Here is a 56,517-nt window from a genome sequence, read left to right as displayed (position 1 = left end):
CGTTCGTGCCGAGCAGGAACCGAGCGAAGTCTAGGCCATATCGAAGCATCCGCGCCAGGATCGGTCATTCGACAGGCCCTAAGCCTGTCGAATGACTCGACGGCTACTCCGGTGATTTAACGCAAGGGTTCTTTGGAGCGATTTCCAAGCAATCGAAACTGCTCCAAGAGGAGGATGACATTGCCCAAGCGCAGGGAACCAATCCCGATGACCGCCCGATCCGCGCAACATCCGCCCGAAGGGTGCAGCAACTCAGGCGAAAATTTGGCGACTGCTCTCCGGTCCTCCGGTGATGGATGGGATGGCCCCCCTGGAACGAACCCGCGCCGGGCCGGTCTCAGGGCGCCCGCCTGTCCGGCAGGGGGGATAGGGGGGCACTTGCCCCCTGCCCCTTACGCTTCGGCCTTCGCCAATATGGGCGATTTCCGATCGACCAATATGTTGAACAGAAGGGGCGCCAGGGCTGCGCTGATGATGGCGACCAGCACCATGGCCGCATTTGTCGCCGTATCGAGCACGCCGATCCGCGTCGCAATGTCGGACGCGGCGACGATCAGGCTGAGGCGGGCGCTCAGGAGCAGGCCGGCCGCGACGGCCATCTTCCGACCATGCGCCGGAACCAGCAGCAATGCGGGAATGATCTTGTTGGCGAAGGCGACCGCCACGAAGCCCGGCACCAGCAGCAAGGCCTTGGGCGAGGCGAAGAGGGCAGGAATGTCGAATTTCAGGCCGACATTGATGAAGAAGAAGGGAACGATGAAGCCGTAGCCGATCGCTTCCAGCGTCTCGCGACGATGGCTGTTGCGGGGGATGATCTGCCCCAGCAGCAGTCCGGCGAGGAAGGCCGCCAGCACCAGTTCGGATTCCAGCCGCTCCGCGAGCCAGGCGACCATGAACAGCAGCGCCAGGCTGAGCCTGACCAACGGCAGGCTGGTCCGGCTGTCCAACTGCGCGGCCGGCACCCGCGCCAGCAGCTTGGGCAGCAGCCAGATCGCCAGCCCGGCGATGCCGACGAGCGCCAGGCTGCCCAATGCGCCCTCGGCGCGGCCGCTGACGACGATGCCGGCCAGGGACGAGATGGCGATCATCGTGAAAAAATCCGCGAGCAACGCGGTGGAGAGGATGGTCTGGCCATAGGCGCCGTCGGCCAGGCGTCGTTCCTGTATGGTCGGCACGACGATCCCGACCGACGTCGTCGACAGGATCACGGCATAGATCGCCAGATGCAGCAGCGGCGTCGAGGAGTCGAGCAACAGCCAGGCGCCGAACGCGGCCATGACCACGGTCATCAGCGACATCATCACCGCGAGCATGAGCGGACTCGCCTGCTTCGCCTTCTGCCCGCGCGCCAGCAGCATGCCGAGATCGATTTCCAGTCCGGCGATCAGCATCAGCACGCCGAATCCCAGCTTGGCGAGCATTTCCATGGCCGGTCCCGGCGCCAGCAGCGCCATGCCGTTGGGACCGATCAGGATGCCGAAGGCGATTTCCAGCACCAGGGCCGGCAACAATGCCCTGGGCATCCATCGGGCGAGGATGGCAGCTATCGCGCTGCCGGCACATGCCAAGGCTATTACGGAAATGATCACTCGCCCGCCTGCTTTCAGATCGCGATGTTGACACCGCTCAACAGTGAATATGGGGAAATTCCCCTACTGGCTCCCAATCCCGTCGAGTATCTCTCAGGATGAATAATCATTATTCGGATTATGTCGGGTCGGCGAATCCGGCCGTTACTGTCCGCTCCTCAATATTGGTCCAGGTCGCGGCCATGGGCGACTTCGCCGTGGAAATGCCGGGATATTCCCGCGGCATAGGATTCGACATCGGTTTCCCCGTCATTGCCAGGCGCGAAATGCGTGAGGATGACCTTCTTGACGCCCGCGGCGGCGGCGATTTCGCCGATCTGCTCCCCGGTCAGGTGGTCTTCGCGCATATGTTCCATCAGCGGCGGAATCTGATCGGCGGAGAAGCCCGGATAGCTTCGCAGCAATTTTTCCATGCGGGCAATGTCGATCACCTCGCAGACAAGATAATCGGCGTCCTTCGCCAGGATCTTCAGGCGTTCGGACGGTCCGGTGTCGCCGCTGAAGACATAGACCTTGCCTCCCGCCTCCACGCGATAGGCGTAGGAACGGGACGACCGCGCCTCGATCGATCCGGCCGGATAATGATAGTGATCGACGCCGATGGCGAACACCCGCACCCGATCGTCCTTGTAGACCAGCCGCGGTTCGTTGAGGTCGAGCGGCAGGTCATGGCCGACCGCCGATCCGGCGAGGGGCGGCTTGACCGGGCCGCCGACCGTCACCGGGGCCAGCTCCACCGGCCGAAAGGCGGCGAGCGTCCCCGCGACGAGCTGCGCCGATCCCGGCGGTCCGTATATCTCCAGCGGAGGCGCGTTGGCGAGAAGCCAGCGGTCGATCATCAGCACGGGAACATCGGCGACGTGATCGATATGATGGTGGGTTAGGAACAGGGCCTTGACCGACCCCAGCCCCAGCTTGCTGGCCGCCATCTGCCTCAAAAGGCCGTCGCCCGCATCGATGAGATAGGTTTGCCCGCCGACGACGATCGCATTGGCGGGCTGGGAGCGTTCCAGCCGCGCTATCGGCCCGCCGGCCGTGCCCAGCAGGATGAGGCGCGGCGGCTGCGCGGGCGGCGTTTCCGCCCGCGCAGCCACGGTTCCGGCCAGTGCGAATATCAATATTGGGAGCAGATGCTTCATCAGGATGACCCCTGTTCGACTATTGGCGCTTTTGCGGCCGGGCCGCTGCCTTGGGCGGACCGGCAGGATCAAGCCGGAAGAGGCTGGATTCCGGTCGGCGAATGGCCCGGCCCCAATGGTTCGGCCGGGCCGACGGGCACGATGCCCGTGGGATTCACGCTGGTGTGGCTGCGGTAATAATGCGCCTTGGCATGGCGCAGATCGATGGTCGGCGCCACGCGCTCATGGGACGCCAGCTTCCAGGTCAGCCGCGAAAGATTAGGATAGTCGGCGATGCGGCGCAGATTGCATTTGAAATGCCCGTGGTAGATCGCATCGAAGCGGACCAGTGTGGTGAACAGGCGGATGTCCGCTTCCGTCAGCCTGTCTCCGACAAGCCATTCCCTGCCCGTCAGATGCTCCTCCAGCCAGTCGAGCGTTTCGAACAGCGGATGGACCGCCTCCTCATAGGCTTCCTGCGTCGTCGCGAAACCCGAACGGTACACGCCGTTGTTGAGCGTTTCGTAGACGCGCGCGTTGATCGCGTCGATTTCGGCGCGCAATTCCTGCGGATAATAATCGCCGGGAAGCGCCCCCACATGATCGAACGCCGAGTTCAGGATCCGGATGATCTCCGACGATTCGTTGTTGACGATCCTCTTCTCGAACTTGTCCCACAGGATCGGGATGGTCACGCGGCCGGTATAGGTCGGATCGCCCGCCAGATAGACCTGATAGAGATATTGCGCGCCGTTGACGCTGTCCGGCACGACGCCCTCGCCCGGCAGGAACGTCCAGCCCTTCTCGCCCATGAACGCATTGACCATGGAGACGGAGATCAGCCCCTCCAGCCCCTTGAGCGCGCGCATGATGAGGACGCGGTGCGCCCAGGGACAGGCGAAGCCGGCATAGATATGATAGCGGCCCGGCTCGGCCTGGAAACGGCCGTCCAGCCCGTCGCGATATTGCGATTCCTTGCGCACGAATCTGCCGCCGCTCGATTTCGTGTCATACCAGGCGTCGCGCCAGACGCCGTCAACCAACAGGCCCATATATCGGTATCTCCATCTTCGGCCCGGCCGATCCGCTTCGCATGATGCCGGACAGGTTCGCGCATGATCGGCGAGAGACGGCGCTCATCCCGCGCATCCGGGATGCTGCGCCGGCGCGTCATCGGATCGAAATCCGTCAGAACGAGGAAGGACGACAGGGCCACAGGATTCCGGCAGGACGGACGATGAGGCCATTCTCTCTCTCCACGCGCATATTATGCGGAACCACAAAGGATGTGGCGCCCCCGCTTTCAAGCGCGGATTATGAAAATCCCTTATCCATTTTCCGGATGTAGTCAGGGCGCGGCATTGCGGCGCCGGCCGAACGCATGCGCGGTGGCCATGTCGGCCCGATCGGTCGGGAATGCCTCAGGCCGCTTGGGCGGTGCGATCGCAGGCGATGCCGCCAAGCTCGATCAACGTCCGGGCTTCGCGCAGGATATTGTTCCACAATTCGTCGCCCAGCGCATTTTTCAGCTCATCCTGGGCCTTGCGCCATTTGGGGATCGACACCTCCAGCGCCTCATGCCCGCGCTCCGTCAAGCGCACCAGCCGCTGGCGCCTGTCCTTGCCCTCCGCGATCTCCAGGAATCCGTCCCGCACCAGCACATCGACGTTGCGCGTCGTCGTGGTGCGATCGGTCTCCATATGCTGGGCGAGCGTCTGCATGGTCGCGTTGCGCAGATAATAGACGCGCATGAGCAGCGACATCTGCACCGGATTGACCGGCGATCCCGCCATGCTGTCGACATAATGCTTCATGACGGCGCGATTGGCCGCCCGCAGACCTTCCGCGAGGCAGATGTGGGGCGTGTTCCTGACTTCCTCCAGGAAGGCGATGGGTCGTAGCGCGCTCATTGGGTGAGCATACACTTATGGCGCGCGCCTGTCGACCCCCCAGGCGCATTGCCGCGCCGGGGAAGCCGGCCGTACGGAGCCGGCCGTGCGTCGCAATAGGGATTCCGCCGGCGTTTTCCCCCGGGATGGAGCGCCTGCGCGCCGGTTCAGCGTCCTTTCGCGACGAGGATCAGGCTGTCCGCCCCGGCATGGCGATGGGCCGCGATCTCGCGATAGCTTTCGCTGTCGGCGAACGCGTTGAAGGCGTCCAGATCGGCAAATTCCAGGATCACGATCTTCTCATAGGACCATTGGCCTTCCTGGACGACCGGATTGTCGTCGGCGGCGACGAGCCGGCCATCATATTGCTGGAGCACCGCGCCGAAGCGTTCCCGATATTTCTCATATATCTCGCCGTCGTTGATCTTGACCTGAGCCACTGTGTAGACCGCCATTCCTGCATCCTTCCCGAATTCTCTGACGTCTCTTCAAGGGGGCCGCCTTCCGCGGGCGGAGGCGGCCCGGTCCGACCTTCGTTCAGGCCGCTGCGTTCAGCGTTTCCAGCGTCGGATAATCGGTATAGCCCTTGGCATCGCCGCCGTAGAAGGTCGGACGGTCCCAGGGGTTGAGCGGAGCGCCCAGGCGGATTCGTTCGACCAGGTCGGGATTGGCGATGAACGGACGCCCGAAGGCGATCGCGTCGGCCAGCCCCTTGCCCACTTCCTCCTGGGCGGAAGCCCCCTCATAACCGCCGGCGGCGATCAGGACGCCGGGCCAGGAGTCGCGGAAGAGTTCAGCGGCGGAGGGCGCGCTATCATTGAGGACGTCCGCCTTGCCGGTCCCGGCTATCCGCGGTTCGATCAGGTGCAGATAGGCCAGTTGGAAACCGGAAAGCGCGGCGATCGCATGCCGGTACAGCGGCAGCGGATCGTCCTCGCCGGAATCGTTGGTGGTGCCGAAGGGCGACAGGCGCACGGCGACGCGGTCGGCCCCCGCCTCCTCCACCACGGCGCGCGTGACGTCGAGCAGGAAGCGGGTGCGGTTCGCGATCGATCCGCCGTAAATGTCCTGGCGCCTGTTGGAGCGGGACTGGAGGAACTGCTCGATCAGATAGCCGTTCGCGCCATGGATCTCGACCCCGTCGAATCCTGCGGCGAGCGCGTTGCGGGCGCCGGTGCGATAGGCCTCGACGATCGCGGCGATGTCCTCAAGCTCAAGGGCGCGGGGCGTCTGGAACGGCTCCAGCTTCCAGCTCGCGGTGAAATGATCGCCCGCGGCGGCGACGGCGGACGGCGCGACCGGCGTTTCGCCATGGTAGGAGGAATGGGAAATGCGCCCCACATGCCAGAGCTGGAGGAAGATGTGGCCACCCGCTTCATGCACCGCGTCGGTGACCCTTTTCCAGCCGGCGATCTGTTCCGCCGTATGGATGCCGGGGGTTTGCGGATAGCCCTGGCCGGTCGGCATCACCTGGGATGCTTCCGCGACGATGAGGCCGCCCGGCGTCGCCCGCTGGCGATAATATTCGACGGCGATGTCGCGCGGCACCATGCCCGGACCGGCGCGCATCCGCGTCAGCGGAGCCATCACCACGCGGTGGGACAGTTCGAGCCGACCGATCCTGAGCGGCTGGAACAAGGCGGATTGGGTCATTGGCAACTCCTGGCAATGCTGGCTGAGGAAAGGGGGCGAGGGCCGCGGGACTTCATCCCTGTCGTTCGGCTCTCTCCGCAAGGGAGCCGGGCGCGGACGATCCGAAGGGGCCGGGCCATGGCTGACGTGCTTGTCCGCGCAAATCGATCATCCGACACCCTACTCCAGGACGGCATGGCCGCTTCTTTCGACCAGGCGCGCCCGGCGCCTCGTTACGGTTTAATTTTGCAACCATGCGGATAGTGCCGCCTATGGTTTAAAATTGCAACCATAATATTTCAAGGCTGGCGACTGCCGCCGCCGGCTCCCGACGGCATGGGAATAGCCCGGGCAGGCCGGCGCCCCCGCCTTATAGCTCGTCCTGTCCAGGCCGAACCGCAGCGCTGCGCGGGCGGCTATCGGTCCTCGACGGACCCGGCGGAAAGGGAATGCGCCGGATCAGAGGTCGGTGGCGGGGACGGGCGCGTCCTGGGGCGGAAACGCCCTGAAGAACATGCTGACCAGATCGGGAATCAACCCCTCCATATCCGCCTGGCAGGGCGGTTCTTCGGCGTGCAGCATCCGAAGGGTGGAGGCCCCGGTCAGCAGCGCGGCCAGCATCAGCACATGCCGCGATCCGGCCGCGCCGGCGTCCAGTTGCCGCCGCGCCACGGCCTGGTCCAGCGACTGGCGGAAAATGCCCAATATCCGGATGCTGGGGTCCAGCGCGTCGGGCGCGGGAATATAGCCGGGGATCGGCCGGCCGATGAGCAGCTGGGCCATTTCCGGGTTCACCGTCGCCCATCGGTCCACGGCCAGCATCGCGTCCCTTATCGCCGCCATGCCTGGTTCGGCGCTCGCGACGGCATTTTCGACTTCATGCAGGACATCGTTTTCGGCGCGGCGGTAGAGCGCGTCATAGACCGCCATCAAGGACGGGAAATATTTGTACAGCGCGGTCGGCTGCACGCCCAGAAGCCGCGCCACCGTCGTGAGATTCAGTCCGGCGACGCCTTGCTGCCTTATGACCTCGATCGACAGATCGAGAATCTCGTTCATCGTTTCCTGCCGGCGACGCTCCCGCAACGGGATGACAGGGGACTCGCTCATGGGGAAGGCTCTTATCTGGGTCATCTCCTCTCCCGACATTTTCTTGTGGCGCTCGGCCTTATGGCGCTTGGGCCCTGTTCCGGCATTCGGCGGCGCTGGGGGCGTTTGCTGTCCTCCAAGCGCGTTCGATCTGTTGCCGACCATCGGCCCAGCGTGGATTCAACCGCATATCAGATCGCCATGGCCCTGTCGATGTCGCGGCGCGCCGGCCGGCAAATTGGCTTCGGCGTCCAGCGAACATCCTTGGCGAAAGTTACAGGTCATAACCAAAGACAGGGCGTATCACGCCGGGCATATGCGCCAACTTTGTAAATCCTCCGGAACTGAAGAGACAATAGGTGATAATTATTATTCTTTATTTTAAAATTTGAAGATTTAGCTTGTTCATTGTCGATTCTATTCGACCATAAACAACAAAAAACAAGGCGTGGATGATGCAAGTAAAAACCTTGCCGGAGAGGTGCGTTTCGTCGGGCCAATGCGTGATGCTGGCGCCCGGGGTTTTCGATCAGGACGATGATGGCGTCGTCCTCCTGCTGCGCGACACGGTGGACGATGGCGACGAAGCCAGCGTCGCCGCGGTCCGATCCTCCGCCAATGTCTGCCCGGCGGCGGCGATCCGGCTTTCGGCGACCCCGAAGGCCTGACCTCCAGGTCCGCTTTCCGCTTCCAGGAGGAGTGTCGAAGACATGCACGCCAGCGCCGCGATCCTGCGCCATGCGCAAGCCCCTTTCGCCATCGAGCCATTGGACCTGCCCGAACCCGGCGGGAACGAGATCCTCGTCCGCGTGGCCGGTGTCGGCATGTGCCACACCGATCTGGTGGTCCGGCATATCCCCGCCGAATGGGCGCCCCTGCCCGCCGTGCTGGGCCATGAAGGGTCCGGCATCGTCGAGGCGGTCGGCCCCTCCGTCACGCGCTTCGCCGTCGGGGACCATGTGGTCCTGACCTATGATTCATGCGGCTGGTGCGACAATTGCCATGGCGGCACGCCATCCTTCTGCTCCGAATTCAGCGAGCGGAACGAACTGGGGCTGCGGCCCGGATCGCATCGGTCGGGCCGGGATTCGGACGGGGTCGAATTGCAGACGCGCTGGTTCGGCCAGTCGTCCTTCGCCACCCATTCGCTGGCGACCGAGCGCAATGCGGTCAAGGTTTCGCCGGACCTGCCCATAGAATTGCTGGGGCCGCTGGGCTGCGGCATCCAGACCGGCGCGGGCGCTGTCCTCAACGCCCTGCAGGTGCGTTTCGACAGCAGCGTCGTGATATTCGGGACGGGCGCGGTCGGCATGGCGGCGATCATGGCGGCGCGCATCGCCGGGGCGCGGAAGGTGATCGCGGTCGACCTGCATGAAAACCGCCTGCAACTCGCGCAGGAACTGGGGGCGACGCATCGCATCTCCGGCCGCGATCCCGAACTGGTCGAGCAGATCATGTCCCTCACCGGGGGCGGCGCGACCCATGCGCTGGACACGACCGCCGCGCCCGCCGTCATCGCCGCCGCCCTGGCGTCCCTGCGCGCGCGGGGGAAGCTGGGGCTGGTGGGCGGCGGCGGCGCGCCGCTGGACCTGCCGCAGGAGGCGCTGATGAAGGGGCAGCAAATTTCCTTCATCATCGAGGGCAATTCGGTGCCCCAATTGCTGATCCCGCAACTGATCGAACTCTGGTCGGAGGGGCTTTTTCCCTTCGACCGGCTGATCGCCCGATATCCGCTGGAGAAGATCAACGATGCCGAGCGCGACCTTGCATCCGGTTCGGTCATCAAGCCGGTCCTGCTGCCGGGCGGATGACGCGACGAACCGCTGACACCCACCACGAAGAAGGCACGAGCCAGTGACGACAGAAACCCAAATCCAGGAAAAGCCCGTCCCCGAAACCACCTTCCCCTGGGAGCGCGGCACTTATGATCCGCCGCCGGCCTATGCCTGGCTGCGCGAGCACGAGCCGGTCCGGCGCGTCGTCCTGCACGACGGCACGCCGGCCTGGCTCGTCACCCGCTATAACGACGTCCGGAGCATCCTGGCCGATCCCAGGGTCAGTTCGAACCAGAATCTGCCCGGCTTTCCCCAGATCGAACTGGTCCCCCGCCCCAGCGAGGAGGAAAGCACCTTCCTCAACATGGACGCGCCGCGCCACACGCTGTTCAGGCGGCTCATCTCCAAGCATTTCATCGTGAAGAAGCTGGAGGTCATGCGGCCGCGCATCCAGGCGCTGGTCGACGAGCATATCGACCATATCATCGATCGTTCGGAGCCGTTCGATTTCGTGGAGGAGATCGCCCTGCCCGTCCCCTCCACGGTGATCGCCTGGCTGCTGGGCGTGCCGCCGTCCGACCATCCCTTCTTCAACCGGGAGACGGAGGCGCTGCTGGCCGCCAGCCTGGGGACGGAGGAAGCCATAGAGCGCGCCACGGAGGCCTATGCGAACATCAACGATTATGTCGACCGGCTGATCGCCGAGCGGGAGAAGCTGGACGATCCGGGCGACGACATATTGGGCGACCTGGTGCGCGCCAGCCGGGAGGGCCAGATCGAGCGGCGGGACGTGCTGAACACCGCATGGCTGCTGCTGGTCGCGGGTCATGACACGACCGCGAACATGATCGGCCTGGGCATGCTGACGCTGCTTGAGCATCCGGATCAACTGGCACAGCTTCAGGCGGACCCGGCCCTGATCCCGGACGCCATAGAGGAACTGCTGCGCTATCTGACGGTCGTGCACCTCATCATCCTGCGCATCGCGACGGAGGATATTGAGATTGGCGGGGTGACGATTCCGGCCGGGGAAGGGATCATCCCGCTCAACTTCGCGGCGAACCGCGACGACGGGCATTTCCCGGATGCGGCGAAGTTCGACATGCGCCGCCGCCCGCGCGACCATGTCGCCTTCGGCTATGGCGTGCACCAGTGCATCGGCCAGGCGCTGGCCCGCATCGAATTGCAGATCGTGTTCGAAACGCTGCTGCGGCGCATCCCGAACCTGCGGCTGGCGATCGATCCGGCCGACATCCAGTTCAAGAGCCATGCGAGCATCAACGGCATCGCCCGGCTGCCGGTGGCGCTCTAGGACCGATGGGAGGACCGACCATGGAAGAGGCGACCACCCTCGTCACGCCGCAGATGGAGGCGTCGAAAGGCGTCTGGCATTCGTTCGAGACCAGCTTTCCGATCACGGCCACCGACATACGGCGCTGGGCGATAGCGACCTATTGGGGGCAGATGCCGCCGCGTCTCTTCTGGGACGAGGATTATGCCCGGACGACCCGCTGGGGCGGGATCGTCGCGCCGGAGGATTTCAACCCCTTCGCCTGGCAGTTGCCTCGCGAACTGACCGAGGAGGAATTGCGGCTTCAGGGCGCGATCCCCGGCCAGGAAACGAAGAAGGGCGACAATATCCTGAACGGCGGCCAGGTCGACAGGTTCGGGGCGCGCATGCGGCCGGGCGACGTCATCTCCAGCCGTTCCCGCCTGACCCATTGGGAGGAGCGGGAGGGCCGCAACGGCCTGACGCTCTACACCTATAACGAGACCGAATGGACGAACCAGCACGGCGAATGGGTGAAGTCCCGCGTCATGACCCTCATTCATTATTAGGAGCTTCGCCTTGTCCATTTTCTTCGAAGACATCGCCGTGGGCGACCAGATTCCGGCCTTCACCCGCAAGACGACCATGATGGAATGGAGCCGCTTCGCCGCGGTGAACGAGGAATTCGTCTATGTCCATATGGACGATGAGGCGGGACAGGCGGCGGGACAGCCGGGCGCGTTCGGCATGGGCAATCTGCGCTGGGCCTATATGCTGAACGCCCTGCGCGACTGGGCGGGCGACGAGAGCGAGATCAGGGAACTGGCCATGCAGTTCCGCGCCATCAACCAAAAGAACGACATATTGTCGACCCGGGCGGTGGTCGTGGAAAAGTCCGTCGCGGATGACGGCGCGGCCCTCATCCACCTTCAGATCGACGTGGAAAATCAGGACGGCAAGGGCACTTCGCCGGGGCGCGCCATCGTGGCGGTTCCGTCCCGCGCCTGACCATGGCCGCAAGAACGATAATTTTTCGGGAGCTTTGACGACCAATGGATGCTCTTGGCGATATTCGGGTGATCGAACTGGCGACCGGCGTCGCCGGCCCCATAGTCGGCATGTTCTGCGCCGACTTCGGCGCCGACGTGGTGAAGGTCGAGACGCCGGACGGCGACCCGGAACGCGGCCGTCCCGGCTTTCCGATGTGGAATCGCGGCAAGCGCAGCGTGGTGATCGATCCCGGATCGGCCGAGGGGCGCGCATGGCTGCGGAACCGGATCGGCGGGGCCGACATGCTGATCACCAGGGGCGGCGAGGAACTGGCGGCCTTCGGGCTGGACGGCGACGAACTGCTGGCCAGCCATCCCCGGCTGATCCTGCTGGAGATGCCCGTCTATCTGCCCGGCCATGTCCCCTGGGCGGACGGGGTCGAGTCCGCCGCGCTGCTGGGGGCCTATGGCGGCCAGTTCGCCCGCCAGTCCTCCGTATCGGGGGAGCCGGTCGAGTCCGTCTATCAGACTTTGCTCTATGCGCATGGCCTGTGGGCGTCGGTCTGCGCGGTGGCGGCCTTGATCGAGCGCGAGGGTTCGGGCTTCGGGCAGCGCGTCACCGTGTCCGGCATCAATGCGCTGCAGCAGCTTACCATGATATCGCTGGTGGTCGATCCCAACGCGCCGGACCCCAGCACGGCGGTGGGGGGCGCGGGCCGCCATCCGACCTATTCCCGCATGATCGCGGGCGACGGCAAATGGTTCACCAGCGGCGCGCTCGGCCCCCGGTTCGAGGCGATGTTCATGGAGGTGATCGGGCTTGGCTCGATTGTCGAGGATGAGCGGCTGGGCGGTAGCCTGGCGAACATGGTCGCGCCGGAGAATATCGGCTGGGTCCAGAAAGCGGTCGAGGAAGCGGTGCTGAAGCAGCCCCGCCAATATTGGCTGGACCGCCTCGACGCCGTCGGCATCCCCTCCGGACCGATAGACGGGCGCGAGGGATGGCTGGACCATCCGCAGGTCGCCGCCATGGGCATGCGGGTGGAGGTCGACGATCCCGACCGTGGTCCTGTGGTCATGCCGGGCGTCCCGATCAACCTGACCGCGACGCCCGGAGCCGTTCGCGGCCCCGCCCCTGCACTTGGCGAGCATAACGACAGGGTCGCGCCATGGCCCGCGCAGCCCCGCCCGGCGGCCGATGCGCGTCCGCTCATGCGTTCCGGTCCCTTGTCTGGCATCAGGGTCGTCAACAGCGGGCCGTTCCTCGCCAGCCCCTATGCCGGATGCCTGCTTTCGGCGCTGGGCGCGGACGTGATCAAGGTGGAACCGCGAGAGGGCGACCCCTTCCGCAAGCCCGCCTATGGCGCGAACCGGGGCATGCGCAGCATCGCCATCGACCTGAAGCATCCCGACAGCATCCGGGCCTTCCACAAGATCATCGAGGGCGCGGACGTCTTCATCGACGGGCTGCGGCCCGGCGTGACGAAGAGCCTGGGCATCGATTATGACTCGTTGAAGGCCATCAACCCCGGCATCGTCACCATGTCCCTTTCCGCCTTCGGCCAGACCGGCCCGCTGGGCGGGCGCGGCGGCGTGGACATGGTGCTGCAGGGCATGGCCGGGATGATGGCGGCCGAGGGCGGCGACGGCGAGCCTATCGTCAACACCATATCCGTCTGCGACATCAGCACCGCGTCCATGTCCTCGCTCACCATCGCGCTTGCCCTGTTCCACCGGCTGCGCACCGGGGAAGGCCAGCGGACCTGGGACACGTTGCTGGGCACCGCAACCTACCTCCAGTCGGCGGAGATCATCCGGTTCGAGGGGCGCCCGCCCGCCATCGTCGGCGGCGTGGACTTCCAGGGGGACGGCGCGTTCGACCGCATGTATCGGGCGGCGGACGGCTGGGTCCGGATCGCCGCGCCCGACGCCCCGGCGAAGATCGCCAGCGCCCTGGAAATTCCTGAGGAAAAGCTGGCGGACAAGGACGGAGCCATTGCTGCCATCGGGGCCGCCATCATCGATCTCAGCCGCGAGGAGGCGACGCGCCGCCTCAACCGGGCGGGCGTGCCGTCGGCATCCGTCAGGAAGGTGACGGAGGTGCTGCGCGATCCCCGGCTGTGCGAGGCGGGCTTCGCCCATGTCTATCCCTCCGACAATGGCGGCTTCATCGCCACGCCGGGCCGCATCGCATCCTTCAGCAGGACCGAATGGCGCGGCGTGCTGAAGCCGCCGGGGATCGGCGAGCACAGCGTCCGGATATTGGAGGATGCGGGCATCGATCCCGCGACCATCGACCAGTTGATCGAACGCCGCGCCGTCGCGGTCGGCGGACCCATGCCGCAGATATTGCCCCACGCCTATCGTTGAGCCCCGGATCGCAAGCATAAGGAAAAAACAGCCGTGAACGCCATCGCAATGACCATCAACGGTCGATCCGTCGGGACAGGGGCCACCTTCCCGGTGATCGACCCATCGACGGGCGAAGCCTTTGCCGAGGCCCCCGCCGCCAGCCCCGAACAGTTGGAGGAGGCGATGGCGACCGCGCAGGACGCCTTTGCTTCGTGGAGCCGCGACGAAGGGCTGCGCCGCAGGGCGTTGAAGGAAGCCGCCGGGCTGGTGATGGAGATTGCCGCCGAAATGGGACCGATATTGGCCCAAGAACAGGGCAAGCCGCTGGCGGACACGGGCATAGAATTCGAAGCGTCGGCGGAATGGCTGAACTATTATGCCGATCTCGAACTGCCGCGAGAGATCGTGCAGGACGATGCGGCGGCCTATGCGGAAATCGTCCGCAGGCCGCTGGGCGTGGTGGCGGGCATCACGCCGTGGAATTATCCCATCGCCCTTGCCTTCTGGAAGATCGCGCCCGCGCTGCGCGCCGGGAACACGCTGGTGCTGAAGCCGTCGCCCTATACGCCGCTTTCGACGCTGGCGGTCGGGCAGGCGCTGCAATCGATCCTGCCGCCCGGCGTGCTGAACGTCATTTCCGGCCCGGACCCGCTGGGCGCGGCGATGACCGCCCATGCCACGCCGCGCAAGCTGACCTTCACCGGGTCGACCGCGACCGGCAGGAAGGTGATGGTGTCGGGGGCCAACGACCTGAAGCGGGTGACGCTGGAACTGGGCGGCAACGATCCGGCGGTGATATTGGACGATGCCGACATATCCGCGATCGCGGACGAGCTGTTCTGGGGCGCCTTCGCCAATAATGGTCAGGTCTGCGTCGCCATCAAGCGCATCTATGTCCATGAAAGCCGCCATGACGAACTGGTCGAGGCGCTGGCGGAGCGCGCCCGTTCCGTGGCGGTTGGCGCCTGGAACGAGGAAGGCGCGCTGCTGGGGCCGCTCTGCAACCGGCCGCAGTTCGAGCGCGTGAAGGAACTGGTCGCCGAGGCCATCGGCATGGGAGCGCGGGTGGCGGCGGGCGGCGCGCCGATGGACCGGCCCGGCTTCTTCTTTCAGCCGACCATCCTTGCCGATCTGGACGAAAGAGCGCGCATCGTGAGCGAGGAGCAGTTCGGCCCGGCGCTGCCGATCCTGTCCTACAGCGATGTGGACGATGCGGTCGCCCGCGCCAATGCGGGTCCGTTCGGCCTGACCGCGTCGGTCTGGTCGTCCGACCCGATCCGCGCCGCCAATGTCGGGCTGGGGATCGAGGCGGGGCAGGTGCAGGTCAACGGCCATGCCATGGGCCTGCAGCCCCACCTGCCCTTCGGCGGGCTGAAGTCGAGCGGCATCGGCGTCGAGAACGGACCATGGGGCCTGCACGGCTTCACCGACATCCAGCTTCTCTACGCGCCGCCAAGGCGGGCGGCGGCCTGAGGAAAGCGGAACAACGAAACCACAAGCAACAAGTCGAGGATATGTCATGGGTGCATTGGAAGGACGGGTCGCCATCATCACCGGGGCCGGGCGCGGCATCGGGGCGGCGATAGCGCGGCGCTACGCGGCGGAGGGCGCGAAGGTCGTCATCAACGACCTGGGCGGCGACACGACGGGCGAAGGCAGCGACCTGGGACCGGCCGCCGCCGTCGCCAGCGACATCATCGCCGCCGGGGGGCAGGCCATTGCCGACGGCGGCGACATCGCCGACGTCGCGACCGGCGAACGGCTGGTCGGCCTGGCGATAGAGAAGTTCGGCGGGCTGGACATCGTCGTCAATGTGGCGGGCATATTGCGCGACCGGATGATCTTCAATCTGGACGAGAAGGATTGGGATGCGGTCATCCGCGTCCACCTGAAGGGACATTATTCGACCATCAAGCCTGCCGCCGCCTATTGGCGTTCGCTGCGCAATCCACAGGGCGATTTCCGGATCGTCAACTTCACCTCCGCTTCGGGCCTGCACGGGGCGCCCGGCCAGCCCAATTATGCCGCCGCCAAGATGGGCGTCGTCGGCCTGACCATGTCGCTGGCGAACGGCCTTGCCCGTTACGGCGTCACGGTCAACGCCATCGCGCCGGGCGCGACGACGCGCCTCACCGAAACCGCGCCCGAAGACAAGAATGTGGACGGCCCGGCGCGAGCAGACGACCCCTATACGCCCGACCGCGTCGCTCCCATCGCGGTGTTCCTGGGTTCGAAGGAATCGGGCTGGATGTCCGGGCGGACCATCGGCGCGGCGGGGGGCGAGCTGATGCTCTACAATGTGCCGGAGATGATCAAGACCCTGAACGGCATGGCCGATCTGGATGCAGCGACCTTCGCCGCCACGGTGGAAAGGGAGTTCCGCCCGCTCGCGGACGGGCTGGCGCCCAGCATCTATTTCGATTCGCAGATGTGAACCGGGCCATGACTGACGGAGATTCATGATGTCGATCGGGCCTATCCCCGAACCTACCCCGGAAACCGCGCCCTTCTGGCAGGGCGCGGCCGAAGGGGAGTTGCGCATCCAGCGCTGCGTCCGTTGCGGGAGCTTCTATTTCTATCCGCGTCCCTTCTGCCCGAAATGCAATTCAGACGAGGTCGAATGGAAGCCGGTGTCGGGGCGGGCGCGGCTGGCCTCCTACATCATCAACTATCGCCCTTCGCCGGAATTCGAGAGCAAGGATCCGCAGATCATCGCGCTGGTGACGCTGGAGGAAGGCCCGCGCCTCTGCACCAATATCGTCGGGGTCGAACCGGAGCCGGACAATCTGCCGCTGGGGATGGAATTGCAGGTCGCGTTCGAACCGCGCGGCGACCAGTTCCTGCCCGTCTTCAAGCCCGTCAGGATATGAGCATGCCCCTATCTTCCCCCAATGGCGGCAATATCGCCATCGTCGGCGCGTCGGAGACGGAACGCGTCGGCGTCGTTCCCGATATGTCGATGATCCAGTTGCACGCCGACGCCGCCCGGCGGGCGCTGAAGGATGCCGGGCTGACGCCCGCCGACGTGGACGGCATCGCCACGGCGGAGACGCAGGTCATCGAAGTCGCCGCCATGCTGGGCATCCGCCCGCGCTGGATGGACGGCACGACCATCGGCGGATGCAGCTTCATGGCCCATGTCCGCCACGCCGCCGCCGCGATCGCCACGGGTCAGGCGAGCGTCGTGCTGATCACCCATGGCGAATCCGGCCGGTCGTGGGTGGGCATGCCCAACTATTCGATGAACCCCAGGGGGCCGGACGGACAGTTCGAGCAGCCCTATGGCGCCATCGCCCCCTATTCCCTGTTCACCCTGCCCGCGCTGGCCTTCCTGGAGGCGCGGGGCATGGGGCAGCGCGACCTGGCCGAAGTGGTGGTGGCGCAGCGCGAATGGGCGATCCCCAACGAACGCGCCCAGCGCCGGACGCCGGTGACGGTCGAGGATGTCCTTGCGGGGCCGCGCGTCGCCTATCCCTTCACCCGCGACATGTGTTGCGTGGTGACCGATGGCGGCGGCGCGCTCGTCCTGGTCAGCGCGGAGCGGGCGCGCGACCTGCCGAGCGCGAAGCGCGCCGTCTATCTGATGGGGTCCGGGGAATCCTGCGAAAGCGTGCTGGTGTCGCAGATGGACGACCTCACCTCCTTCGGCTCCTTCCGCAGGGCCAGCGCGGAGGCGTTCGAAACGGCCGGCGTCACCCATGCCGACATCGACCATGCCATGTTCTACGACGCGTTCGCGCACCTGCCGCTCTACATGCTGGAGGATACGGGCTTCGTCGGTTTCGGCGAATCCGGCGCCTTCCATGCCGAAGGGCACACCCGGCCGGGCGGCCGCCTGCCGATCAACACAAATGGCGGCGGCATGTCCTACACCCATTCCGGCATGTACGGGATGTACGCCATCCAGGAAGCGGTGCGCCAGTTGCGCGGCGAAGCCGTGGTGCAGGTGCCCGACATGAAACTCAGCTTCGTCCAGGGGGTCGGCGGGCTTTTCTGGTCGGCAGCCTCCCTGATCCTGTCCAACCAGGCGCCCTAGGGAGGCAATGACGGTTTCGATCCATCAAAAGCGCTGCCAAGAAGGAGGCAAACTCCTCGACGGCCAATCAAGGAGAGAGAAAATGAACGGATTGGGGTATCAGCTATTATGTGGCGTCTGCGCCTTCGCATTTGCGCAACCCGCCCTGGCGCAGGATAGCGGTCCGGATCAGGCCGCGGCGGAGAAAAGCGCGTCGGGATCGGTCAGCACCAGCGACATCGTCGTGACCGCGCTCCGCCGGTCCGAAAGGTTGCAGGACGTGCCCGTGTCGGTGACGGCGCTGGGCAGCGCGGCGCTGTCGCAGCAGCGGCTTCAGCAGGTCAGCGATCTTGCCGGGTCGGTTCCCAATCTTCAGGCGTCGACCGTCGCCGGGGACGGGCTGCCGATCTTCTCGCTGCGCGGCGTTTCGATGTCGGACTTCAGCTTCAACCAGCAGGGTCCGGTCGCGACCTATTTCGACGAAGTCTACAAGGGCAGCTTTCCCCTGCTGGGATTGGGCATGTTCGACCTGGAACGGGTCGAAGTGCTGCGGGGACCGCAGGGAACCCTATATGGAAAGAATACGACCGGCGGCGCCATCAATTTCATCAGCAAGAGGCCGGGGCATGATTCCGAAGCCTATCTGAAACTGGGCTACGGCAATTACAACCGATACGACGCCGACGGAGCGGTGCAGGCGGGTCTGGGCGACACGCTGGCGGCGCGCATCGCCTTCACATTCTCCCGCGCCGACGGCTGGTTCAAGAATCTGATGCCGGGCAGACCCGACGGCAGCGCCGTGCGCCAATATGGCATCCGGGCGTCCCTGCTGTTCGAACCGAACGACAAGCTGGACTTCATCCTGCGGCTGACGACCAGCCTGCAAAATCCGATCGAATATGGCGTCCTGGGCGAGCCGGTCGGGTCTCTGGGCATAGGGAACGGGGTCTATGAGATGTTCGGCGCGTCCAGCTATTTCAGGACCGGCCTTGGACGGCGGGAGATGGAGGCGGACAATATCGGCCGCCATCGCCACCGCACCTATGGCGCGTCCCTGACCGGAAACTGGCATGTCGCGGACGCGCTGACCGTCACGTCGGTGACGTCCTACGACTATGGCCGCCTGCGCGTCATCGACGAGGCGGACGGCACGCCGCTGCGGGTGCTGGAGGCCGACCTGAAAGGACGGGGCAAGCAGTTTTCGCAGGATCTTCGCCTGTCTTCGGACTTCGACGGACCGTTCAACTTCATCTTCGGCGCCTATTATAATATCGAGAAATTGTGGAACGAGACGTCGGCGGGATTCTACAGCGACATCGACGTGAACGGCGACGGCGCGCTCACCTGGGAAGATTGCGTCGACAGCGGCTTCGCGGTCTCCTGCATCTACCGCAACAATTATAAGCAGGTCAGGAAAAGCGCCGCCGTCTATACCGACATGAATTACAAGCTGTCGGACCGCCTCATCCTGCGCGGCGGCATCCGCTATACGCAGGATCGGGGCAAGGTCGTCGGCTACCGCGCGCAGATAGAGGGGCCGGACGGCGTTCCCATCGTCAACACCATCCCAGGCGACGATCCGTTCGATTTCGATGCGTCGACCAGCGCCCGTTTCAAGAAAGGCACGGTCACCGGCAAGGTCGGCGTCGATTTCAAGACCGCCGACAACGACCTGATCTATGCCAGCTTCAGCCGCGGCTATCGCGCCAACGCCTTCAACGCGCAGGCCTATTTTTCCCCGGCCGAATTGAACGTGGCGGAACCGGAAACCGTCAACGCCTATGAACTGGGTTTCAAGAGCCAGTTCCTGGACCGCGCCGTGACCTTCAACGGGGCGGCATTCTATTATGATTATCGCGACCAGCAGGCGATCAGCGTCAATTCGGTCACCCATATCCAGACGCTGATCAATATTCCCAAGTCCCGCATCCTGGGCGCGGAATTCGAACTGACGGTGCGCCCGGTCCAGGCGCTTCGGATCAATGTCGGGGTCGGCATATTGGACACGAAGATCAAGGAAGGATCGCTCAATGGCACGTCCCTGCGGGGGAACCAGTTGCCCAACGCGCCGAAGCTCAGCGCATCGGCGGGTTTCGATTGGGATATAGTGGAGACCGGCGGCGGAAAGCTGAGCTGGGGCGTGAACGGCAGTTTCACGTCCAAGCAATATTTCGACCTGTTCAATACGGAACGCACCGCGCAGAAGGGATATGCGCTGGTCAACAGCCAGCTCAGCTATCGATTTGCCGACGATCGCTACGGCGTCAGCCTGTGGGGCAAGAATATCTTCAACAAATATTATGCGCGTTATTCGCTAGACCTGTCCGGCAACGGGTTCGATTATACCCATCTCGCCGACCCGCGCACCTACGGGATCAGCTTCGACGCGAAATTCTAAAGCAGATTCGGACCCGACTGCTCTACCTTTTTATCCCTTCCTGCGCAGGCAGGCGCCCAGTTCAGACGGCGAACCCGGGTTCCTGCTTGCGGCCCAATTCGGGAGCGTGCCGCGTCCATCAGGCGCGGCACGCTCCCTTTGCCGGACGAGATGGGCAGAACGTCCGGCAATGGCATCCCCGCATCCCTGCCGATCCCTTTCGCAGGCGGCGGCGCCCGCCGGGAAAATGCTTTACGGGCGGGAAACGGACGGCAGCAGCGTATATTTGGTGGTCAGATATTCATCGATCCCTTCAGCGCCGCCCTCGCGCCCCAGGCCCGACATCTTCACCCCGCCAAAGGGTGCGGCGGCATTGGAAAGGACGCCGACATTCCATCCCATCATGCCGGTCTGGAGTTCATTGATCAGCCGCTGCCCCCGCTCGATGCTGGCGGTGAAGGCATAGCCGACCAGGCCATATTCGGTGTCGTTCGCAATGGCGATGGCTTCGTCGTCCGTGTCGAAAGAGACGATCGGCAGGACGGGGCCGAAAATCTCCTCCCGCAGGATTCGGCTGTCCCTTGCGACATCGGTGAGCACCGTGGGTTCGAAGAAGGTGCCCGCGCCGCCCCGCCGCTTGCCGCCCGTGACGAGGGTCGCGCCGCGGGACAAGGCATCCTGGACCAGCTCGTCCACCCCCGCGACCGCCGCCTCGTCGATCAGAGGGCCGATCGCGACGTCCGGATCGAAGCCTGAGCCGAGCTTGAACTGCGCCACCTTCTCCGCCACCCGCCGGCTGAATTCCTGGGCCACGCTTGCATGAACGATGAACCTGTTGGCCGCCGTGCAGGCCTGGCCGATATTCCTGAACTTCGCGACGAGCGCGCCTTCCACGGCGCGGGAGAGATCGGCATCGTCGAAGACCAGGAAGGGCGCGTTTCCGCCCAGTTCCATGGAGGATCGCAGGATGTTGGCGGAGGCCTTCTCCAGCAGCACCCGCCCCACTTGCGTCGACCCGGTGAAGCTGATCTTGCGCAAGCGGCTGTCCGCGATGATCGGTCCGGTGGCGCCGCCCGAATTCGTCGTGGGAATGACGTTGACGACGCCCGCCGGCAGGCCCGCCTCTTCAAGCAATTTCACGAGATACAGGGTGGTGAGCGGCGTCAGCGCGGCGGGCTTGATCACGACGGTGCATCCGGCGGCCAGCGCGGGCGCGATCTTGCGCGTCGCCATGGCGAGGGGAAAGTTCCAGGGCGTGATGAGCAGCGCCGGGCCAAGCGCATGGCGCGAGACGATCATGTCCCCGGTGCCCTCCGGCGACGAGCCGAAGCGTCCGGATATGCGAACCGCCTCCTCACCGAACCAGCGGAGGAATTCCGCGCCATAGCTCACCTCGGCATGGGATTCCCGCAGCGGCTTTCCCATTTCGAGCGTGATGATGCGGGCGATCCGTTCCCTGTCGCGCATGACGAGGTCGAACGTCCGGCGCAGCAACTCGGCGCGTTCGCGCGGCGGCGTGCGCGACCATGACGGAAAGGCGCGGTCGGCGGCGTCGAGCGCATCCATGGCGTCCGACGGCGTCGCATTCGCCAGCCGGGCGACGACATCCCCGGTCGCCGGATCGTGGACGCTAAATTGCTGCCCGTCGGCCGCCGCGCGCCAGGCGCCGTCGATGAAAAGTCCCGTGGGGACGGACGAAACCATGTCGGCCGCCTCCGTCAGAGCCTGCTGCTGCATGGTCGCGGCCATCATGCGCTTTCTCCCTCCCGCTCCAGCAGGGGGCCAAGGCCCATAGCCTGGCGAAGGAAGCGCGCCGCATGGTCCAGTTCGCCCCGCGCCGGAGCGATGACCCCGCCCAGCGTCAGGAAGCCGTGCATCTGGTCAGGCAGGTGTCGATGCTCGCTGCCCCGCACCTCGCGCTTCAGCCGCCCGGCCAGCGCGATCGTGTCGTCGCGCAACGGATCGTGGCCGACCGACAGGATGAGCGTGGGCGGCAGGGCGCCGAAATCCGGATGACGCGCCGGCGATGCGCGCCAGTCGCCCGCCAGCGCCACATCGTCCAGATAAAGGTCGCGGAACCAGCGAAGCGTCGAGGATGTAAGCGGATAGCCGCTGCTGAATTCGTCCATCGACGCGGTTCTGCGGCCCATGTCGCCCGCGGGATAGAAGAGGGCCAGCGCGGACGGCGTCGCTTCGTCCCTCAGCGCGAGCGCCGCGACCAATGCCAGCGTCGCGCCCGCGCTGTCGCCCGCAACGGCCAGCCCCGCCGTTTCGATGCTCAGCCCGGCCACCGCCTCAGGCACATGGCGCAGCGCGGCGACGGCGTCCTCCACCGCCGCGGGAAAGGGATGTTCGGGCGCCAGCCGGTAGTCGACCGCGACCAGGATCGCGCCCGCCTGCCTGGCCAGCAGCCGGCAGGTGGAATCATGGGTGTCCAGATCCCCCATGACCCAGCCGCCGCCATGCAGGTAGACGATCAGCGGGCGCGGCCCGATCGCCCCCTCCGGCTCGTATATCCGCGTCCGCAGCGGATTGCCGCCCGCCCCGATCGTCAGATCCCTGGCGCGGACATCGCGTTCCGGTTCGAAGCCTGCGCGCAGCGACGTGGCGCGATAGCCTTCCCGCGCCTGTTGCGCCGTGCCCTGTTCGAGCGGAGGCAGGGCCGCCGCGCGATATTGATCGACGACGCCCTGCGCCCCCGGTTCCAGGGGGACGCGAAGTTCGATTGCCTCTGTCATTGTCCAACCACTTTCTGCACGACGCCGCCATCGACCAGGAATTCGGCGCCGGTGACATAGGATGCTTCATCCGAAGCGAGGAACGCGACGACCTGGGCCACTTCGTCCATGCCCCCCGGCCGTCCCAGCGGGATAAGCGACGTGTCGACCTTCAATCCCGCGGTCATGGGCGTGCTGATCATGCCGGGCAGCACCGCGTTCACCCGGACGCCCGCCGCCGCGAAGTCGAGGGCGGCCGCCTTGGTGAGGCCGATGACCCCGAATTTGGAGGCGACATAGCCGTAACGTTCGCGATTGCCCCTGACGCCGTTGATCGAGGAGATGTTGATCACCGATCCCCCGCCGGCCGCCGCCATGCGCGGAATGCAGGCGCGCATGCCGTAGAAGACGCCGCCCAGATTGACGGCGATCTGCCTTTCCCATTGGTCGTCGGACGTGGTTTCCAGCGCGCCACCCCCGCCCACGCCCGCATTGTTCACCAATATGTCGATCCTGCCGAACCGTTCGACGCATCGGTCAACCGCCGCCCCCCAGCTTTCGCCGCAGGACACGTCCAGGCGGAGATAGTCGGCGGCATCGGCGCCCATCTCCTCGGCCAGCAGCCGGCCCTCCTCGTCGATCACGTCGGTGACCAGAACCCTGGCGCCCTCGGCGACGAAGCGGCGGACATAGGCCGCGCCCAGGCCCCGGGCGGCGCCCGTGATCAGCGCGGTCTTCCCCGTCAGGCGGCTCATTCCGCCGCCTGCGTCGTCAGCTCGCCCAAGGGGGTGAAGCGATAATCGCCCTCGGCCGGCCCGCGCGTCATGTTCCAGAACTCCAGCAGTTCGAACGGCCAGACGGCGGAAACGCGGCCGGTCTTGTTCCTGTACCAGCTCGTGACGCCTTCCGCGCCCCATGCCCGCGCCCGGTTGGCGCGGTCGATCTTCCCCACGAAGGCATCGGTCGCGGCGTCGGTAGGCTCCATGTCCTTCAGCCGCTTCACGACCAGGGTGCGGATGCACTCCAATATATATTCGATGCTGCATTCGACTATGAAGATCGCGCTGCCGTTCGCCGCCACGGCCGAATTGGGACCGCCGCAGATGAAGAAATTGGGGAAGCCCGGCACCGTCATGGTGGCATAGGCCCGCGGATCGCCGTCCCAATATTCGTGCACCTCCACGCCGTCGCGCCCGCGCACCTCCATGTCGGCCAGGAACTCGTCCGCGCGGAAGCCGGTGGCATAGGCGATGACGTCCACCTCATGCAGCACGCCGTCCGCCGTGACGACGCCTTCGGGCACGATCCGCTCTATTCCTTCGGTCACCAGGTCGACGTGCGGCTTGCGCAGCGTGGCCGACCATTGGCCATTGTCGCGCAACAGGCGCTTGGCCCCCGCCGGATAGGTGGGAATGACCTTGTCGATCAGGTCCGGCCTGTCGGCGAGCTGGCGGCGGAATTCGGCCTCCAGTTCCTGGCGGAAGGCATGGTTGATGGCGCCGATGGAACCCTCTTCGTTCCAGCCTTCATCGGCGGTGACGGTGGGCATCCGGCCTTCCGTCGCCAGCCAGAACTGCCAGAAGCGATACCAGCGCGCATAGCCCGGAATGTGCCGGAACAGCCACATCAGTTCCGGGCTGATGTCGTCCAGATAGTCGGCCGTGGGCAACAGCCAGGGCGCGCTGCGCTGGAACACCTCCAGCTTGCCGACCTCGTCGGCGATCGCCGGCGCGATCTGATAGGCGCTGGCGCCGGTCCCGATGATCGCCACCCGCTTGCCCTTCAGGCTTACGTCATGGTTCCAACGGGCGGAATGCATGCTTGCGCCCGCGAAGCTGTCCATGCCCTCGATATTGGGCAGCTTGGGCGAGTTGAGCTGGCCGGTGCCGCTGATGACGACATTGGCGCGGTGGACCCTGACCTCCCCGTCGGTGATGGCCGTCACCTCCCACTCGCCCGCTTCCTCGTCATAGATCACCGATCGGACGAGGGTATTGAAGACGATGCGGTCGCGCACGCCATAGTCATGCGCCACTTTCAGGACATAGTCCTGGATCTCCGACTGGCGCGAGAATTTCTGCGGCCAGTCGGTCTTCTGCGCGAAGCTGAAGCTATAGGCATAGTTCGACGTGTCGAGACGGCAGCCCGGATAGGTGTTTTCCCACCATGTCCCGCCGATCTCTGGATTCTTTTCCAGCACGACATGCTCCACCCCGGCCTGCTTGAGGCGATAGGCGGCGACGACGCCGGTGATGCCCGCGCCGATGATCAGCACCTTGAACGGCCGGTCGGGATCGAGTTCGGACAGGGTCCACTGGGGCGCGCCCACGTCATGGTCGGCCACCTCATGGATCAGAAGATCCCGGTAATCGTCGAAATCGCGGGTGATGAGGAAGCTGACGATCGCCCGCAGCTCCGCATCGTCGGTGTGGCCGGGCGTCTGGATCTCGCCGTCGCGATACCGCCTGATCGCGTCGAAGGCGAGCCGCCTCGCTTCCTTCTGCTGTGCTTCGTCAAGGCCGCCCTGCGGCATCGGGATGAAGGATTTGCGCGTATGCGGCGGCTTGAGCGATGGGGGAACCAGCGACGTGTCGCCCGTCAGCTTCGCCAGCGCGGCCAGCAGGGCGGGCAGTTCCGCCTTCTCCAATATACGCTCCAGTTCGGCATCGTCGATGTCGATCGGAAGATAGGTGTCGAACGCATCTGCATGGTCGATGGGGTTGGCGGACATGGTCTTTCCTCTCTGGCCGCGAACCTGCGGCATATGCGTGGCGGCGCGTGAACCGGGCCGTGAACTAGGCATCGAACATGATGACCTGGCGAAGCTGGTCGCCCGATGCCAGGGCGTCGAAGGCGGCGTTGATGTCCTCCAGCCCGATGCGGCGCGAAATCAGCCGCTCGACCGGCAGCCGGCCTTCGCGCCACAGCCTTTCCAGGAACGGAATGTCACGCCGGGGAACCGACGAACCAAGATAGCTGCCGACGATGCGGCGCGCCTCGGCGGTCACCTGCAAGGGCGATATCTGCGCCATGGCGCCGGGCGCGGGCAGGCCGACCGTCACGGTCGTGCCGCCGGGCGCGGTGATGGCGAAGGCGGTTTCGAACGCCTTGGGATGGCCGGCGCATTCCATGACGATGTCGGCCCTGATCCCCCGGTCGACGGCGTCCTGCGGCGACAGCGCCTCATCGGCGCCCAGCGAACGGGCTAGGGCGAGCTTGTCCGGAAGCGCGTCGATCGCGACGATCCGGCGCGGACGCAGCGCCTTCGCGGTGATGAGCGCGGCCATGCCGACGCCGCCCAGGCCGATGACCGCCACCACGTCCGCCTCGGTAGGCCGCGCCTCGTTGAGGAGCGCGCCGCCGCCGGTGAGCACGGCGCAGCCCAGCAGCGCCGCCACGTCCGGCGGAACGTCGTCGCCCACCGGCACGGCGGAACTGCGATGCGCGACCAGGTGATCCGCGAAGGCGGAGACCCCCAGATGGTGGAGGACGGGGTGGCCGCATTCGCTGAGGTGCACGTCGCCGTCGAGCAGCGTCCCCGCCCCGTTGGCGGCGGTGCCGCGGGTGCAGGGAATGCGCCCTTCTGTCCGGCATGCGTCGCAGGCGCCGCAGCGGGGCATGAAGGTGAGGACGACGCGCTGTCCCAGGGCGAGGTCGTCGACATCCGGCCCCAGGGCGACGACGCGCCCGCTGGATTCATGTCCCAGCAGCATGGGCAGCGGGCGCCTGCGGTTTCCGTTGATGACGGACAGGTCCGAATGGCAGAGGCTGGCCGCCTCGACCTTGACCAATATCTCGCCAGGGCCGGGCGGCGTCAGGTCCAGCGTGCCGATCCGGATCGGCCGGCTGTCGGCATAGGGCCGCGGCGCGTCCGACGTTTCCAGGATCGCGCCCCGGATCGTCATCGACCCGTCGCTCCGTCCATCCATGGCGGGGGATGCTGCGCTCATGCGATCAGACCCCGGCCATGGAGCCGCCGTCCACGACAAGGGCGGTTCCGGTGATCCAGGACGCGTCGTCGGACGCCAGGAAACTGGCCGCGCCGGCAATGTCCTCCGGCGTGCCCAGCCGACCGAGCGGATGACGCCGGGCGAGATCCTCCCGCGTGAACGTCTCGCCATGATGCGCCAGCACCGCATCCACCATCGGCGTGTCGATCACGCCCGGGCAGATGCAGTTCACCCGGACTCCCGATGCCGCGAAATCGAGCGCCATGCACTTCGTCATTCCGACGACCGCGCTCTTGGAACTGTTGTAGGCGACCGCGCCCGGCGTGCCCTTCAGCCCCGCGACGGAGGCGATGTTGATGATCGATCCCCTGGTCTGCCGGAGATGGGGCACGCAATGCCGGGCGATCAGATAGGCGCTGGTCGTGTTCACTTCCAGCACCCGCGTCCACCGCGCTTCGTCGATGTCGAGCACGGTGCCGCCCGCCCACATGCCCGCCGCATGCACGACCACGTCCAGCCGCCCGGTCCATCCGACGATGGAGGCGACGGCGAATTCGATCGAGGCGGCGTCGCCGACGTCCAGGGTGGCCGCCCGCGCCCTGCCCTGTCCGCCAATCGCCTCGGCGACCTGGCCGGCGGCCCGCGCATCGATGTCGGTGACGAGGACGGACGCGCCCTGCTCCGCGAAGCGCCTGGCAATGGCTTTTCCGACGCCCCCAGCGGCGCCGGTTACGAGAACGGATTTATCCTGCATCGAACCCTCGAAGACCCTTGGCTGAAAACGGACGGCACGCGGTCGCCGACCGCGTGCCGGAAATGGCGGCGGGGAAACGGGCGCGCCCGTCTCCCGCCTTGGTCGGAGCGGCCTTGCAAGCCTGCACGCCTGTTCCGCTCCGCATGGCCTAGAAGCGCCAGTTCATCTGGATGCCGTAGGTCGCGGGCTGCCCCGCCAGCCTGCGGACGACGTCATAGAGCTTGGCGACGTTGGTCCAGTAATAGCTGTTGGTCACGTTGCGGCCGAAGACGCTGACCTGCCAATTGCCGTCGCTGCCGCCGAAGCCGGCGCGCAGGTCGAGCACGCCATAATCCTTCATGTAGAGCAGCGGTTCGTTGCCGAAGCCCGCATTGGTCTTGGTCCGGTAGCTGTAGTTGACGCCCAGATTGGCATCCAGCCGCGATGAAATCGGAAAGCGGTATGCGCCGTCCAGATTGACCTGCCATTTGGGCGTATAGGGAAAATCATTCCCCTTGAAGTTCTGGCGCGTGCCGATGATCGTGTAGTTGATGAAGTCGGACGTGACCTTCGAGTCCAGATACGTCGCCGCGGCGGTCAGCGACAGGCCGTTGGTCGGATAGACCGTGACCTGCCCCTCAAAGCCGCGAACGCGGGACTTGGGCACGTTGACCAGCGCGATCAGCGGCCCCATCAGCGTGATGATGCGCCCCTGAAGCTGCTTGTCCGAATAGTCATAGTTGAAGGCCGCGCCGGTCACGTCGACCAGCCGCCCGAAAAGCGACGCCTTGAACCCCGCCTCCAGCGCGACCACGCTTTCCTGCTTCACCGGAACATATTGGTCGACGCTGGTGCCCGAAAGGACGGGCACGCTGCCCGCCTTGTAGCCCCGGCTGGCATTCGCATAGAGCAGGACGCGCTCGGCCGGCTTCACGTCGACGCCCACCCGCCAGGACAGGCTGTCCTCGTTGAACGTCCCTTCGATATGGCTGGCATAGTTGAGATTGGCGTCCAGCGTCGAGCAACCGTCCATCGGAATGACGGGTATCGGCCCCAGCCCGGCCGCGGCGCGGATATTGTTGAACAGCCGTGTCAGCCCGACCGCCGAATTCTGGTTGGCCGGAAGCCCGCACCCCTCATAGTCCAGGTCCGCCTTGGTATAGCGGGCGCCGGCGTGCAGCGTGACCAGGCGGCCGATGTCATAGTCGACATTGCCGAACGCGGCATAGGTGTTGAAGTCCTGATAGCCGTAGGGCGCGGCGGCGACGTCGTTGGTCAGGGGCGTGAAAAAGCTGTTCTGGGTGGAATAGTAGGTCGCCCAGATCGCATTCTCCCGCGTCTTGTCATGCGCATAGTTGACGCCCAGTATGACGGTCGCTGGCCCGAAATTGCCGGTCAGCCGCTCCTCGGTCGAAAAGGACGAGATGCGGCCGCGAATGCTCTGGTCGCCGTTCGTCAGCGACGTTCCGTCCAGGTCGATCCGCTGGTCCATGCTCATATGCGCGTAGGAATTGAGCGAGACCAGCGTGATGTCGTCGGTCAGTTCGTAATCCCCGCGCAGCACCGCCTGGTAGAAGCTGTTGTCCTTGCGGTAGGGCGTGTTGGCGTTCCAGTCGGCGGCGCGCGGCGTCTGGGGCGCGCGCGGATAGTTGGTGACGAGCGGAATGGTGCCGGCAAATGCGCCGAACAAGGGAACCACGGCGAGGAGCTGGCCCGCCTGCATATCCCCATCGTCGATGAAACCGTTGAGATTGAGCGAGAGCCTGAGGCGGTCGGACGCCTGCCAGTCCAGAAGGAACCGGCCCTGGAGCATGCGCTGGCGGCCCAGGCTGTCGTTGCGGGTATAGCTTTGCTGCCAGCCGTCGCCCCGCACCCCGCGAACCGCCAGGCGGGCGTTGAGGCCCGGCGCGAGCGGGCCGGTGACATAGCCCTGCGCGTCCAGCGTGTTGAAGCGCGCAAAACTCGCCATCACGCCCGCGCCCAGATCATCCCTGGGCTTCGCGGCGATATAGTTGATCGCGCCGCCCGTGGCGTTCTGGCCGAACAGGGTTCCCTGCGGCCCCTTGAGCACCTCCACCCGCTCCAGGTCGAAGGCGGCGCCGGTCGTCATCACGGAAAAGGGCAGCGGCGCCTCGTCGACATAGACGCTGACGGTCGGGCGCGCACCCACCGCCGTGTCGTAGAAGCCCACGCCGCGCAGCGAATAGACCGGCACGCCGCTGCCGCTCTGCACGAAATTGAGGCCGGGCGTGACCTTCGCCAGATCCTGGACATCGTTGATCCCCCGCGCCGCAAGCTGCTCCCCGGTCAGCGCCGTCACCGACATCGGCACGGTGCTGAGGCTCTGGGCGCGCTTCTGCGCCGTCACGACGATGTCGCTGACGCTGTTCAGGCCATTGCCCTGGTCGGCGGGGGCCGCCTGGCCATGGGCGGCATGGGGCAGAATAGCCGCCCCAGCCAGATAAAGCGCCGTCTTGAGCATTTTCATCATCAATCCCCCTCCTGGGCCCATTCGACCGATGGGTTGCCTTGAAATCACAGGCTTGAACGGCACGGCCCGTCGACCGCCGCCGGGCGACACGGCCCGGCAGGGAGCGACGGGGTTCCCGCTGACTGCCTTTCACGAAGCGACGCAACCGGACTCGATCCACTCCGGCATCCCGACTCGTTGCGTTATGTGTATCTACACATTCTACAATGTCAATCATGTTCCGCCGCACTCCTGCCAAGGCGCGGAAAAGCCCTGGGCAGGCCGAATCGGCGATGCGCAGCGTTGCGGCCACCAGAACCGCCCCGCCGCCGCCAGACATATCGATTCCTCGCAAGGCACTGTTTTCAGCCAATTTTAAATCCTGCCGTCCGCGCTTGAACAACGATGTTTTCATTGGTAACACTGTTACCGGATTGGGCAGACGACGAAGGAGCTTAGGAATGCGCACGCGGATCACGGAACTGTTCGGGATCGAACATCCGATCATACAGGGCGGGATGCACTATGTCGGCTTCGCCTCCCTCGCCGCCGCGGTTTCCAATGCGGGCGGCCTGGGCCTGATCACCGGCCTGACCCAGCGCACCCCTGAACTGCTGGGGCAGGAAATCGCGAAGGCACGGGAACTGACCGACAAGCCGTTCGGCGTGAACCTGACCTTCCTGCCGACCTTCAACGCGCCGCCCTATGCCGAATATATCCAGGTCATCGCCGAAAACGGCATCCGGATCGTGGAAACGGCGGGGCGCAGCCCGGAAGAATATATGCCGCTGTTCAAGCAGGCCGGCATCAAGGTCATCCACAAATGCACCTCCGTGCGCCACGCCCTGAAGGCCGAACGGATCGGCTGCGACGCGGTCAGCGTCGACGGCTTCGAATGCGGCGGCCATCCGGGCGAAGACGACATTCCCAACATGATCCTGCTGCCGCTGGCGGCGGAGGCGCTTTCCGTGCCGTTCGTCGCGTCGGGCGGCATGGCCGACGGCCGCAGCCTGGTGGCGGCGCTGGCGCTGGGCGCCGACGGCGTCAACATGGGAACCCGTTTCGTCGCGACCCAGGACGCGCCGGTCCATGAAAATGTGAAACGGGCGCTGGTCGAGGCGACGGAACTCGATACGCGGCTGGTGATGCGGCCGCTGCGCAATACCGAACGCGTGCTCAACAATCCCGGCGTGGAGAAGATCCGCCAGATCGAACGGGAAAAGGGCGACGCGATCAAGATCGACGATATTTTCGAGCAGGTCGCGGGCGTCTATCCCAAGGTAATGGTTGAAGGCGAGGTCGATGTCGGTGCATGGAGTTGCGGGCTGGTCGTCGGATTGATCCGGGACGTGCCGACCGTGAAGGAACTTGTCGACCGCATCATGAACGAAGCCGAGCAGATCATCACCGACCGGCTGGGCCGCTCCCTGGGCGCAACGGTCCAGAACGCGCTCGAAACGGCATAGGCGCATGCCGTCCGGCACGGCCCGATGGGAAGGTGGCGTCGACCTGCAACAGGTCCGCGCCACCTATCGGGACGAGACGCGGTCCGCCATCCTTGCCGCCGCCGCGCGCATTTTGAGCGAGGAAGGGCCAGCCGCGCTGACGGTCCGGCGCGTCGCGGAGGTCGTCAACGCCTCGACCAAGATGATCTATACCTGCTTTTCGGGCAAGGCGGGGCTGCTGGACGCGCTGTATATCCACAGTTTCGACGGCTTGGGCCGCGAATTCGGAAAATGCCTGGCAGAACCTGCGCCGGTCGCCCGATTGCGGGCGATATGCAAGGCCTATCGCGCCTATGCGCTGGCGGAACCGGCATTCTACAATGTCATGTTCGGCGACCTCGGCCGGGCCTATGAAGCGCCGCTGGAAAGCCGGCGGCGCGCCTGGTCGACATTCCGCGCCATGCGGGAGGCGGTCGCGGCCTGCCTTCCGGAAGATCGGCGGGACGAAGCCCGGCAACTCTCCCAGATGCTCTGGGCGACGCTGCACGGCGTCGTCAGTCTGGAACTCAGGGGCCTGCTCGGCGAAAAGACGGATGCCGGCGATCTGTATGACAGGACGAGCGAACTCTTCCTCCAGGGAAGCGGCCTGATCCCCTCCTGACCGGCGTCAGCAACCGCGTCAGGCGGCCGCCTTGTCGTCCATGCGCGAGGCCACGAAGTCGCGCGGCCCCAGGACCCGCCCGTCTCTGGCCTTCAGCTCGATCCTGGCCAGCGGTTCGCCATTCTGGCGGTCGACCATCGCATATCGGGCCTCGTCCGGCTTGAAGCATGTGCTTTCGCCCCACTGCCACAGCGCCATGAGAACGACGTACAACCCCTCTCCCTTTGCGGTGAGGACATAGCGGTGGCCAACGCCGTTGTCCGCGTCCGGCTCGATCCGGAAGATGTCATGTTCGACCAGCTTCTTCAGCCGCGCGGACAATATGTTCTTGGCCAGCCCGATCGCCTTCTGGAACTCGCCGAAGCGCTCCCTTCCCTTGAAGGCTTCGCGCACGATCAGCAACGACCACCAGTCGCCGACCACTTCAAGGGAACGGGCAATGCCGCAATCGGCGTTGCCGAGATTGGTCCGCTTTCCCTTCATCGCCATCTCCAACATCACAGGAAGGTTTTGAAGTTAAACCAACTCCGCCGATTTGTCGAGCGTTCCTCCCCGCGACGCCGCCGGGGAGACATCGGCGGGGAAGGCCCTGGTCGTCGCCGCCTTCCCGAACCGCAGGGGACGGCGTCAATCGATCTTCACGACGAGCTTGCCGAAATTCCGTCCCTCCAACAGGCCCATGAACGCCGCCGGAGCGTTGTCCAGTCCTTCGACAATGTCTTCGCGGAACCGGATCTTCCCTTCGGAAATCCACTGGCTGACCTCGTCCAGGAACTTCGGGCGCTGGTCCCAGAATTCGCCGACGATGAAACCCCGCATCATGACGCTGCGCGACAGGATGATCCGCATCGCGGCGGGCAGATGATCGACCTGTTCGCCGGACGATCCGTTATACTGGGCGATCAGGCCGCAGACCGGCACCCTGGCGAAATTGTTGAGCAGCGGCAGCACGGCCTGCCAGACGGCGCCGCCGACCAGTTCGAAATTGATGTCGATGCCGTCCGGGCACGCCGCGGCCAGATCGTCGGCGAAGGTCGGGGACCGATGGTCGACCACCGCATCGAAGCCCAGTTCCTGCTTGGCATAGGCGCATTTTTCCGCGCCGCCCGCGATTCCGACGGCCCTGGCGCCATAGAGCCTGGCGATCTGGCCGACCAGCGATCCGACCGGGCCGGTCGCCGCCGCGACGACGACCGTTTCGCCGGGCTGGGGTTTGCCCAGGGTCAGCAGCCCCGAATAAGCGGTAAGACCGGGCATGCCGAGCACGCCCACGGCGGTGGTGATCGGCTTGAAGCGGTCGTCCAGCTTCACAAGGCCAGTGCCGTCCGAAATGGCGTGCGTCTGCCATCCCAGCCGTCCGGCCACGCGTTCCCCGACCGAAAAGCCCGGATGGCGGGATTCCAGCACGGTCCCGATGATCTCGCCTTCCATCACCCCGCCGACCGGCGTCGGCGCGGCATAGGATTTCCGGTCGTCCATGCGGCCGCGCATATAGGGGTCGAGCGACAGATAATTCGCCCCGACCAGGAACTGTCCGTCCCCGATGGGCGGCAGGGGCGCGTCCTCTGCCCTGAAATTGGCGGGCGTCACCGCGCCCTGCGGACGTTCGGCAAGGACGATCCGATGGGTGGTCACCATGGCATATTTCCTTTTTCTTCTGTTCGGTCCGCGCGCCGTTGCGAATGGATCGGCGTTCCGAACGCGATTGCGTGGCGGCATGGGCCTGCGCTGCGCTCGGCCCGGTTCCGCTCTGCCGGCCGCGAGGACGCGGCCGGTTCGAATGCGGGTCAGGCCGCCTGGACGTCCCATATGTCGATGGCGATGGCGATCCGGTCGAGGATCGGGCGGTTGTCCGCGTCGGCGGCATAGACGCGCCGCTTCGTCGGGAAGATGAGGCCGTCGAACGCCTTGTGATCGGTCGCATAGTTGGCGCTGGTCGTGCCGCCCATGATCTCCACGCTGTAGTCGTGGCGCCGCAGCAGGCCCGATTGATCGAAATAGAAGGTCTGCTGGGTGGAATGGCTGGGCACGCCTTCGGGGAATGTCACCTTCAGGCGACGCCAGGTTTCGCCATTCTCGTCCCAGGGTTCGACCTCTTCCGACGTGAAGCCGGGCAGCCTGAACAGGAACGGCGTGGTCAGATAGGTCCACATCGCATAGCCGGTGAAATAGACGAGATGCTGTTCGTCCCACGGCGTCGGAATGCTGTGCCCTTCGAAGAAGGAGCGCGGATTTTCCCGCTTATCGATCAGTTCGCCGCTGTCGGCGACGATGGCGGTGCTGTCCGGCTCCCAGACGCAATGCTGCCCTTCCTTGAGGAAGGGCGTGAATTCGGTGTGCGGCTTCCGCGTGGAGATCGAGCAATGCATGTCCGCATAGGCGCCGGGCCACTGCTTCACATGCCAGACCGTGCCCTCCGCATGGAAATGGGCTTTCAGTTCATTGATCTGCTCCCAGCGGTCCCAACCGCCATGCGCCGCGATCGCCAGGTCCAACAATTCGCTCACACCTATTCTCCATCGCTCCCCGGCCAATGCCGGATAGGTTTAACTTTGCAACCATGCAGCCCATAGGCCCTTATGGTTTAACTTTGCAACCTAAATTCGTGCGATGGATTCCCGGAGAGGTCGCCGGCAGGGCGTTCGCTAAGGGGATGGGAGCGTCGGCGGGCGCGGAAAAGCGCGGCGGGACAGGATGCGGCGCGGTGGGGCGGCCGGCGCAGGGCGCCCAAGGCCGCGCCTTCAGATCATCCATTCCCGAGCCGCGGCCGGTGGGTTTCGCCGGCCGCGTCGGTTCACAGCCTGGAGCATCGCGCGGAAAGGCCTGTCCCGCGCCTGTCGAAGGGGCGGGAGCCAGCCTGCCGCTTGAAACCCGCTTAGGACCGCTCGAAGATGGCGGCGAGACCCTGGCCGCCGCCGATGCACATGGTCTCCAGACCGTAGCGCGCATCGCGGCGGCGCATCTCGTTCAGCATCGTCGCGGCGATTCGCGCCCCGGTGACGCCGATCGGGTGCCCCAGGGAAATGCCCGAGCCGTTGACGTTGAGCTTGTCCAGGCGGCTGTCGTCCTCGCCCCATTCCCACGCCTTGAGCAGCGCGAGCACCTGGGCCGCAAAAGCCTCGTTGATTTCGATGAGGTCCATGTCGTCCCAGCCCAGGCCCGTGCGCGCGAACAGCCGCTGGACGGCGCCCACCGGGCCGATGCCCATGCGGGAGGGATCGCAACCCGCCGCCGCCCAGCCGACGAACCAGCCGCTCGGCTCCAGGCCGAGCTTCGCGAGCTGGTCTTCGGCAACGACCAGGCAGGCCGCGGCGGCGTCATTCTGCTGGCTGGCGTTGCCGGCGGTCACCACGCCGCCCTCGATCGGCTTCAACCCGCCGAGCGTCTCCAGCGAGGCATCCTCGCGGAACCCCTCGTCCCGATCGAAGATCACGGGTTCGCCGCGCTTCTGCGGCACGGCGACGGGCACGATCTCGTCAGCGAACTTGCCCTCGCGCCAGGCGGCGGCGGCGCGCTGGTGCGATCGGACGGCATAGGCGTCCGACTGCTCCCGCGTGATGCCATAGTCGCGGGCGAGATTTTCGGCGGTCTCGATCATGCCCGTGATCACGCCATAGCGTTCGATCGGCTGCGACATCAGGCGGGCGCGGGTCAGCCGGTCGTGCAGTTCGAGGCTGCCCATGCGCGCGCCCTTGCGCAGCGCGGTCGAATAATGTTCGACATTGGACATGCTTTCCGCGCCGCCCGCGACCACGACGTCGGCGGCGCCGGTCTGAACCATCATGGCCGCTTCGATGATCGCCTGAAGGCCGGAGCCGCAGCGGCGGTCGAGCTGGAAGCCCGGCACATTCTGGGGCATGCCGGCGGCCAGCCAGGACCAGCGGCCGATGCTGGGCGCCTCCCCGCTGGGATAGCCATGTCCGAAGACGACGTCGTCGACGCGTTCGGGATCGATCCCGCTGCGTTCGACCAGCGCCTTGATGATCGTGGCGCCCAATTGCCCCGCCGTCAGCGCGGAAAGGCCGCCGCCGAATTTCCCGACGGCGGTCCGAAGAGGCGAAACGATGGCGGCTCGACGCAATGTCATGATGTCAACTCCTGTAGATTCAACGGATTGCGGGTTTATGGATTGGGGCGATGGCTCTGGATGGCGCGCTCCAGCTGACCGGCGGCGGCCCTCAGGTCGGGAAGATAGCGCTCGATCAGATCCTCGCGGCTGTGGGCGTCGGAGAAGGTGGCGACATTGAGCGCCGCCAGGACCTGCCCCTCGCGGTCGCGGACGGGAACGGCCAGGGATCGCAGCCCGACCTCCAGTTCCTCCTCGACCAGGCTCCAGCGCCGCTCGCCCACGGCGACCAGTTCGGTGCGGAGCGCATCGGGGGAAACGATGGTGCGTTCGGTCCTCGGCTCCAGGGCGGCGCGCGCCAGCCACCGTTCGGTCTCGCACGGCGCGAGCGAGGCGAGGAGGACGCGGCCCATCGACGTGCAATGGCTGGGCAGGGTGCTGCCGACCATCAGCGGCGCGGCGATCACCTGGTTCCGCTCGGCGCGGGCGATGTAGATGATGCGGCCCGGGTCCGACGGATCGAGCGCGCCGACCGACACCGTTTCCTGAAGGCTGTCGCGCAAGGCGTTGGCGACCGCCTGGCTGGCGCTGGCCAGGGGGGTCGACGTCAGGAACCCGGCGGCCAGCGGCAGCAATTTGGGCGTGAGCGAATAGCGCCCGTCCCGCTCGCGAACATAGCCAAGGCATGTCAGCGTGTGCAGGCAGCGGCCGGCGCTGGGCCGGTTCAGCCCGCTCAGCCGCGCCGCTTCCGTGATGCTGAGCGAGGACTGCCCCTCGAAAGCGCGCAGCACGCCAAGGCCCCGCGCCAGCGAAAGCATGAAGTTGGGATCGGCGGCTTGGCTGTCGTCAGCCATGGGCATTGACCTTTTGCGCTTAAACGAATATTGGCGTTTTTATCCGATAATCGGACAAATAGGGATTATTATGGCAAAGCGCAAGATATTTCCCGACGCTGATGCAGCGCTTGAGGGCGTTCTCTTCGACGGGATGACCATCATGTCCGGCGGGTTCGGGCTTTCGGGCAATCCGGAACATCTGATCGCCGGCCTGCTGCGGAACGGCGTCAAGGAACTCACCGTCATCTCCAACAATTGCGGCGCGGACGGCTTCGGCCTCTGGACGCTGCTCAACAACGGCCAGATCCGCAAGATGGTCTCCTCCTATATCGGGGAGAACAAGCTGTTCGCGGAACTCTATCTGTCGGGCCAGCTCGAACTGGAGCTCAATCCGCAGGGCACGCTGGCGGAACGCATACGCGCGGGCGGCGCGGGCATTCCGGCCTTCTACACGAAGACCGGCGTGGGAACCGTCGTCGCGGAGGGCAAGCCCGTCGAGGAATTCGAAGGGTCGCTCTATGTGCGCGAAACGTGGCTGCGGGCCGACGTTTCCATCGTGAAGGCCTGGAAAGCCGATCCGGAGGGCAATCTCGTCTATCGCAAGACGGCGCGGAACTTCAATCCGAACATGGCGACCGCCGGCAAGATCACCATCGCCGAGGTGGAGGAGATCGTCCCGGCCGGCGCGCTCGACCCCGACCAGGTCCACACGCCTGGCATCTATGTCGATCGCGTGATCCAGGGACCGTCCTATGAGAAGCGAATCGAATTCCGGACCACGCGTCCCCGCACGGAGGAGAAGGCCTGATGCCCTGGACACGTGAGGAAATGGCGGCCCGCGCCGCCGGCGAGCTGCAGGACGGCTTTTATGTGAACCTGGGCATCGGCATTCCGACGCTGGTCGCCAATTATGTGCCCGCCGACATAGAGGTCGTTCTCCAGTCGGAGAACGGCCTGCTGGGCATCGGTCCCTTTCCCTATGAGGATGAAGTCGACCCGGACCTCATCAACGCGGGCAAGCAGACGGTGACCACTTTGCCCACGTCGAGCTTCTTCAGCTCGGCCGACAGCTTCGCCATGATCCGCGGCGGGCATATCGACCTTGCCATATTGGGCGCCATGGAGGTTGCCGGCAATGGCGACCTGGCCAACTGGACCGTGCCGGGCAAGATGATCAAGGGCATGGGCGGCGCGATGGACCTGGTCGCGGGCGTGAAGCGCGTCGTCGTGGTGATGAGCCACAGCGACAAGGCGGGCAATTCCAAGATCGTCGAACGCTGCACCCTGCCGCTCACCGGCACGGGCGTCGTCGACGCCATCATTTCCGACTTCGGCCGGTTCGTGCTGGATCGGGATCGCGGCGAATTGATCGTGCAGGAACTGGCGTCGGATCTCGACATCGATTTCGTTCGCGCCCGGACGGGAATCCCGATCCGGTCGGCCTGATCCGAAATCAGACAGGCGCCGCCAAACGGCGGGGGGGAGAGCGTTTTCGCAGGAAGCGGAGACGCTCTCTTTTCTTTTGCCTCTGCCCCGTCCGCGCCGAAGGGGAAAAGGCCCGTTCAGGCCTGGACGCGCATCGGCGGCTGCCTGTGCGGCGCGGCGAGGATGTTGAACAGGATGGGGGCGAGCGCCGCGCTGATGATCGCGACCAGCACCATGGCCGCGTTGGTCGCGGTGTCGAGCACGCCGATCCGGGTCGCGATGTCCGACGCCGCGACGATCAGGCTGATGCGCGCGCTCAGCAATATGCCGGCGGCCATCGCCTTTCTGCGGCCGTGGATCGGGACCAGCAGCAGCGACGGGATGATCTTGTTGGCGAAGGCGACCGCCACGAAGCCCGGCACCAGCCACAGGGTCTTGGGCGATCCCAACAGCGCGGGAATATCGAATTTCAGGCCGACATTGATGAAGAAGAAGGGCACGATGAAGCCATAGCCGATGACCTCCAGCCGCTCGCGCCGGTGGCTGCCGCGCGGAACGATCTGCCCCAGCAGCAATCCCGCGAGGAACGCCGCCAGCACCAGTTGCGAATTCAGCATCTCCGCCAGCCAGGCCGTCAGGAACAGCAGCGCCAGGCTGAGCCTGACGAAGGGCAGGCTGGTCCGGTTGTCCAGCCGCGCCGCGGGCACCCGCGCCAGCAGCCTGGGCAGCAGTCGGATCGCCGGGACGGCGATGGCGACAAGCGCCAGGCTGCCCAAGGCGCCCTGCGCGCTGCCGCTGACGACGATCCCGGCCAGGGCGGAAATGGCGATCATCGCGAAGAAGTCGACGAGCAGCGCGGCCGAGAGGATCGTCTGCCCGTATATGTCGCTGGCGATGCCCTTTTCCTGTATCATCGGCACGACGATGCCGACCGAGCTGGTGGAAAGGATCGCGGCATAGATCGCCAGGTGCACCAGGGGCGTCCCCGGGTCGAGCAGCAGCCAGGCGCCAAGGCCGGCCATGGCAAGGGTCAGCAGCGATATGAGGATGGCCAGGATGAGCGGCCTCACCCGCTGCGCCCCCTGCGGCCGGGCCAGCAACGCGCCGAAATCGACCTCCAGCCCCGCGATCACCATGGGTATGGCAAGCCCGATCTGGGCGAACAGCTCCATCGAGGGACCGGGCGACAGGAATCCCAGGCCATGCGGGCCGACCAGGATCCCGAACGCGATTTCCAGCACCAGCGCGGGCAAGAGGGCCTTGGGCATCCATTGGGCGACGACGGCGGCCAGTGCGCTGCCGGCGCAAGCCAGGGCCAATATGGAAACTATCACTTGTCCCTCTATGTCCTCATCATGGCGCGGCGGCGGATGCCCGCTTCCTGATTGCCGACCTTTTCTCCGGCGGCGCCTGAGGGTCGATCCGTTGGTGCGCGGACGGCCAGCCCTTATCCCATGAACGACCGGCACTCAACCGTTGGTTCCGGACGGATGGGACGAGTTGCGGGGAAGCCGACCCCGATGTCCGCCGGACCCGCCGCGTCAGCCGCCGAACGCCCGCCATCCGGCAACCGTCGCGCGCGCGGCGTCTCCCTGCGCCAGCGCAAGCGCGTCGGCCGCCTGGAGAACCCGGCGCTGCGCCTCGACCAGTTCGGCCAGCGAAACATGGCCCGCCCGATAGGCGCGATCCAGCGCGTCGCAGGCCGCGGTCGCGGCCCGGACCTCTTCGGCATGGACGGCTTCGCGCTCTCTGGCGGTCCGCCAGGCGACGACGGCGCGTTCGACATCCTCGGCGGCGCGCAGCGCGGCATTGCGGAACTGGGCGATGGCCTCCCGCTCCGCGCCCTTCGCCCGTGCGACCTCCGCATCGACCCGGCCGAAGTCGAAAAGCCGCCAGCGCAGGCCCAACCCGCCCTGCACCACGCTCGCCGGGCCGGAAAAGAGCCTGCCCGCGTCATTGCCCTGAAAACCCAGCAGGCCCGACAGGGTGAATTTGGGATAATATTCGGCAAGGGCGACGCCCAGCCGCGCATGGCCGGCAGCAACGCGCCGCTCGGCAGCGACCAGATCCGGCCTGCGCCGCATCAGATCGGCGGGCAGCCCCATGGCCGCGAAACCGGCGACCGGCACCGGCTCCGGCCTCTCCAGCGCCTGGACAACCGAATCCGGCAGGCCGCCGGCCAGCACCGCCAGCCGCGCCAACTGCGCCTGCGCCGCCTGGTCGAACTCGGCGATCCCGGCGCTGATCGCGGCGGTGGAGGCGCGGGACTGGTCCAGTTCGAAACGGGCAGCCGCGCCATGGACGAAGCGGGCGCGGACGATATTTTCCAGCTTCTGCGCCGCCGCCGCCTGATCGACGGCGATGGAGCGCCTGCGCTGCGCAGAACGAAGGAGGATATAGGCGTCGCCAATCTCCGCCGCCACGGTGAGGCGGACGGCCTGGCTGTCGGCGACGGCCGCCTCCAGTTCCGCGACGGCCGCTTCCCGCCCGCGCTTCAGCCCGCCGGCAAGGTCCAGTTCCCAGCTTGCCCCGCCGACCAGTTCGAAACTGTCCTGCGTCCGGTCGAAATCCGGGACATAATCGGCGATCTGCCCCAGCCCGGCCCTCAGCGACTGGCGCGTCCGGACCGCGGAACCGTCCAGCGATCCCGACGGCATCCGCGCCGCCCGCGCCGACCCGGCGGCCGCCCTTGCCTGGTCGACCCGCGCCATCGCCGCCTCCACGTCGAAGCCGCCCTTGAGGCCGCGCGCGACCAGACCGTCCAGCATGGGGTCGGCAAAATCCCGCCACCAGGGCCTGCCGCCCGGCTCCACGATCAGGGGAGCATTGTGAAAGGCGGCCGGCAGCGGCAAGGCCGGCCGTCGATACTCCGTGCCCGCGGCGCAGCCGCCCAGCAGGGCAAGGCCGATCAGGGCGGCCAGCGACCGATTCGTCGTCACGACGCTTCTCCCGTCCGGGCGAGCAGGAGATAGACGACCGGCGTCGCCACCCGCGACAGCAGGGTGGAGGCGATCAGGCCGCCGATGATCGCGACCGCCATCGGGCCGTACAGCCCCGATCCGCCCATGGCCAGCGGCAGCAGCCCGCCGATCGCCGTGACGGAGGTGAGCAGCACGGGCAGGAAGCGCATCTCGCCCGCCTGCTCGATCGCTTCGCGCATGGCGATCCCCTGCCCCCGCAACTGTTCGGTGAAATCGACGAGAAGGATCGAATTCTTTATCTCTATGCCGATCAGCGCGATCAGGCCGATCATCGCCGTGAAGCTCAGCGAATTGCCCGTCAGCCACAGCGCCAGGACGGCGCCGAGCAGGCCGAGCGGTATGATGCTGGCCACCACCGCGACGAGCCTGAAGCGCCCGAATTCCATGACCAGCACGGCCAATATGCCGAGGCAGGCGACGATCGCCGCCGCCGTCATCCCCGCATTGCCGCTTTCCTGCTCCTCCGCTTCGCCGCCAAGCGCGATGGTGTAGCCCGCCGGCAGGCGCACGGCCCCGCGCACCCGGTCGAGCGCGGCTTGCGTCACCGCCCCCGTCAGATGGCCTGCCCCGACATAGGCCGTCAGGGTGACGGATCGTTCGCGATCATGGCGTTCGATGCGCGCCGGTCCCGTTTCCATGCCGGGATCGGCAAGGGCGCGAAGCGGCACCGCCCGGCCGTCGACGGACGGAACATGGATCCGGTCGAGCGCCTCGACCCTGTTGCGCTGCGCCATGGGCAGCCTGACGCGGACGGGATAGTCGTCCCCTTCCGCATCGCGAAGGCGGCCGGAAAATTCGCCGTCCAGCGCCAGCCGGGCGGCCTGTCGGGCGGCGCCCGCCGGGACGCCCAGCGCAGCCGCCTTCGCCTCGTCGATCCCCAGCGCCAGGTCGGCGCGGTCCTGGCGGACCGGATTGTCGACGTCGCGGATGCCCGGCGTGCCGGCCATGGCCGCCTCCGCCCGCCGGGCAAGGGCGCTCAGGGTAGCGAGATCCTCGCCGGCGATGCGGATTTCTATGGGGGCGGCGATCGGCGGACCCTGAACGAAGCCCAGGACGGTGATGCGCGCCCCGGGAAAGGCGGCGAACTCCCGCCGCAGGTCCGAAAGAAGCCGGGCGGAATGGGCGGGCCGGCCGTCGCGCAACGACACCGCGACCTCCGCGAAGGCAGGGTCGGGATCATGCTGGCGGACATTATAATAGATCTGGGGATTGCCCCGGCCCAGATTGGCGGCGAACCATTCCACCTCCGGCGCCCGCGCGAGCCGCCGTTCGACCTGGCGCAGGACCGCGTCGGTCGCGGGCAGCGAAGCCCCCTGCGGCAGTTCGATGCGGACCAGGAATTGCGGCGTGTCGGCCGGCGGGAAAAGGCTGGTCCCGATGGCCGCGATCAGCGGCGCGATGAACAGGCAGAGCCCGCCCAGCAGCGCCAGCGCCAGCCCGGGCCGGTCGAGCGCGCGATGCAGCACGGGCGCGTAGAAGCGATGGATGCCCCGCTCGATCATCGCCAGCATGCGATTGCCCTTCTCATCCTCGCGCGCGGGCAGCACCCGGCTGGCGACGAAGGGAATGATCGTGAGCGCGATGACGAAGGATGCGGAAACCGTGGCGATCACGCTGACGGGAAGGGAGCGGATGAACGCGCCAGACCCTTCCGGCAGCGCCAGCAGCGGCAGGAAGGCGAGCAGCAGGCAGGCCGTGCACCCCGCGACCGCCAGCAATATCTGCCGCGAACCCTCCATGGCGGCGGTGACGCGGTCCTCGCCGGATCGCTGGCGGCGCGTGATGTTCTCGACCACCACGACGCTGTCGTCGACGAGCAGCCCCAGCGAAAGCACGAAACCGCTGATCGAAAGCTGGTTCAGCCCGAACCCCAGCGCCTGCAGGATGGCAAGGCCGGCAAGCAGCGACAGCGGGATGGCGAACATCACCACCCCGGCGGCGCGCAGCCCCAGCGGAAGCAGCGTGATGGAGACGATGGCCAGCGCCAGCAGGAAATCCCGGTAGAGGCCGTTCAGCCGCCGCTCCACATTGCTGGCCTGGAAGAAGCCATATTCGAGCTTGACGCCGCCGGGGACCATCCGCTCGAAACGGGCCAGTTCCGTCCGGATCGCCTGGGTCAGGACGCCGATGTCCACGCCCTCCTTGGCCGTGGCGGTAAGCAGCAGGGCACGCCGGCCGTTGAAGCGGACGACATGCTCCGGCTCCCCGCTCGCCCATTCGACCCGCGCCAGGTCGCCTATGCGCGCCACCGCCCCCTCGCGGGAAAGGACCGGAACCCGCCGCACATCGTCGAGCGAGCGAAAGGCGCCGCCGGTCCGGACGATCAGGCGGCGCTGCCCCGCATTGACCGATCCGACGGGCGCCTCGTCGCTGGCCCGCTTCAGCGCGTCGACGACCAGCGAGGCGGGCAGGCGCAGTTCGGCGAGGCGGCCCGGATCGATCGCGACGCGCACCTCCATCGGCGGCGCGCCCCAATATTCCGCCCGGCGCACGCCGGGAATGCGGGCAATATCCTCCCCCATGTCGTCGGCGAATTTCTCCAGCCGCCGCATCGGCAGCCGGTCGCTGACCAGGGCGGCCTGGAAAATCGCCGTCTCGCTGGTCCGGTTGCGGACGACGTCCAGCCGCGTGACGCCGTCGGGCAGCGTCGGCCGCAGGGCCGTGACCTCGCGGACGACCTCCTCATATTTGCGCTCGGCGCTGCTGGACCAGTCGAATTCGGCCTGGATCGTCGCCGCGCCGTCGGTCGCGCTGGCCTGCACGTCCTTCAGGTCGTCAATGCCGTAGAGGGCATTTTCGACCGGCTTGATCACCAGCTGCTCCAGATCGGCGGGCGTGGCCCCCGGCATCGCGATGCGGATGCTCATGCCCGGAACCGGGAATTGCGGGTCTTCGGACCGCGCGACGCTGATCCAGGAGGCAATCCCGACCGCCAGCGCCAAGCCTGTCAGGACCAGGGTCAGGCGGCTGCGCCGGATGAGGAAGGCGGCGGGGTTGAAGCCCATCTCTCAGTTCCCGCCCGCCACAAGGACAGGATCGCCGTCTTTCAGATAGCCCGCTCCCGCCGTGACGACGCGCGTGCCGGGGGACAGGCCGGCCACGACCGCATCGTCGGCCTCGAACCGGACCAGCCGCAGGCGGACGAACCTGGCCCGGCCGTTCGCGCCGACGGTGAAGACGCCCCCCTCCCGGCCCGATCGGGGGACGAAGGCTTCGGCGGGGACGGCCGCCAGCGAAGGTTGCGCGGGGGCGGCGGAGGACGGGAAACGGACGGAGGCGATGGCGCCGCTTTGCCCATGGCCGCCCGACGGCAACCGGACCTCGACCATGCGCGTGCCCGTCGCGCCGTCGACCAGCGGCTGGCTTTTCGCGACCCGTCCGGGCAGCGCCTGCCGCCCTTCGAAACGGACTTCGGCAGGCGTGCCGATGGCGATGCCCTCGGCATCCCGTTCCGCCAGCGGCACCCTGATGACGAGCGGGCTGTCATAGTCCGCGACCCGCAGGATCGCCTGTCCCGCGCCGACCGTTTCGCCAAGCTGCGACAGGCGTTCCAGCACCACGCCGGAAAAGGGCGAGACGAGCGTTGCCGATTGCTGGTCGTAACGCGCCGCCGCCGCCGCCGCCCTCGCCTGTTCCACCGTGTCGCGCTGGTCCTGAACCGCCGCCGACGCGACCGACCCGCTCTGCGCGAGCGCCTCCAGCCGCGCCAGGGTGCGCGTGGCGCGGGCCAGCTCCGCATCCCGCGAAGCGAGCTGTTGCTGGATGTCGGTGCCGGCGATCCGGGCCAGCGGCTGACCCACGCGGATGCGGCTCCCCATGTCGACCGTCAGGCGGGAAATCACGCCGCCGACGCGAAAGGACAGGGTGGATTGCCGCTCATAGGCCGCCGTGCCGGAGGCGCTGACCCCCTGTCGCGCGGAAGCCGGCGCGGCGAGAGCGACGCGGACGGCCGTGGGGGCCGGTTCCGCCTCGTCGCGCCGCGCCGCGCCGCAGCCGGGCAGCAGCAAGGCGGCGAGGGCCGCCGCGACGGCCATGAGACGGCCCGCCCGCACATCCATGGCGGGCAGGCCTGCGGGGGAATGATCGGTCATCGGGCCACTTCGGCAGGAATGAAGGCGGCGCTTGCGATCCCAGGGATCAGAAGCTGAAGGAGAGGGCGAGGCCGGCAATGGCCTGCACCTTCGATCCCTCCTCGACGATCGGGCTGTCGCCGGCGTCTCCAAGATAACGGTTGGCGCCGGCCCGCGCGATCAGCCCCCACCGCCGACTGAGCCGATAACCCAGGGTCGCGCCCGCGCCGACGTCGCGAAGGCCGCCGCCGGGCCGATAGGCGGCAAGGCCGGACCGTAGCGACTCCTCCGCCGTGACGCCGAAATAGCTGCGCATATATTTGCCGTCGCCATAATTGGCCTGCGCGTCGACATTCACGAAAACCCGACCGCCGCGATAGGCCGCGTAGGAAAGCTGCGCGGTCGCCACCAGGCCGTCATGGCCGTCATTGACGTCCTTGAGCACGGTCAGGTCGACGGCGACCTCCCCCTGCCCCTTTTCATCGCCGCCGAAGCGATAGCCGACGAACCCGCCCAGCTCGACAGCCTGTCCTACATCGTCCAGCAGCTTCACTCGTCCGTCGCCGTCGCTCGAACTGTTGCGCTTGAACCGCAGGTTGATCGCCGGGCCGAACTGCACCGGGCTGTCGCCCAGCAGGTCGAGGCGGGCGCGCAGCCCGCGCAGTTCGAACTCCATCCCCTTCCAGCGCAGGTCGGCTATGCCGAAGGGAATGAGCTGATAGCTTTTGGCGCCGTCATAGGCGGGCGTGGCGCCGGGGCCGAGCGCGATGAAGCCCGTAGGCCCCTTCCCTTCACGCCCGTCCTCCATCTTGCGGCCGCTCTCCGCCGTATCGCCGAGCGCCTCCTGCGCGGCCGCGGGGGCGGAGGCGATGGTGAACAGGGCCAGGAGGGGCCCGATGACAAGTCGTTTCATGCGCAATCTCCAGGGCGACGGCACGATGCCGCCGGTGCCCCACCCGGCTAATGGGGGAAGGGATTTGCGGGCAAAGCGATATTCGCACTTGCACAATTTACTTCGTAAATTTACACTGTACGCACGGCAAATGGACATTCACGATGCATGATTTCGCGAAATTGCATGTCGAGGATTGGGCGAAGCGGCACGGCCTGCTGGCGGGAATCGCGCTGTTGTTCGCGGCCACGCTCGCCTGGCTCGGCGCCTTCGGTTCCCATGATTTCGAACCGTTCGCGCGGGTCGGCTATTGGACCGTCATCTTCCTCGTCCAATATGGGCTGGCCGCCGTGACGATGCCTCTTCTGCGGGCCTGGCCCCCGCTCGCCGCCGGTTCCATGGTCCATCGCGTGGCGCTGGGAACGGCGATCACCTCCGTGCCGATGTTCTTCGTCACCGCCGCCGCCTCTATGTCGGAGGGGACGTGGACCCCGGTTCCCAGCGAAGTGTTCGAACTGATCCTGGCGATATGGATCATCGGCGGGGCCTATCTGTTCCTCTGGGAAAAACTGTCTTCCGCGCCCTTCCCGGCGGGACGGTCCGTCGAAGCGGCGACGCCGCCGATCCCGAACCCGCCGGCAGAGGCCGCGTCCCGGCACGCCCCCGCGACGGACGGCCTGCTGTTCGAACGGTTGCCGCCCGAACTGGGGCGGGACGTCATATGCCTGGGCAATGAGGATCATTATGTCCGCGTGCACACGACCCTGGGCAACGCCCTCATCCTCATGCGCTTCGCCGACGCGCTCGACAGCCTCTCGGCCATGGAGGGCCAGCGGGTCCATCGGTCCTGGTGGGTGTCGCGCAGCGCGGTCGTCCGGATCGACCGTTTCGGCCGCACGGCGCGGCTGCAATTGCGCAACGGCCTGACCGTGCCGGTGTCGCAACCCTATCTCGCGCTTGCGAAAAGGCTCTGGGGTCCGACCCACGGCACGGTCGCGGCATGACCGCCGGGGACGGGCGCCACCCGCGCTGGCAGGGGGGGGAGGCGTTCGCCTCCTCCCAGGCGATCTTTCGAAACGCCGCCCATGCCATGATCCGGGCCGGCAGCCTGTCGACCCTGTCCATGCGCGGCCTTGCGGCGGCGGTCGGGGCCAGCGCCATGACCGCCTATCGCTACTATCCCGACAAGCATGCCCTGATCGCCGATGTGCGCGAGGAGGTGTGGCGGCAATTCGCGGCCTGTCTCGACCGTGCGACGGCCGGCATTTCCGGCGCGGAGGATCGGTTCCGGCGCGCCTGCGACGCCTATGTGCGCTTCGCGCTCGACCGGGAACATGAATTCCGCCTGCTGTTCGAAACCGACAAGCAGGAAACGGCCGCCAGGCCGGAGGGGTCGAGCGACGCCGCGTCCTGGACCCTGCTGACCGGTCTGGTCAGGCAACTGATGCCCGACGCGGATCGGGACGAGGTTCTGGAGCAGGCGCACTGGATCTGGGCGAGCCTGCACGGAATGACGATGCTGCATCTTTCCGGCCGGCTGATGCTGGGCCGGTCGCTCGACCAACTGGCCGCGAAGGTGATCGAGGCCCACCTCCAGGCCTTGCGGCAAAGCGCCGGCGGGCGCGCGTCCCCGGTCGCGCCGCTTCTATAGCCGGGACGTCCGCTCCGTCATGGCCGCCGCGTCGGAAGTAGCCCCAGGCGAGAGATTTCATGTCGGAGGCGGAATCCTTGGCACTTGCGCGCTCCCCCGCAGTTCCCTGCCGCAAGGAGGATGCCGTGTCGGACAAGATCGTTTCCATTGGCCTGCTGACCGCGAGGGATCTTGAGCTTCTGGGCCAGGGATTCCGCCGGCACTTTCCCATCAGGGATGACGACCTGTTCAAGGATCTGCTGGCTAAGCTGGACGAGCTGCCGGCACGGCCGGACCCGCGCGCCGATGGCAAGCGGTGAAGGGGCGGCCAAGAAGGCTCGGCCTTTGCCTGCTGCTGGCGGCGATGCTGTTGATCCTTGCCGCCATCGTCGGCCTGATGGTCCATTCCAGCATCGAGGCGCCCGACCCCGCATCGCGCACGCCCAAGGGCGCCATGCCGCCGGAGGGGGAACCGATGCGCCCCGCGGATTAGGCGGCATTGCGGCTCGCCATCTCGCGAAGGCCGGTCGTGCGATAAGGTAGTGCATGCTTGTGGAGGAGGAAAAGATGATCCGCATGTTCCTGGTGGCGGGCAGCCTGCTCGCCGCGGCCTGTTCGGGCGAGCCGGCTTCCGACCGGAACGCCCTCGGCGGCGCAGCCATCAACCGGGCGGACGACGCGCCGGGCAATGGCGCGGCCGTTCCGCCGCCGACCAGCGGATCGGGCGCCGTGCCGCCCAATGCGCCCGCCGCGAACAATTCCCCATGAACCACCGACGGGGCGGGATGGCCGAAGCCGAACGTCCGTTGGAGCCGCAATCCGGACGCCGCGCCCGCTATCGGGACGCCCTTTTCGCGGCGAACCAGATGACGTGCCTTGGCCCCTTGCCGTTGCTGCGGGCGCGCACGGCGACCTCCTCCACGGCCAGGCCGGCGCGGGACAGGCGGCGGGCGAAGCTCGCGTCGGGCGCGGCGGACCAGATCGCCAATATGCCGCCGGGCCTGAGCGCGGCGATGGCCGCCGCGATCCCCTGCGCCGAATAGAGGCGGTCGTTCGCCTGGCGCACCAGCCCGTCCGGCCCGTTGTCGACGTCCAGCAATATGGCGTCGTACAGCCCCCGCGCCGCGCCGATCACATCGGCCACGTCCGCCTGGACCAGGCGCACGCGCGGATCGTCCAGGCACTCCGCGGCCAGTTCCGCCATCGGTCCCCGCGCCCATTGGATGATCTCCGGCACCAGTTCCGCCACGGTGACGGTTGCCGTGCCGTCGAGCGCGGCCAGAGCCGCCCGCAGCGTGAAACCCATGCCGTAACCGCCGATCAGCAGATGCGGGCGCGCCCGGCCGCGCAGCCTTTCGCAACTGAGATTGGCGAGCGCCTCCTCCGATCCGCTCATCCGGCTGCTCATCAACTCGTTGCGGTCGAGCACGATCATGAAATCCCCGCCCCGCCGATAGAGGGTCAGTTCCTCTCCGCCGGGAACCTGCGCCGATCCGATGAATTCGCGTGCCTGCATGCCACTTTCTCCCGGCGGGGTCCGCCGCCGGGGGGCTTTACGGCAATGCAGCGCGGCGTCAAAGGAGCGAGATGCGATATTTCCTCGATACAGAATTCAACGGCTTCGGCGGCGACCTCATCAGCCTGGCGCTCGTCCCCGAAATCGGGGACCAGGATTTCTACGTCTCCCTCCCCCTGCCGGCCGAAATCCACCCCTGGGTGGAGAAGAATGTGATCCCCTATCTGCGCTTCGTGCCGCCGGGCGTCGACCATCAGTTGAACCGGGTGGAGGCCGCCCAGCATCTGGAGGCCTATCTGGCGCATGACCGCGATCCGCTGATCATCGCCGACTGGCCCGACGACCTGGCCCATTTCTGCGCCCTGCTCGTGACCGGCCCGGCCGAGATGATCAGGCTGGACGGGCTGCGCCTGGAACTCATCAACGGCGCGGGGTTCAGCGCCGCGTCCAACAGCCGGATGCCGCACAACGCCCTGCATGACGCCCATGCGCTCAAGGACTTCTATCTCAACTGGGCCGTCTGACCGGGCGGGCCGAAGGGTTCGACCGATCTTTTGACAGCGGGCGCGGGACGGCGCATGGGCGGGGCATGCACCTCGCCCGTTTCGACATCGACCTGTTCCTGCGCGACCATTGGCAGAAGCGCCCGCTGCTGATCCGCAACCCGTGGAGCGCATGGCGCAATCCGCTGGCGCCCGACGAGCTGGCCGGCCTCGCCTGCGAGGAGGGCGTCGAATCGCGCCTCATTACCCGGCAGGCGGATCGGCTCGCCATGGAAAGCGGCCCGCTGCCGGAGGATCGCTTCACCGAACTTCGCGACGCCTGGACGCTGCTGGTGCAGGCGGTCGACCATCATGCGCCCGATGTCGCGGCGCTGATCCAACCCTTCCGCTTCATACCCGACTGGCGCATCGACGACGTGATGGTCAGCTATGCGACCGACGGAGGCGGCGTCGGGCCGCATTTCGACCAATATGACGTGTTCCTGGTGCAGGGCCTGGGCAGAAGGCGCTGGCGCGTCGGCCCGCGATGCGATTCCGCGACGCCGCTGCTGCCGCATGACGACCTGCGCCTGATCCCGGATTTCGAGGCGACGGAGGATCATATCCTCGAACCCGGCGACATTCTCTATGTCCCGCCCTGCTTCGCCCATGACGGCGTGGCGGTGGGCGGCGACTGCATGACCTATTCCATCGGCTTCCGCGCGCCGTCCCGCGCCGAACTGGTCGAAAACTGGTGCCGCCATCAGGCCGACGCCATGGCGGACGAGGATCGCTATGCCGATCCCGACCTCATCCGCCAGTCCAATGCCGGCGAGATCTCGGCGTCGGCCATCGACCGGATGCATGCCATGGCGATGGAGGCCCTGTCCGACCGCAACGCCTTCGCCCGCTGGTTCGGCCTGCACAACAGCCTGCCCAAATATGCGGACATGGACTGGCGGCCGGATGAACCGGCGGACCGGCGGACGGTGCGCGCCATGCTGGCCCAGGGCGTTCCGCTCGGCCGCAATCCGGCCAGCCGCTTTGCCTTCATCCGGCCGGGCGAACCGGAACTGCTGCTGTTCGTGGACGGCCATGGCTTCGATTGCGACGGCGACGCCGCCCTGCTGGCCGAAGCGCTGTGCAGGGAACCGATGACGGTCGTGGACGCGAAACTCGCCGCTTCCCCGGCCGTGGTCGCGCTGGTGGCGGCGTTGATCGACCAGGGCAGCCTGGCGTTCGACGCGGACTGATCCGTCATGGCGCTCATCCTGTTCAACAAGCCTTATGGCGTGCTCTGCCAGTTCAGCGATGAACGGACGGGGCGGCCCCGGCCGACGCTGGCCGCCTATATCGACCGTCCCGGCTTCTATCCGGCGGGCCGGCTCGACCTCGACAGCGAGGGATTGCTGCTGCTGACCGACGATGGCCGCCTGCAGGCGCGGATAGCCGACCCCCGCTTCAAGATGCCCAAGACCTATCTTGTCCAGGTGGAGGGCGATCCGGACGAGGCCGCGCTGGCGGCGCTGCGGCATGGCGTGCGGCTGAAGGACGGTCCGACCCTGCCCGCGCAGGTCGAACGCATCGAGGCGCCCGCGCTCTGGCCCCGCGACCCGCCGGTCCGGTTCCGCAAGAGCGTGCCGGACCGCTGGCTGCGGCTGACGATCCGCGAAGGACGCAACCGGCAGGTCAGGCGCATGACGGCCGCCATCGGCCATCCGACCCTGCGGCTGGTGCGCTGGCGGATCGGCGACTGGACGCTGGACGGCATCCCCCAGGGGCAATGGCGCGACGCATGAAGATATGGCGCGCAGGACCGCCGCACAGGATTGGCCGGGGCGCGGCTTGATCTGGGTGATTCCTTTTGCCGTTGCCCGGAACGGGCGCGGTCCGCATAGCGATGGCATGGACGCGAACACGACGACTCTGATCATGACCATTCTCAGCCGGGCGCCGCAATGGATCAGGCACGACCTGCTGTCGAAGGATGCGAGCGTCAAGCAACGGGCGGAGGAAACGCTGGCCGCCATGATCGCCAATGCCCTCGCCACGGGAACCGACGAGTCCACGGCGAGTTAGGGACCGAGTTCCTTCAGGCAAGGCTCCAGCAATGACATGCCGCTCCTTTTTCGGCGCCCTCATGCCGGCGGCGGCCCTATGGGCGGCCGCCGCGACCCCGGCGCCAGCCGGCGCGCAGGGACCGGCCACCGACATGGAGGTGCGGTGCGCCGCCGGACGGCGCTTTTTTCTCCGCGCCGATGCAGACCGCGCCACGATCGTCTGGAAGGACGGACAACTCACGCTGGAACGCGGGGCATTGCCGCTGGGCCTATATTATCGCAGCCCCAGGGCGGCGCTCATCATCGACGGCGACTATGTTTCTTTCGTGCCCAGGGGCGACCGGAACTGGCGCGACTGCCGCCTCCTGCCCCGGACCGATGCCGTGGAGCGCGACTGATCATCCCGGCGGGGCAATCCGCCGTTTACAATCCGCATTCCTTTGCGCAAATAGCGCTAACATCCTCCTGAAACGGGTTCGCTGACATGGCCGACGAAGACAAGAACGACATCACCGCCCTCACCGTCCAGTTGCTCAGCGCCTATGTTTCCAGGAACAGCGTGCCGAGCGACAGCCTGGCCGACCTGATCAGGACGACCCGCGCGGCGCTGACGGAAAATGCCGCCGCGGCTGTTGCGGAACCCGCCGCCGAAACCTTCACGCCGGCGGTTTCGGTGCGCAGGAGCCTCGCCTCGCCCGATCGCATCCTCAGCCTGATCGACGGCAGGCCCTACAAGACCCTGAAGCGCCATCTGGCCGCTCACGGCCTGACGCCGGAACAATATCGGGAACGCTACAAGCTGCCCAGCAGCTATCCGCTGGTGGCGCAAAGCTATTCGGAGGCGCGCCGCGCCGTGGCGGAAAAGGCGGGACTGGGCAAGAAGCCGGTCGCCGCCGCAAGCCCGACCGCCGCGCCGCAGGCCAAGGCGGCGGCGCCCAAGGCACCCGAAAAGGCCGCTCCCGCCTCCCGTTCCGATGCCCCGGCAAAGGCCGACGCGCCCGCAAAGGCCGCGGCTCCTAAGAAGGACAAGGCAAAGGACGCGCCCACCCCCATCATATCGAACCGCGGCAATCGCGCCGCGACGTCGGCCTCCGCCAAAAAGGCGCCCGCGCAGGAAAAGGCCCCCGAAGCCGCGACCGCCAAATCCTGATCATGGGCGGGAAGCGAGCGACCGCGGCCCCGCTTCCCATCCCGGCGGTCCCGGCGCCGGATTCGATCAGGCGCGGGTGAAGCGCCAGCGGTCCGGCTCGCTCTCCCCGGCGTCGAAGCGATAACCGTCGCTGTCGAAACCGCGCATCGCCTCGACATCGGTTATGTGATGTTCGCACATCCATCGGGCCATCATGCCGCGCGCCCGCTTGGCGTTGAAGCTGACGAAACGCGGTCCGTCGGGGCCGGGTTCGCGAAAATCGACGTCGATGACGCGGATGCCCGCCAGCTTGCCTTCCACCGCCGCGAAATATTCCTGGCTGGCAAGGTTGAGGATCACGCCCGACCCTTCCTGCGCGACCTGCCCGCGCAACAGGGCGGCGATGCGATCGCCCCACCAGTCGGTCAGCTTGCTGTGGCGCGGCGCCCAGCGCGTTCCCATCTCCAGCCGATAGGGCCGGATCGCATCCAGCGGCCGCAACAGGCCATAAAGGCCCGACAGCATCCGGACATGGTCCTGGGCGAAGGCGATGCCCGCTTCGTCCAGCGTCTGCGCTTCGAAACCGGCATAGACGTCGCCGGCGAAGGCGAACAGGGCCTGCCGCTCCGGCAGGTGGGGAAAATCGCGAAAGCGGTCCGCATTGAGCTTCGCCAGGCGCGGCGAGATATGCATCAGCTCCGACAGCCGCTTCTGCGACAGGTTCGCCGCCGATCTCGCCAGGCTATGCGCCTCTTCAAGGAAATGCGGCGCCGTGACCGGTAGGGGCGGCGGCGCGCTTTCGAAATCCAGCGTCTTGGCGGGGGATAGCAGCACGATCATCGCAGCCTCCGTAGCGGCCGCCCGCCCCTGCGTCAAAAGCCTGCGCCATCATGTTCCGTACGCCGCCGCAGCCGGGAAGTGGCCTAGGGTGTGTGGGGATTCAGCCCATGGCGGGCTGCAAATAGCGGCTTTCTCCGCTTCCGGTGCTCACGTACTGAAGTACGCTGCGTCGAAACGAGTCACCTGCCTCGTTTCGAGGTTCTCGAAATCCACTATTTTCGCCGCGCCCTGAACTGAATCCCCACACACCCTAGACAGCCTCGTCAGGGCTGAAGTCGATACCGCCCAATAAAATCCATCTTCTTCTGCGGAACCGAAACGACTTCGCCGCGCGATTCCGGCTGGGCGCGCCGCCCAGGCGACGATTCTCGCCGGATCGGATCGAATAGTGGCCGCTATTATCCATTCATTATTGGCCAATGCATTGAAATCCTTGCCTGGAATTTACCTGGATCAAGATTTCGAAGGCCTTTCCACCGCTTTCCATCCGCATCCCTGCATCGACCGACCTATCCTCTGGTCGCCCGCATATTGTTCCGTATTGGGAATGACGAAAAGGGTTCGCATGCACATATCACAGGACACAATCTTTTCGAATCAATCGCCTAGCGAAACAAATTCCGTCTTATCCTGATCTACATCAACATTCAGATTTTTGTCGCATTGACCTGTCTTTCTATTAAGAAAGATATAGTAAATTAGCTGTAATCAACAATATACCATTCGTTCACGCATATGGGGGGCCAATGCGCCGCGACGCTCGCAAATTGCTGGAGAAGCTGAACCGCAGGGATTTCGCCTATCGCGAATTCGAGGACAGGTTTTCGGAAACGGAATTATGGCCCATTTTCGCGGCTGTTCTGGGCGACCAGAAGGTGGTGGGCGACGACGCGGCGCGGCTTCCCGTCCCGCAGGTGCGGCAACAGGACGAACGGCCCGCCCCCAGGGCGCCGCAACCCCCGGCCGCGCCCGGCCAGATCTTCGCCCGATATGACGCGCAACCGCGCCGGGCCGCGCCGAAGGCCAATGTCGACCTCAAGGAATTCTTCAACCGCTTCTCGGAGCTGGATTGATGGCGGTCGTCCTGGTTCAATCGCCCAAGGGGGGCACCGGCGCGACGTTTCTGGCGGCCCAGCTTGCCCTGCACCTGGCGGGCAAGGGCTATGAGGTCAACGCGCTCGACTGCACCTTCCAGGATTCGCTGAAGATGCATTTCGGCTTCATGCCGGCGCAGGCCGTGCCGGAATGGGGCGCGGCCGGCGGGGAGCCGCTGGTGGCCTTCGGCGTCAGCGTCATGCAGGGCCATGGCCAGAGCCGCTCCGCCGCCTTCGCGGCGCGGGCCGACCGGGAATATGAGCGGATGTTCGACCCCGGCCATATCTGGGTCGTCGACGTCGCGTCGGAGGACCGGCGCCTGCTGGAGCTGCTGATGCCGCGCTGCGCGCTGCACATCTGCCCGCTGCTGCCCACCGCCGCCTCGCTCGCCACGCTCAACCGCCTCAGCGAGACGGCCCCGGCGATGAAGCTCGACCGCACCGTCTTCGTCCTCAACCAGCTTGACGACCGGCAGAAGCTGTCCCGCCACAGCCACAGCTTCGTCCGCGACCTGTTCGGGGACCAGTTGCTGGCCACCATCCGCCGCGACGAGGCGGTCAATGAAGCGCTCGCCCGGTTCGAACTCATCGGCAAATATGCGCCGACCAGCGCCGCGTTGCAGGATCTGCGCCTGTTCGCCGACGCCGTGGAGGAGCGCATCGGGCTGCGACCCGCCCCGGAAGACGCGAGCATACAGGTCACGGGGGACGCCTGATGTCCCTTCCTTCCCGTTTCGCGCCGCAGGCCCTGCTCAGGCTTGCGGCAGGGCTCCTGGTGGCGGCCGTGGTCATCGTCGTCGTCACGGTGCCGCTCGACCTGGAATCGCAATGGATCTTCGCGCTGACCACCATGGCGGGCGTGATCCTGTTCAACCGTTCGCCCGGCAAGCGGTCGACCATCGCCATCGGCCTGCTGTCGCTGCTGGTGTCCACCCGCTACCTGTTCTGGCGCACGACCCACACGCTGGACTTCGACAGCCTGCCCGCGGCGCTGCTGGGCACGGGCCTCTATCTGGCGGAACTCTACGCCTGGGTCATCCTGGTCCTGGGCCTGTTGCAGACCAGCTGGCCGCTGGACCGCCCGGTGGTGGAGATCGAGGGCGAACCGGACCAGTGGCCGGTCATCGACGTCTATATCCCGACCTATAATGAGAGCCTGGCGATCGTCCAGAACACGGTCTTCGCGGCGATGGACATGGATTATCCGCGCGACCGCTTCCACGTCTATATCCTGGACGACGGCCGCCGCCCCGAATTCCGGGCCTTCGCGCGGCAGGCGGGCTGCGGCTACCTGACGCGGGCCGACAATCTGCACGCCAAGGCGGGCAACCTGAACGCCGCGATGAAGAAGACCGACGGCGAACTGATCGCGATCGGCTCTGTTGCAAAGATTGGCGGCAGTCAGAGGTAGGCTGTCGCTCTGCG

The 56,517-nt window shown here is 66.4% G+C and carries 54 protein-coding genes and 1 pseudogene; 29 read left to right on the top strand and 26 right to left on the bottom strand.

Going from position 1 to position 56,517, the window contains the following annotated elements; all coding sequences use genetic code 11:
• Positions 1-392: 392 nt before the first annotated feature.
• The 7 genes from SPHS8_RS18515 to SPHS8_RS18485 form a co-directional block, all read right to left on the bottom strand.
• Positions 393-1,589: a cation:proton antiporter gene (locus SPHS8_RS18515; RefSeq protein WP_129965596.1), complete on the bottom strand. Its 1,197-nt coding sequence runs from the start codon at positions 1,587-1,589 to the stop codon at positions 393-395.
• Positions 1,590-1,747: 158 nt separating this feature from the next.
• Positions 1,748-2,728, bottom strand: a complete 981-nt coding sequence (locus SPHS8_RS18510; RefSeq protein ID WP_007687842.1) for an MBL fold metallo-hydrolase — start codon at positions 2,726-2,728, stop codon at positions 1,748-1,750.
• A gap of 68 nt (positions 2,729-2,796) precedes the next feature.
• The gene (locus SPHS8_RS18505) at positions 2,797-3,759 is read right to left on the bottom strand and encodes a glutathione S-transferase family protein (RefSeq protein ID WP_129965597.1); all 963 of its coding nucleotides are present in this window, start codon (positions 3,757-3,759) and stop codon (positions 2,797-2,799) included.
• Positions 3,760-4,128: 369 nt separating this feature from the next.
• The gene (locus SPHS8_RS18500) at positions 4,129-4,617 is read right to left on the bottom strand and encodes a MarR family winged helix-turn-helix transcriptional regulator (RefSeq protein ID WP_020820201.1); all 489 of its coding nucleotides are present in this window, start codon (positions 4,615-4,617) and stop codon (positions 4,129-4,131) included.
• A 146-nt stretch (positions 4,618-4,763) separates the two neighbouring features.
• Positions 4,764-5,051, bottom strand: a complete 288-nt coding sequence (locus SPHS8_RS18495) for a DUF1330 domain-containing protein (RefSeq protein ID WP_020820202.1) — start codon at positions 5,049-5,051, stop codon at positions 4,764-4,766.
• A gap of 82 nt (positions 5,052-5,133) precedes the next feature.
• On the bottom strand, positions 5,134-6,249 hold the full coding sequence (locus SPHS8_RS18490; RefSeq protein WP_007687833.1) for an alkene reductase: 1,116 nt from the start codon (positions 6,247-6,249) through the stop codon (positions 5,134-5,136).
• Positions 6,250-6,687: 438 nt separating this feature from the next.
• The gene (locus SPHS8_RS18485) at positions 6,688-7,338 is read right to left on the bottom strand and encodes a TetR/AcrR family transcriptional regulator (protein ID WP_013054044.1); all 651 of its coding nucleotides are present in this window, start codon (positions 7,336-7,338) and stop codon (positions 6,688-6,690) included.
• A gap of 431 nt (positions 7,339-7,769) precedes the next feature.
• On the opposite strand from SPHS8_RS18485, the gene SPHS8_RS18480 reads away from it, so the two are divergent.
• The 11 genes from SPHS8_RS18480 to SPHS8_RS18430 all read left to right on the top strand — a co-directional run bounded on the left by SPHS8_RS18480 (position 7,770) and on the right by SPHS8_RS18430 (position 20,116).
• Positions 7,770-7,985, top strand: coding sequence for a ferredoxin (locus tag SPHS8_RS18480; RefSeq protein WP_013054045.1), 216 nt, complete (start codon positions 7,770-7,772; stop codon positions 7,983-7,985).
• Positions 7,986-8,027: 42 nt separating this feature from the next.
• Entirely contained in the window at positions 8,028-9,128 is a 1,101-nt protein-coding gene (locus SPHS8_RS18475) for an NAD(P)-dependent alcohol dehydrogenase (protein ID WP_129965598.1), read from the top strand.
• Between the two features lie 43 nt (positions 9,129-9,171).
• Positions 9,172-10,404, top strand: a complete 1,233-nt coding sequence (locus SPHS8_RS18470) for a cytochrome P450 (protein WP_201516748.1) — start codon at positions 9,172-9,174, stop codon at positions 10,402-10,404.
• Between the two features lie 20 nt (positions 10,405-10,424).
• Positions 10,425-10,931: an FAS1-like dehydratase domain-containing protein gene (locus SPHS8_RS18465; RefSeq protein WP_129965600.1), complete on the top strand. Its 507-nt coding sequence runs from the start codon at positions 10,425-10,427 to the stop codon at positions 10,929-10,931.
• Positions 10,932-10,941: 10 nt separating this feature from the next.
• Complete coding sequence (locus SPHS8_RS18460) at positions 10,942-11,370, top strand: MaoC/PaaZ C-terminal domain-containing protein (protein ID WP_007687822.1); 429 nt, start codon at positions 10,942-10,944, stop codon at positions 11,368-11,370.
• Positions 11,371-11,414: 44 nt separating this feature from the next.
• Entirely contained in the window at positions 11,415-13,721 is a 2,307-nt protein-coding gene (locus SPHS8_RS18455) for a CaiB/BaiF CoA-transferase family protein (RefSeq protein WP_129965601.1), read from the top strand.
• A 33-nt stretch (positions 13,722-13,754) separates the two neighbouring features.
• Positions 13,755-15,176 (top strand): aldehyde dehydrogenase family protein, encoded by a 1,422-nt coding sequence (locus SPHS8_RS18450; RefSeq protein WP_129965602.1) that lies wholly within the window; start codon positions 13,755-13,757, stop codon positions 15,174-15,176.
• A gap of 46 nt (positions 15,177-15,222) precedes the next feature.
• Positions 15,223-16,137: an SDR family NAD(P)-dependent oxidoreductase gene (locus SPHS8_RS18445; protein ID WP_129965603.1), complete on the top strand. Its 915-nt coding sequence runs from the start codon at positions 15,223-15,225 to the stop codon at positions 16,135-16,137.
• A 25-nt stretch (positions 16,138-16,162) separates the two neighbouring features.
• Positions 16,163-16,573, top strand: coding sequence for a Zn-ribbon domain-containing OB-fold protein (locus SPHS8_RS18440; protein WP_020820208.1), 411 nt, complete (start codon positions 16,163-16,165; stop codon positions 16,571-16,573).
• A 2-nt stretch (positions 16,574-16,575) separates the two neighbouring features.
• Positions 16,576-17,739, top strand: a complete 1,164-nt coding sequence (locus SPHS8_RS18435) for a thiolase C-terminal domain-containing protein (RefSeq protein WP_007687812.1) — start codon at positions 16,576-16,578, stop codon at positions 17,737-17,739.
• An 82-nt stretch (positions 17,740-17,821) separates the two neighbouring features.
• Positions 17,822-20,116, top strand: coding sequence for a TonB-dependent receptor (locus tag SPHS8_RS18430; protein WP_129965604.1), 2,295 nt, complete (start codon positions 17,822-17,824; stop codon positions 20,114-20,116).
• A 231-nt stretch (positions 20,117-20,347) separates the two neighbouring features.
• On the opposite strand, the gene SPHS8_RS18425 is transcribed toward SPHS8_RS18430, so the two are convergent.
• The 7 genes from SPHS8_RS18425 to SPHS8_RS18395 all read right to left on the bottom strand — a co-directional run bounded on the left by SPHS8_RS18425 (position 20,348) and on the right by SPHS8_RS18395 (position 29,986).
• Positions 20,348-21,847 (bottom strand): NAD-dependent succinate-semialdehyde dehydrogenase, encoded by a 1,500-nt coding sequence (locus SPHS8_RS18425; RefSeq protein WP_179443504.1) that lies wholly within the window; start codon positions 21,845-21,847, stop codon positions 20,348-20,350.
• Positions 21,844-22,833 carry an alpha/beta hydrolase fold domain-containing protein gene (locus tag SPHS8_RS18420; protein ID WP_007682303.1) on the bottom strand — a complete coding sequence of 330 codons (990 nt, stop codon included), beginning with the start codon at positions 22,831-22,833 and terminating at the stop codon, positions 21,844-21,846. Before SPHS8_RS18420 ends, SPHS8_RS18425 begins: the two co-directional genes overlap by 4 nt.
• Entirely contained in the window at positions 22,830-23,567 is a 738-nt protein-coding gene (locus SPHS8_RS18415; protein ID WP_007682301.1) for an SDR family NAD(P)-dependent oxidoreductase, read from the bottom strand. The genes SPHS8_RS18420 and SPHS8_RS18415 overlap by 4 nt, the downstream gene beginning before the upstream one ends.
• A complete protein-coding gene (locus SPHS8_RS18410) occupies positions 23,564-25,543 on the bottom strand; it encodes a flavin-containing monooxygenase (RefSeq protein WP_007682299.1) in 1,980 nt (659 codons plus the stop codon). Before SPHS8_RS18410 ends, SPHS8_RS18415 begins: the two co-directional genes overlap by 4 nt.
• A gap of 64 nt (positions 25,544-25,607) precedes the next feature.
• On the bottom strand, positions 25,608-26,741 hold the full coding sequence (locus tag SPHS8_RS18405) for an alcohol dehydrogenase catalytic domain-containing protein (RefSeq protein WP_084191196.1): 1,134 nt from the start codon (positions 26,739-26,741) through the stop codon (positions 25,608-25,610).
• Positions 26,742-26,766: 25 nt separating this feature from the next.
• Positions 26,767-27,516, bottom strand: a complete 750-nt coding sequence (locus SPHS8_RS18400; RefSeq protein WP_007682295.1) for an SDR family NAD(P)-dependent oxidoreductase — start codon at positions 27,514-27,516, stop codon at positions 26,767-26,769.
• Positions 27,517-27,664: 148 nt separating this feature from the next.
• On the bottom strand, positions 27,665-29,986 hold the full coding sequence (locus tag SPHS8_RS18395) for a TonB-dependent receptor (protein WP_073507142.1): 2,322 nt from the start codon (positions 29,984-29,986) through the stop codon (positions 27,665-27,667).
• Between the two features lie 440 nt (positions 29,987-30,426).
• Between SPHS8_RS18395 and SPHS8_RS18390 the strand changes: the two genes are divergently transcribed.
• Positions 30,427-31,431 carry an NAD(P)H-dependent flavin oxidoreductase gene (locus tag SPHS8_RS18390; RefSeq protein ID WP_007684909.1) on the top strand — a complete coding sequence of 335 codons (1,005 nt, stop codon included), beginning with the start codon at positions 30,427-30,429 and terminating at the stop codon, positions 31,429-31,431.
• A 4-nt stretch (positions 31,432-31,435) separates the two neighbouring features.
• The gene (locus SPHS8_RS18385) at positions 31,436-32,071 is read left to right on the top strand and encodes a TetR-like C-terminal domain-containing protein (RefSeq protein ID WP_007684910.1); all 636 of its coding nucleotides are present in this window, start codon (positions 31,436-31,438) and stop codon (positions 32,069-32,071) included.
• An 18-nt stretch (positions 32,072-32,089) separates the two neighbouring features.
• Here SPHS8_RS18385 and SPHS8_RS18380 read toward each other — a convergent pair whose 3' ends face one another.
• The 5 genes from SPHS8_RS18380 to SPHS8_RS18360 form a co-directional block, all read right to left on the bottom strand.
• Complete coding sequence (locus SPHS8_RS18380) at positions 32,090-32,554, bottom strand: winged helix-turn-helix transcriptional regulator (protein ID WP_025161107.1); 465 nt, start codon at positions 32,552-32,554, stop codon at positions 32,090-32,092.
• A gap of 144 nt (positions 32,555-32,698) precedes the next feature.
• Positions 32,699-33,709 carry an NADP-dependent oxidoreductase gene (locus SPHS8_RS18375; protein ID WP_007684912.1) on the bottom strand — a complete coding sequence of 337 codons (1,011 nt, stop codon included), beginning with the start codon at positions 33,707-33,709 and terminating at the stop codon, positions 32,699-32,701.
• Between the two features lie 149 nt (positions 33,710-33,858).
• Positions 33,859-34,578: a hypothetical protein gene (locus SPHS8_RS18370; RefSeq protein WP_007684913.1), complete on the bottom strand. Its 720-nt coding sequence runs from the start codon at positions 34,576-34,578 to the stop codon at positions 33,859-33,861.
• A 368-nt stretch (positions 34,579-34,946) separates the two neighbouring features.
• Positions 34,947-36,158, bottom strand: coding sequence for an acetyl-CoA C-acetyltransferase (locus SPHS8_RS18365; RefSeq protein ID WP_013054067.1), 1,212 nt, complete (start codon positions 36,156-36,158; stop codon positions 34,947-34,949).
• A gap of 35 nt (positions 36,159-36,193) precedes the next feature.
• Positions 36,194-36,991, bottom strand: a complete 798-nt coding sequence (locus tag SPHS8_RS18360) for an IclR family transcriptional regulator domain-containing protein (protein WP_007684916.1) — start codon at positions 36,989-36,991, stop codon at positions 36,194-36,196.
• A 70-nt stretch (positions 36,992-37,061) separates the two neighbouring features.
• On the opposite strand from SPHS8_RS18360, the gene SPHS8_RS18355 reads away from it, so the two are divergent.
• Positions 37,062-37,781, top strand: coding sequence for a CoA transferase subunit A (locus SPHS8_RS18355; protein ID WP_007684919.1), 720 nt, complete (start codon positions 37,062-37,064; stop codon positions 37,779-37,781).
• Positions 37,781-38,419 (top strand): 3-oxoacid CoA-transferase subunit B, encoded by a 639-nt coding sequence (locus tag SPHS8_RS18350; protein WP_007686450.1) that lies wholly within the window; start codon positions 37,781-37,783, stop codon positions 38,417-38,419. Before SPHS8_RS18355 ends, SPHS8_RS18350 begins: the two co-directional genes overlap by 1 nt.
• Before the next feature lie 116 nt (positions 38,420-38,535).
• On the opposite strand, the gene SPHS8_RS18345 is transcribed toward SPHS8_RS18350, so the two are convergent.
• From SPHS8_RS18345 to SPHS8_RS18325, 5 genes are all read right to left on the bottom strand, one after another.
• Positions 38,536-39,717, bottom strand: coding sequence for a cation:proton antiporter (locus tag SPHS8_RS18345; RefSeq protein WP_007686449.1), 1,182 nt, complete (start codon positions 39,715-39,717; stop codon positions 38,536-38,538).
• Between the two features lie 222 nt (positions 39,718-39,939).
• The gene (locus SPHS8_RS18340) at positions 39,940-41,337 is read right to left on the bottom strand and encodes an efflux transporter outer membrane subunit (protein ID WP_037509263.1); all 1,398 of its coding nucleotides are present in this window, start codon (positions 41,335-41,337) and stop codon (positions 39,940-39,942) included.
• Positions 41,334-44,384: an efflux RND transporter permease subunit gene (locus SPHS8_RS18335; protein WP_007686447.1), complete on the bottom strand. Its 3,051-nt coding sequence runs from the start codon at positions 44,382-44,384 to the stop codon at positions 41,334-41,336. Before SPHS8_RS18335 ends, SPHS8_RS18340 begins: the two co-directional genes overlap by 4 nt.
• Positions 44,385-44,387: 3 nt before the next feature.
• The gene (locus tag SPHS8_RS18330) at positions 44,388-45,470 is read right to left on the bottom strand and encodes an efflux RND transporter periplasmic adaptor subunit (protein WP_007686446.1); all 1,083 of its coding nucleotides are present in this window, start codon (positions 45,468-45,470) and stop codon (positions 44,388-44,390) included.
• A gap of 46 nt (positions 45,471-45,516) precedes the next feature.
• A complete protein-coding gene (locus SPHS8_RS18325; protein ID WP_007686445.1) occupies positions 45,517-46,362 on the bottom strand; it encodes a MipA/OmpV family protein in 846 nt (281 codons plus the stop codon).
• Positions 46,363-46,505: 143 nt separating this feature from the next.
• Here SPHS8_RS18325 and SPHS8_RS18320 point away from each other — a divergent pair, with 143 nt between their 5' ends.
• From SPHS8_RS18320 to SPHS8_RS18300, 5 genes are all read left to right on the top strand, one after another.
• Positions 46,506-47,345, top strand: coding sequence for a LytTR family DNA-binding domain-containing protein (locus SPHS8_RS18320; RefSeq protein WP_007686444.1), 840 nt, complete (start codon positions 46,506-46,508; stop codon positions 47,343-47,345).
• On the top strand, positions 47,342-47,992 hold the full coding sequence (locus tag SPHS8_RS18315) for a TetR/AcrR family transcriptional regulator (protein WP_025772807.1): 651 nt from the start codon (positions 47,342-47,344) through the stop codon (positions 47,990-47,992). Before SPHS8_RS18320 ends, SPHS8_RS18315 begins: the two co-directional genes overlap by 4 nt.
• Before the next feature lie 125 nt (positions 47,993-48,117).
• Positions 48,118-48,291: a hypothetical protein gene (locus SPHS8_RS18310; RefSeq protein WP_233431815.1), complete on the top strand. Its 174-nt coding sequence runs from the start codon at positions 48,118-48,120 to the stop codon at positions 48,289-48,291.
• Complete coding sequence (locus SPHS8_RS18305) at positions 48,288-48,464, top strand: hypothetical protein (protein WP_007686440.1); 177 nt, start codon at positions 48,288-48,290, stop codon at positions 48,462-48,464. The genes SPHS8_RS18310 and SPHS8_RS18305 overlap by 4 nt, the downstream gene beginning before the upstream one ends.
• A 74-nt stretch (positions 48,465-48,538) precedes the next feature.
• The gene (locus SPHS8_RS18300) at positions 48,539-48,739 is read left to right on the top strand and encodes a hypothetical protein (protein WP_233431816.1); all 201 of its coding nucleotides are present in this window, start codon (positions 48,539-48,541) and stop codon (positions 48,737-48,739) included.
• A 67-nt stretch (positions 48,740-48,806) separates the two neighbouring features.
• Here SPHS8_RS18300 and SPHS8_RS18295 read toward each other — a convergent pair whose 3' ends face one another.
• Entirely contained in the window at positions 48,807-49,487 is a 681-nt protein-coding gene (locus SPHS8_RS18295; RefSeq protein WP_007686435.1) for a spermidine synthase, read from the bottom strand.
• 71 nt (positions 49,488-49,558) lie between these two features.
• Here SPHS8_RS18295 and SPHS8_RS18290 point away from each other — a divergent pair, with 71 nt between their 5' ends.
• The 6 genes from SPHS8_RS18290 to SPHS8_RS18265 all read left to right on the top strand — a co-directional run bounded on the left by SPHS8_RS18290 (position 49,559) and on the right by SPHS8_RS18265 (position 53,179).
• Complete coding sequence (locus SPHS8_RS18290; protein ID WP_007686433.1) at positions 49,559-50,011, top strand: hypothetical protein; 453 nt, start codon at positions 49,559-49,561, stop codon at positions 50,009-50,011.
• Positions 50,012-50,076: 65 nt separating this feature from the next.
• Entirely contained in the window at positions 50,077-51,222 is a 1,146-nt protein-coding gene (locus SPHS8_RS18285) for a cupin domain-containing protein (protein ID WP_007686430.1), read from the top strand.
• A gap of 6 nt (positions 51,223-51,228) precedes the next feature.
• On the top strand, positions 51,229-51,768 hold the full coding sequence (locus tag SPHS8_RS18280) for a pseudouridine synthase (protein ID WP_007686429.1): 540 nt from the start codon (positions 51,229-51,231) through the stop codon (positions 51,766-51,768).
• Positions 51,769-51,772: 4 nt separating this feature from the next.
• On the top strand, positions 51,773-52,048 hold the full coding sequence (locus SPHS8_RS18275; RefSeq protein WP_007686426.1) for a hypothetical protein: 276 nt from the start codon (positions 51,773-51,775) through the stop codon (positions 52,046-52,048).
• Between the two features lie 61 nt (positions 52,049-52,109).
• Positions 52,110-52,427, top strand: coding sequence for a hypothetical protein (locus SPHS8_RS18270; protein WP_235870834.1), 318 nt, complete (start codon positions 52,110-52,112; stop codon positions 52,425-52,427).
• An 86-nt stretch (positions 52,428-52,513) separates the two neighbouring features.
• Positions 52,514-53,179, top strand: coding sequence for a MucR family transcriptional regulator (locus SPHS8_RS18265; protein ID WP_007686420.1), 666 nt, complete (start codon positions 52,514-52,516; stop codon positions 53,177-53,179).
• A gap of 66 nt (positions 53,180-53,245) precedes the next feature.
• Here the strand turns inward: SPHS8_RS18265 and yaaA are convergent, their stop codons facing one another.
• Entirely contained in the window at positions 53,246-53,998 is a 753-nt protein-coding gene (gene yaaA, locus SPHS8_RS18260) for a peroxide stress protein YaaA (protein ID WP_007686418.1), read from the bottom strand.
• A 746-nt stretch (positions 53,999-54,744) separates the two neighbouring features.
• On the opposite strand from yaaA, the gene SPHS8_RS18255 reads away from it, so the two are divergent.
• The 3 genes and pseudogenes from SPHS8_RS18255 to SPHS8_RS18245 all read left to right on the top strand — a co-directional run.
• Positions 54,745-55,071, top strand: coding sequence for a hypothetical protein (locus SPHS8_RS18255; protein WP_007686416.1), 327 nt, complete (start codon positions 54,745-54,747; stop codon positions 55,069-55,071).
• Complete coding sequence (locus SPHS8_RS18250; RefSeq protein WP_007686414.1) at positions 55,071-55,808, top strand: cellulose synthase operon protein YhjQ/BcsQ; 738 nt, start codon at positions 55,071-55,073, stop codon at positions 55,806-55,808. Before SPHS8_RS18255 ends, SPHS8_RS18250 begins: the two co-directional genes overlap by 1 nt.
• Positions 55,808-56,467 (top strand): annotated as a pseudogene (locus tag SPHS8_RS18245) (glycosyltransferase); the annotation flags it as partial. The gene SPHS8_RS18250 and the pseudogene SPHS8_RS18245, both read left to right, overlap by 1 nt.
• Positions 56,468-56,517: the final 50 nt, after the last annotated feature.

The sequence above is a fragment of the Sphingobium sp. S6 genome, assembly GCF_905120495.1.
GTDB classification, from domain to species: Bacteria; Pseudomonadota; Alphaproteobacteria; order Sphingomonadales; family Sphingomonadaceae; genus Sphingobium; species Sphingobium agri.
This window is presented reverse-complemented; position numbering and strand designations above follow the sequence as displayed.

Excerpts from the sequence above, each read along its gene's own strand:
- SPHS8_RS18510 (WP_007687842.1), bottom strand. The coding sequence starts at position 2,728 with ATGAAGCATCTGCTCCCAATATTGATATTCGCACTGGCCGGAACCGTG.
- SPHS8_RS18505 (WP_129965597.1), bottom strand. The coding sequence starts at position 3,759 with ATGGGCCTGTTGGTTGACGGCGTCTGGCGCGACGCCTGGTATGACACG.
- SPHS8_RS18500 (WP_020820201.1), bottom strand. The coding sequence starts at position 4,617 with ATGAGCGCGCTACGACCCATCGCCTTCCTGGAGGAAGTCAGGAACACG.
- SPHS8_RS18495 (WP_020820202.1), bottom strand. The coding sequence starts at position 5,051 with ATGGCGGTCTACACAGTGGCTCAGGTCAAGATCAACGACGGCGAGATA.
- SPHS8_RS18490 (WP_007687833.1), bottom strand. The coding sequence starts at position 6,249 with ATGACCCAATCCGCCTTGTTCCAGCCGCTCAGGATCGGTCGGCTCGAA.
- SPHS8_RS18485 (WP_013054044.1), bottom strand. The coding sequence starts at position 7,338 with ATGAGCGAGTCCCCTGTCATCCCGTTGCGGGAGCGTCGCCGGCAGGAA.
- SPHS8_RS18480 (WP_013054045.1), top strand. The coding sequence starts at position 7,770 with ATGATGCAAGTAAAAACCTTGCCGGAGAGGTGCGTTTCGTCGGGCCAA.
- SPHS8_RS18475 (WP_129965598.1), top strand. The coding sequence starts at position 8,028 with ATGCACGCCAGCGCCGCGATCCTGCGCCATGCGCAAGCCCCTTTCGCC.
- SPHS8_RS18465 (WP_129965600.1), top strand. The coding sequence starts at position 10,425 with ATGGAAGAGGCGACCACCCTCGTCACGCCGCAGATGGAGGCGTCGAAA.
- SPHS8_RS18455 (WP_129965601.1), top strand. The coding sequence starts at position 11,415 with ATGGATGCTCTTGGCGATATTCGGGTGATCGAACTGGCGACCGGCGTC.
- SPHS8_RS18445 (WP_129965603.1), top strand. The coding sequence starts at position 15,223 with ATGGGTGCATTGGAAGGACGGGTCGCCATCATCACCGGGGCCGGGCGC.
- SPHS8_RS18440 (WP_020820208.1), top strand. The coding sequence starts at position 16,163 with ATGATGTCGATCGGGCCTATCCCCGAACCTACCCCGGAAACCGCGCCC.
- SPHS8_RS18435 (WP_007687812.1), top strand. The coding sequence starts at position 16,576 with ATGCCCCTATCTTCCCCCAATGGCGGCAATATCGCCATCGTCGGCGCG.
- SPHS8_RS18430 (WP_129965604.1), top strand. The coding sequence starts at position 17,822 with ATGAACGGATTGGGGTATCAGCTATTATGTGGCGTCTGCGCCTTCGCA.
- SPHS8_RS18425 (WP_179443504.1), bottom strand. The coding sequence starts at position 21,847 with ATGATGGCCGCGACCATGCAGCAGCAGGCTCTGACGGAGGCGGCCGAC.
- SPHS8_RS18420 (WP_007682303.1), bottom strand. The coding sequence starts at position 22,833 with ATGACAGAGGCAATCGAACTTCGCGTCCCCCTGGAACCGGGGGCGCAG.
- SPHS8_RS18415 (WP_007682301.1), bottom strand. The coding sequence starts at position 23,567 with ATGAGCCGCCTGACGGGGAAGACCGCGCTGATCACGGGCGCCGCCCGG.
- SPHS8_RS18410 (WP_007682299.1), bottom strand. The coding sequence starts at position 25,543 with ATGTCCGCCAACCCCATCGACCATGCAGATGCGTTCGACACCTATCTT.
- SPHS8_RS18405 (WP_084191196.1), bottom strand. The coding sequence starts at position 26,741 with ATGGATGGACGGAGCGACGGGTCGATGACGATCCGGGGCGCGATCCTG.
- SPHS8_RS18400 (WP_007682295.1), bottom strand. The coding sequence starts at position 27,516 with ATGCAGGATAAATCCGTTCTCGTAACCGGCGCCGCTGGGGGCGTCGGA.
- SPHS8_RS18395 (WP_073507142.1), bottom strand. The coding sequence starts at position 29,986 with ATGATGAAAATGCTCAAGACGGCGCTTTATCTGGCTGGGGCGGCTATT.
- SPHS8_RS18390 (WP_007684909.1), top strand. The coding sequence starts at position 30,427 with ATGCGCACGCGGATCACGGAACTGTTCGGGATCGAACATCCGATCATA.
- SPHS8_RS18385 (WP_007684910.1), top strand. The coding sequence starts at position 31,436 with ATGCCGTCCGGCACGGCCCGATGGGAAGGTGGCGTCGACCTGCAACAG.
- SPHS8_RS18380 (WP_025161107.1), bottom strand. The coding sequence starts at position 32,554 with ATGAAGGGAAAGCGGACCAATCTCGGCAACGCCGATTGCGGCATTGCC.
- SPHS8_RS18375 (WP_007684912.1), bottom strand. The coding sequence starts at position 33,709 with ATGGTGACCACCCATCGGATCGTCCTTGCCGAACGTCCGCAGGGCGCG.
- SPHS8_RS18365 (WP_013054067.1), bottom strand. The coding sequence starts at position 36,158 with ATGACATTGCGTCGAGCCGCCATCGTTTCGCCTCTTCGGACCGCCGTC.
- SPHS8_RS18360 (WP_007684916.1), bottom strand. The coding sequence starts at position 36,991 with ATGGCTGACGACAGCCAAGCCGCCGATCCCAACTTCATGCTTTCGCTG.
- SPHS8_RS18355 (WP_007684919.1), top strand. The coding sequence starts at position 37,062 with ATGGCAAAGCGCAAGATATTTCCCGACGCTGATGCAGCGCTTGAGGGC.
- SPHS8_RS18350 (WP_007686450.1), top strand. The coding sequence starts at position 37,781 with ATGCCCTGGACACGTGAGGAAATGGCGGCCCGCGCCGCCGGCGAGCTG.
- SPHS8_RS18335 (WP_007686447.1), bottom strand. The coding sequence starts at position 44,384 with ATGGGCTTCAACCCCGCCGCCTTCCTCATCCGGCGCAGCCGCCTGACC.
- SPHS8_RS18330 (WP_007686446.1), bottom strand. The coding sequence starts at position 45,470 with ATGACCGATCATTCCCCCGCAGGCCTGCCCGCCATGGATGTGCGGGCG.
- SPHS8_RS18325 (WP_007686445.1), bottom strand. The coding sequence starts at position 46,362 with ATGAAACGACTTGTCATCGGGCCCCTCCTGGCCCTGTTCACCATCGCC.
- SPHS8_RS18320 (WP_007686444.1), top strand. The coding sequence starts at position 46,506 with ATGCATGATTTCGCGAAATTGCATGTCGAGGATTGGGCGAAGCGGCAC.
- SPHS8_RS18315 (WP_025772807.1), top strand. The coding sequence starts at position 47,342 with ATGACCGCCGGGGACGGGCGCCACCCGCGCTGGCAGGGGGGGGAGGCG.
- SPHS8_RS18300 (WP_233431816.1), top strand. The coding sequence starts at position 48,539 with ATGATCCGCATGTTCCTGGTGGCGGGCAGCCTGCTCGCCGCGGCCTGT.
- SPHS8_RS18295 (WP_007686435.1), bottom strand. The coding sequence starts at position 49,487 with ATGCAGGCACGCGAATTCATCGGATCGGCGCAGGTTCCCGGCGGAGAG.
- SPHS8_RS18290 (WP_007686433.1), top strand. The coding sequence starts at position 49,559 with ATGCGATATTTCCTCGATACAGAATTCAACGGCTTCGGCGGCGACCTC.
- SPHS8_RS18285 (WP_007686430.1), top strand. The coding sequence starts at position 50,077 with ATGCACCTCGCCCGTTTCGACATCGACCTGTTCCTGCGCGACCATTGG.
- SPHS8_RS18280 (WP_007686429.1), top strand. The coding sequence starts at position 51,229 with ATGGCGCTCATCCTGTTCAACAAGCCTTATGGCGTGCTCTGCCAGTTC.
- SPHS8_RS18275 (WP_007686426.1), top strand. The coding sequence starts at position 51,773 with ATGGCGCGCAGGACCGCCGCACAGGATTGGCCGGGGCGCGGCTTGATC.
- SPHS8_RS18270 (WP_235870834.1), top strand. The coding sequence starts at position 52,110 with ATGCCGGCGGCGGCCCTATGGGCGGCCGCCGCGACCCCGGCGCCAGCC.
- SPHS8_RS18265 (WP_007686420.1), top strand. The coding sequence starts at position 52,514 with ATGGCCGACGAAGACAAGAACGACATCACCGCCCTCACCGTCCAGTTG.
- yaaA (WP_007686418.1), bottom strand. The coding sequence starts at position 53,998 with ATGATCGTGCTGCTATCCCCCGCCAAGACGCTGGATTTCGAAAGCGCG.
- SPHS8_RS18255 (WP_007686416.1), top strand. The coding sequence starts at position 54,745 with ATGCGCCGCGACGCTCGCAAATTGCTGGAGAAGCTGAACCGCAGGGAT.
- SPHS8_RS18250 (WP_007686414.1), top strand. The coding sequence starts at position 55,071 with ATGGCGGTCGTCCTGGTTCAATCGCCCAAGGGGGGCACCGGCGCGACG.